This is a genomic window from Streptomyces sp. RPT161 (assembly GCF_027533845.1).
Taxonomy (GTDB): domain Bacteria; phylum Actinomycetota; class Actinomycetes; order Streptomycetales; family Streptomycetaceae; genus Streptantibioticus_A; species Streptantibioticus_A silvisoli_A.
Map to the genome: position 1 here is coordinate 57,672 of NZ_JAPZVN010000017.1, position 57,671 is coordinate 115,342.

General features: G+C 69.2%; 49 protein-coding genes and 3 pseudogenes (2 of these 52 cut by a window edge). 24 read left to right on the plus strand and 28 right to left on the minus strand.

Annotated features, from left to right (window positions below; translation table 11 throughout):
* From O5O46_RS26525 to O5O46_RS26545, 5 genes are all read right to left on the minus strand, one after another.
* A protein-coding gene (locus tag O5O46_RS26525) for a 2OG-Fe(II)-dependent halogenase WelO5 family protein (RefSeq protein ID WP_269858105.1) crosses the window boundary here: on the minus strand, positions 1-349 show its 5' end (the start). Its footprint begins 461 nt before the window's first position; only the first 349 of its 810 coding nucleotides appear in the window; its start codon is at positions 347-349; its stop codon lies beyond the left edge, outside the window.
* Positions 350-363: 14 nt separating this feature from the next.
* Positions 364-1,095, minus strand: coding sequence for a class II glutamine amidotransferase (locus tag O5O46_RS26530; protein WP_269858106.1), 732 nt, complete (start codon positions 1,093-1,095; stop codon positions 364-366).
* 2 nt (positions 1,096-1,097) lie between these two features.
* Entirely contained in the window at positions 1,098-2,357 is a 1,260-nt protein-coding gene (locus tag O5O46_RS26535) for an ATP-grasp domain-containing protein (protein ID WP_269858107.1), read from the minus strand.
* A 3-nt stretch (positions 2,358-2,360) separates the two neighbouring features.
* Positions 2,361-3,872, minus strand: a complete 1,512-nt coding sequence (locus O5O46_RS26540; RefSeq protein ID WP_269858108.1) for a PqqD family protein — start codon at positions 3,870-3,872, stop codon at positions 2,361-2,363.
* Between the two features lie 392 nt (positions 3,873-4,264).
* Positions 4,265-5,191, minus strand: a complete 927-nt coding sequence (locus O5O46_RS26545) for a LysR family transcriptional regulator (RefSeq protein WP_269858109.1) — start codon at positions 5,189-5,191, stop codon at positions 4,265-4,267.
* Between the two features lie 105 nt (positions 5,192-5,296).
* Here O5O46_RS26545 and O5O46_RS26550 point away from each other — a divergent pair, with 105 nt between their 5' ends.
* From O5O46_RS26550 to O5O46_RS26575, 6 genes are all read left to right on the plus strand, one after another.
* Positions 5,297-6,241: an EamA family transporter gene (locus O5O46_RS26550; protein WP_269858110.1), complete on the plus strand. Its 945-nt coding sequence runs from the start codon at positions 5,297-5,299 to the stop codon at positions 6,239-6,241.
* 372 nt (positions 6,242-6,613) lie between these two features.
* Positions 6,614-8,524 (plus strand): S53 family peptidase, encoded by a 1,911-nt coding sequence (locus O5O46_RS26555; protein ID WP_443072629.1) that lies wholly within the window; start codon positions 6,614-6,616, stop codon positions 8,522-8,524.
* Positions 8,525-8,585: 61 nt separating this feature from the next.
* Entirely contained in the window at positions 8,586-9,008 is a 423-nt protein-coding gene (locus tag O5O46_RS26560; RefSeq protein WP_269858112.1) for an alpha/beta hydrolase family protein, read from the plus strand.
* Between the two features lie 341 nt (positions 9,009-9,349).
* Positions 9,350-9,559, plus strand: coding sequence for a ferredoxin (locus tag O5O46_RS26565; protein WP_269858113.1), 210 nt, complete (start codon positions 9,350-9,352; stop codon positions 9,557-9,559).
* Positions 9,549-10,922, plus strand: a complete 1,374-nt coding sequence (locus O5O46_RS26570; protein WP_269858114.1) for an NAD(P)/FAD-dependent oxidoreductase — start codon at positions 9,549-9,551, stop codon at positions 10,920-10,922. Before O5O46_RS26565 ends, O5O46_RS26570 begins: the two co-directional genes overlap by 11 nt.
* A gap of 35 nt (positions 10,923-10,957) precedes the next feature.
* On the plus strand, positions 10,958-12,163 hold the full coding sequence (locus tag O5O46_RS26575) for a cytochrome P450 (protein ID WP_269858115.1): 1,206 nt from the start codon (positions 10,958-10,960) through the stop codon (positions 12,161-12,163).
* Between the two features lie 266 nt (positions 12,164-12,429).
* Here O5O46_RS26575 and O5O46_RS26580 read toward each other — a convergent pair whose 3' ends face one another.
* Complete coding sequence (locus tag O5O46_RS26580; protein ID WP_269858116.1) at positions 12,430-13,359, minus strand: alpha/beta fold hydrolase; 930 nt, start codon at positions 13,357-13,359, stop codon at positions 12,430-12,432.
* 77 nt (positions 13,360-13,436) lie between these two features.
* Here O5O46_RS26580 and O5O46_RS26585 point away from each other — a divergent pair, with 77 nt between their 5' ends.
* Both O5O46_RS26585 and O5O46_RS35655 read left to right on the plus strand, forming a co-directional pair.
* Positions 13,437-14,126 (plus strand): TetR/AcrR family transcriptional regulator, encoded by a 690-nt coding sequence (locus tag O5O46_RS26585; RefSeq protein WP_269858117.1) that lies wholly within the window; start codon positions 13,437-13,439, stop codon positions 14,124-14,126.
* Between the two features lie 335 nt (positions 14,127-14,461).
* Positions 14,462-14,555 (plus strand): annotated as a pseudogene (locus O5O46_RS35655) (transposase); the annotation flags it as partial.
* Positions 14,556-14,839: 284 nt separating this feature from the next.
* Here the strand turns inward: O5O46_RS35655 and O5O46_RS26595 are convergent.
* Positions 14,840-15,295: a VOC family protein gene (locus tag O5O46_RS26595; RefSeq protein WP_269858118.1), complete on the minus strand. Its 456-nt coding sequence runs from the start codon at positions 15,293-15,295 to the stop codon at positions 14,840-14,842.
* A 548-nt stretch (positions 15,296-15,843) separates the two neighbouring features.
* Between O5O46_RS26595 and O5O46_RS26600 the strand changes: the two genes are divergently transcribed.
* Positions 15,844-16,860 (plus strand): DNA-directed RNA polymerase subunit alpha, encoded by a 1,017-nt coding sequence (locus O5O46_RS26600; protein WP_269858119.1) that lies wholly within the window; start codon positions 15,844-15,846, stop codon positions 16,858-16,860.
* Between the two features lie 324 nt (positions 16,861-17,184).
* Here the strand turns inward: O5O46_RS26600 and O5O46_RS26605 are convergent, their stop codons facing one another.
* A complete protein-coding gene (locus O5O46_RS26605) occupies positions 17,185-18,246 on the minus strand; it encodes a hypothetical protein (RefSeq protein ID WP_269858120.1) in 1,062 nt (353 codons plus the stop codon).
* 113 nt (positions 18,247-18,359) lie between these two features.
* Here O5O46_RS26605 and O5O46_RS26610 point away from each other — a divergent pair, with 113 nt between their 5' ends.
* Positions 18,360-18,842 (plus strand): nuclear transport factor 2 family protein, encoded by a 483-nt coding sequence (locus O5O46_RS26610; protein ID WP_269858121.1) that lies wholly within the window; start codon positions 18,360-18,362, stop codon positions 18,840-18,842.
* Positions 18,843-19,044: 202 nt separating this feature from the next.
* On the opposite strand, the gene O5O46_RS26615 is transcribed toward O5O46_RS26610, so the two are convergent.
* Entirely contained in the window at positions 19,045-19,785 is a 741-nt protein-coding gene (locus O5O46_RS26615; RefSeq protein ID WP_269858122.1) for a class I SAM-dependent methyltransferase, read from the minus strand.
* Entirely contained in the window at positions 19,782-20,285 is a 504-nt protein-coding gene (locus O5O46_RS26620) for an SRPBCC family protein (protein ID WP_269858123.1), read from the minus strand. The genes O5O46_RS26615 and O5O46_RS26620 overlap by 4 nt, the downstream gene beginning before the upstream one ends.
* A gap of 64 nt (positions 20,286-20,349) precedes the next feature.
* Here O5O46_RS26620 and O5O46_RS26625 point away from each other — a divergent pair, with 64 nt between their 5' ends.
* On the plus strand, positions 20,350-21,009 hold the full coding sequence (locus O5O46_RS26625) for a TetR/AcrR family transcriptional regulator (protein ID WP_269858124.1): 660 nt from the start codon (positions 20,350-20,352) through the stop codon (positions 21,007-21,009).
* Here the strand turns inward: O5O46_RS26625 and O5O46_RS26630 are convergent.
* The 6 genes and pseudogenes from O5O46_RS26630 to O5O46_RS26650 all read right to left on the minus strand — a co-directional run bounded on the left by O5O46_RS26630 (position 20,984) and on the right by O5O46_RS26650 (position 24,405).
* On the minus strand, positions 20,984-21,919 hold the full coding sequence (locus O5O46_RS26630) for a 2-dehydropantoate 2-reductase (protein ID WP_269858125.1): 936 nt from the start codon (positions 21,917-21,919) through the stop codon (positions 20,984-20,986). The two genes, O5O46_RS26625 and O5O46_RS26630, sit on opposite strands and share 26 nt — an antisense overlap.
* Positions 21,920-22,021: 102 nt before the next feature.
* Entirely contained in the window at positions 22,022-22,327 is a 306-nt protein-coding gene (locus O5O46_RS35390) for a hypothetical protein (RefSeq protein ID WP_443072630.1), read from the minus strand.
* Positions 22,328-22,465: 138 nt separating this feature from the next.
* On the minus strand, positions 22,466-22,702 hold the full coding sequence (locus O5O46_RS35395) for an asparaginase domain-containing protein (RefSeq protein WP_443072631.1): 237 nt from the start codon (positions 22,700-22,702) through the stop codon (positions 22,466-22,468).
* A gap of 239 nt (positions 22,703-22,941) precedes the next feature.
* Positions 22,942-23,355: a DUF3592 domain-containing protein gene (locus tag O5O46_RS26640; RefSeq protein ID WP_269858126.1), complete on the minus strand. Its 414-nt coding sequence runs from the start codon at positions 23,353-23,355 to the stop codon at positions 22,942-22,944.
* Between the two features lie 241 nt (positions 23,356-23,596).
* A pseudogene (locus tag O5O46_RS26645) lies at positions 23,597-23,739 on the minus strand (transposase); the annotation flags it as partial.
* Positions 23,740-23,775: 36 nt separating this feature from the next.
* Positions 23,776-24,405 carry a TetR family transcriptional regulator gene (locus tag O5O46_RS26650; protein WP_269858127.1) on the minus strand — a complete coding sequence of 210 codons (630 nt, stop codon included), beginning with the start codon at positions 24,403-24,405 and terminating at the stop codon, positions 23,776-23,778.
* 193 nt (positions 24,406-24,598) lie between these two features.
* Here O5O46_RS26650 and O5O46_RS26655 point away from each other — a divergent pair, with 193 nt between their 5' ends.
* The gene (locus tag O5O46_RS26655) at positions 24,599-25,078 is read left to right on the plus strand and encodes an SRPBCC family protein (protein WP_269858128.1); all 480 of its coding nucleotides are present in this window, start codon (positions 24,599-24,601) and stop codon (positions 25,076-25,078) included.
* A gap of 737 nt (positions 25,079-25,815) precedes the next feature.
* On the opposite strand, the gene O5O46_RS26660 is transcribed toward O5O46_RS26655, so the two are convergent.
* Entirely contained in the window at positions 25,816-26,802 is a 987-nt protein-coding gene (locus O5O46_RS26660) for an SMP-30/gluconolactonase/LRE family protein (RefSeq protein ID WP_269858129.1), read from the minus strand.
* 192 nt (positions 26,803-26,994) lie between these two features.
* Positions 26,995-27,852, minus strand: coding sequence for an SDR family oxidoreductase (locus O5O46_RS26665; protein ID WP_269858130.1), 858 nt, complete (start codon positions 27,850-27,852; stop codon positions 26,995-26,997).
* Positions 27,853-27,985: 133 nt separating this feature from the next.
* Between O5O46_RS26665 and O5O46_RS26670 the strand changes: the two genes are divergently transcribed.
* The 8 genes and pseudogenes from O5O46_RS26670 (at position 27,986) to O5O46_RS26705 (ending at position 37,935) form a co-directional block, all read left to right on the plus strand.
* Entirely contained in the window at positions 27,986-28,390 is a 405-nt protein-coding gene (locus O5O46_RS26670) for a winged helix-turn-helix transcriptional regulator (RefSeq protein WP_269858131.1), read from the plus strand.
* An 885-nt stretch (positions 28,391-29,275) separates the two neighbouring features.
* Positions 29,276-29,679: pseudogene (locus O5O46_RS26675) on the plus strand (mycothiol transferase); the annotation flags it as partial.
* A 220-nt stretch (positions 29,680-29,899) separates the two neighbouring features.
* On the plus strand, positions 29,900-30,706 hold the full coding sequence (locus O5O46_RS26680) for a hypothetical protein (RefSeq protein ID WP_269858132.1): 807 nt from the start codon (positions 29,900-29,902) through the stop codon (positions 30,704-30,706).
* Between the two features lie 4 nt (positions 30,707-30,710).
* Positions 30,711-32,897: a hypothetical protein gene (locus tag O5O46_RS26685; protein WP_269858133.1), complete on the plus strand. Its 2,187-nt coding sequence runs from the start codon at positions 30,711-30,713 to the stop codon at positions 32,895-32,897.
* A gap of 2 nt (positions 32,898-32,899) precedes the next feature.
* On the plus strand, positions 32,900-34,609 hold the full coding sequence (locus O5O46_RS26690) for a vWA domain-containing protein (RefSeq protein ID WP_269858134.1): 1,710 nt from the start codon (positions 32,900-32,902) through the stop codon (positions 34,607-34,609).
* Between the two features lie 57 nt (positions 34,610-34,666).
* Entirely contained in the window at positions 34,667-35,350 is a 684-nt protein-coding gene (locus O5O46_RS26695) for a vWA domain-containing protein (protein ID WP_269858135.1), read from the plus strand.
* Position 35,351: 1 nt separating this feature from the next.
* Positions 35,352-36,365: a protein phosphatase 2C domain-containing protein gene (locus O5O46_RS26700; RefSeq protein ID WP_269858136.1), complete on the plus strand. Its 1,014-nt coding sequence runs from the start codon at positions 35,352-35,354 to the stop codon at positions 36,363-36,365.
* Between the two features lie 10 nt (positions 36,366-36,375).
* A complete protein-coding gene (locus O5O46_RS26705) occupies positions 36,376-37,935 on the plus strand; it encodes a hypothetical protein (protein ID WP_269858137.1) in 1,560 nt (519 codons plus the stop codon).
* Here O5O46_RS26705 and O5O46_RS26710 read toward each other — a convergent pair.
* Together O5O46_RS26710 and O5O46_RS26715 are read right to left on the minus strand one after the other, a co-directional pair.
* Positions 37,914-38,612, minus strand: coding sequence for a Crp/Fnr family transcriptional regulator (locus tag O5O46_RS26710; RefSeq protein ID WP_269858138.1), 699 nt, complete (start codon positions 38,610-38,612; stop codon positions 37,914-37,916). The genes O5O46_RS26705 and O5O46_RS26710 overlap by 22 nt on opposite strands.
* A 31-nt stretch (positions 38,613-38,643) precedes the next feature.
* The gene (locus O5O46_RS26715; protein ID WP_269858139.1) at positions 38,644-39,147 is read right to left on the minus strand and encodes a Pycsar system effector family protein; all 504 of its coding nucleotides are present in this window, start codon (positions 39,145-39,147) and stop codon (positions 38,644-38,646) included.
* Positions 39,148-40,113: 966 nt separating this feature from the next.
* Here O5O46_RS26715 and O5O46_RS26720 point away from each other — a divergent pair.
* Both O5O46_RS26720 and O5O46_RS26725 read left to right on the plus strand, forming a co-directional pair.
* Entirely contained in the window at positions 40,114-41,586 is a 1,473-nt protein-coding gene (locus tag O5O46_RS26720) for a hypothetical protein (RefSeq protein ID WP_269858140.1), read from the plus strand.
* A gap of 597 nt (positions 41,587-42,183) precedes the next feature.
* Entirely contained in the window at positions 42,184-42,882 is a 699-nt protein-coding gene (locus O5O46_RS26725) for an SDR family oxidoreductase (RefSeq protein ID WP_269858141.1), read from the plus strand.
* A gap of 588 nt (positions 42,883-43,470) precedes the next feature.
* Here the strand turns inward: O5O46_RS26725 and O5O46_RS26730 are convergent.
* Positions 43,471-44,268 (minus strand): inositol monophosphatase family protein, encoded by a 798-nt coding sequence (locus tag O5O46_RS26730; protein ID WP_269858142.1) that lies wholly within the window; start codon positions 44,266-44,268, stop codon positions 43,471-43,473.
* A 170-nt stretch (positions 44,269-44,438) separates the two neighbouring features.
* Entirely contained in the window at positions 44,439-46,271 is a 1,833-nt protein-coding gene (locus O5O46_RS26735; RefSeq protein WP_269858143.1) for an AMP-dependent synthetase/ligase, read from the minus strand.
* 370 nt (positions 46,272-46,641) lie between these two features.
* On the opposite strand from O5O46_RS26735, the gene O5O46_RS26740 reads away from it, so the two are divergent.
* Positions 46,642-46,788, plus strand: a complete 147-nt coding sequence (locus O5O46_RS26740) for a hypothetical protein (RefSeq protein ID WP_269858144.1) — start codon at positions 46,642-46,644, stop codon at positions 46,786-46,788.
* On the opposite strand, the gene O5O46_RS26745 is transcribed toward O5O46_RS26740, so the two are convergent.
* Positions 46,785-49,586 (minus strand): SpoIIE family protein phosphatase, encoded by a 2,802-nt coding sequence (locus tag O5O46_RS26745; protein ID WP_269858170.1) that lies wholly within the window; start codon positions 49,584-49,586, stop codon positions 46,785-46,787. The two genes, O5O46_RS26740 and O5O46_RS26745, sit on opposite strands and share 4 nt — an antisense overlap.
* Before the next feature lie 443 nt (positions 49,587-50,029).
* Between O5O46_RS26745 and O5O46_RS26750 the strand changes: the two genes are divergently transcribed.
* Positions 50,030-50,542, plus strand: a complete 513-nt coding sequence (locus tag O5O46_RS26750; RefSeq protein ID WP_269858145.1) for a DUF4142 domain-containing protein — start codon at positions 50,030-50,032, stop codon at positions 50,540-50,542.
* A gap of 378 nt (positions 50,543-50,920) precedes the next feature.
* Here O5O46_RS26750 and O5O46_RS26755 read toward each other — a convergent pair whose 3' ends face one another.
* The 5 genes from O5O46_RS26755 to O5O46_RS26775 all read right to left on the minus strand — a co-directional run.
* Positions 50,921-52,201 (minus strand): MFS transporter, encoded by a 1,281-nt coding sequence (locus O5O46_RS26755; RefSeq protein WP_269858146.1) that lies wholly within the window; start codon positions 52,199-52,201, stop codon positions 50,921-50,923.
* Positions 52,201-53,448, minus strand: a complete 1,248-nt coding sequence (locus tag O5O46_RS26760) for an ATP-grasp domain-containing protein (protein WP_269858147.1) — start codon at positions 53,446-53,448, stop codon at positions 52,201-52,203. The genes O5O46_RS26755 and O5O46_RS26760 overlap by 1 nt, the downstream gene beginning before the upstream one ends.
* Positions 53,449-53,549: 101 nt before the next feature.
* Positions 53,550-53,972, minus strand: coding sequence for an aspartate 1-decarboxylase (gene panD / locus O5O46_RS26765; protein ID WP_269858148.1), 423 nt, complete (start codon positions 53,970-53,972; stop codon positions 53,550-53,552).
* Positions 53,973-54,003: 31 nt separating this feature from the next.
* Entirely contained in the window at positions 54,004-54,948 is a 945-nt protein-coding gene (locus O5O46_RS26770) for an ornithine carbamoyltransferase (protein ID WP_269858149.1), read from the minus strand.
* A 151-nt stretch (positions 54,949-55,099) separates the two neighbouring features.
* On the minus strand, positions 55,100-57,671 hold the 3' portion of the coding sequence (locus O5O46_RS26775) for a non-ribosomal peptide synthetase (protein ID WP_269858150.1). The gene runs 1,433 nt beyond the window's last position; 2,572 of the gene's 4,005 nt are visible here — the last part of the coding sequence; its start codon lies off the right edge, out of view — the gene reads right to left on this strand; it ends in the stop codon at positions 55,100-55,102.

The following is a 57,671-nucleotide window of genomic DNA, read 5'->3' on the forward strand; positions in this document are numbered from 1 at the left end:
AGGCGTCCCGCAGCGCGGTGCGCACCTGGCCGTCCAGGTCGAACTCCACTGTGTCCAGCAAGGACTTGGCGGCGTCGGCGTCCGCGAAGTAGTCGTCGGTCCGGTCGAGGTACTTGGCCAGGTACGGGCCCACGGTGGTCAGCGCGCCGTTGACGTACTCCGTGGTGGAGGCGTTGGCGAGCAGCTTGCCGATCCGCTCACGGTTGACGGCGAACGCGTCGGCCGGAAGCAGGTCGCGCAGCACGACCACGGCGGTCTCGCCCGCCACGAGCTGGCGCAGCAGCGCGGGGTCCGGGCGGGTTGCGGCCGCGTCGACGACGACACGGGTCCACGTTGTGGAGGACGTCATGATGGTGTTCTCCTTCACGAGAGTACGGGGTCGGTGACCGGGGCGAGTGGGATCTCCACGACGTGGTCGGGCTTGAGCGGTTCCCAGTGTTCGGGTGGTGCGAGCGCCGGGACCACCTCTGAGGCGATCACCCGGAACCGCGGGGTACTCAGGGTGTACATACCGAAGTAACGGGGTGCCTGGTTGCCGGGTGTCGTCCAGTGGATGACATAGGCGTGCTCCGGGTTGACGGCGATGGCGTTGCCCGAACTCCCGCCCGGTGGAAGGGCGGTCAGTCGCTCCAGCGTCGACGCCTCGTCCAGCCGCCGGACGTCCTTGGGCACGATGTAGTCGAAGTACTCACCCGAGTCGAACTCGGACTCCGGCAGGCCGAGCAACTGGTACACGGTCGGCAGGAAGCCGTTGTGCATGAAGTACCAAGGGAACTCGCCACCGCGCTCCAGCGGATGGGTGCACTTCAGACCCTGGTTCCTGGCCAGGGTGGCGTGCCGCGCGTGGATGGCGAGGAACGGTGTCTCCAGGCCCCTGATCGGTGAGTCGTCGTAGCTCTCGCCCAGCGGACGCACGTCGCGGTGCACTGCCAGCCCGTTCGGGGCATCGGGCTGGCGCCACACCGCGCCCCACCCGTTGGGGTGGACGTTGGTGGGACCGTCGTGGTCGGCGGTGCGACCGCAGCTCATGTCCACCGCGGCGTCGAGGATGGCACCGGCGTCGAAGCGGCCGGTGGCCAGGATCAGTCGGCACATGGTCAACCTCGCAGTCGGGTGGCGACGAGCGGACGCAACAGGGCCTGCGCTTCTGAGCAGTTGGCGGCGGTGACCAGGACCCGCCCGACGGAACCGGTGTGCCGGGACAGATCCGAGGCGAGCACTTGGCGGTCCGCCGCGTCCAGGGCGTCGCCCGGCGGGAACGGCGCCGCGCGCACCACCTCGACGTCATGACCGGCCCGTGCCAGCTCGGCACCGGCGGTCAGCTCCTCCTGTGAGACGGCCGTGATCTGGCCCACCGCCCGCTCCCGGGCGGGTGGCACGGCGGGTGGCCGCCGGTCGAGGTGCACGGCGAAGACCGCCTCGGCCCAGCGCGCCCCGGTCGCCCTCTCCACCAGTGCCACCAGAGCGCCTCCGGAGAGCCGGAAACCCATCTCCACGAAGACCGGCCCCGCCTGCCCCTGGATGACATCGACGTGGAAGGGCCCCTCCTGGTAACCGGCCGCGTGCAGACACTGCTCCGCCAGCTCCAGCAGCCCGCCGTCGGCGGTACTGCCGTGCCGGGCCAGGTGGCCGACCTCACGGAAGCCGGAAAGGCCCGGCACTCCCGGCACCTCTTCGAGCGTGGTCAACTTCTCGCACACGCTGAGCAGATACGGTCGCCCGTCATGGGCGACGCCCTGCAGGGACAGCTCGGGCCCCTTGACGAACTCCTCGGCGATGACCGAGACGAACTCCCCGCCGCCGTAGTTGCGCATCCCCTGGATGAGTTCCACGGCACACTGCCGCTGGTGTGGGTCGTCCACCAGCAGCACGCCGAGGCCGCCGCCACCGTCCGACGGCTTGACCACCTGCGGATAGTCCAACTCCGCGGCCTCGTCGGTACCGACGAGGGCGAAGCGCGGCTGGTGGACCTCCGTCCCGGACCGCCGCAACGCCTCCCGCTGCTGGTGCTTGTCCAACGGGCGGAACCGCTCCCCCACGTACGGCCATGGCGCCGCGCGCACCACACGGGCCAGTTCGAAGCCCGCGTACACATACCGCTCGAACCCCGACAGCACCAGCCGCGGTGCCACCCCCGCCTCGGCGAGTGCCGTCGCCACCTCCGCCGGGTCCTGTGGCTGCTCCACCGGCAGTTCCAGATCGAAGGAGGCCCGGCCGAGCATGCGCCGCCAACGCAGATAGGCGGGTGTCTCCACCAGTACCGCGCGCATACCGCGGCGTCGCGCGCAGTCAAGGTACGGGTCCAACCCGTCTCTGGTCGCGCCGAGTTGTACGAAGTCGTCTGCCTGATGCGTCACGGATCACCGACCGGACAGCAGCTCGGGCACCAGCGGGCCGTCGGCGGAGTGCCGGGTCTGGATGACCTCCTTGTGCGGGTCGCCCTCAAGGATCGAGTCGATCAACTCGCCGTTGTCCACCGTGGTGGAGGCGATCCGCAACGAGCCCCGGTACAGCACCCGCAGCTGGTCCACCGACAGTCCGGTGATCCGCTCCAGCCGGGCCACCAGCGACGGATCCCCCTCGGAGCCGTCGAGCAGCTCGCGGACCGTACCGGCGTCCAGGTCGGGCTGCTCGGCCCGCAGGTAGGCGTCGAGGTTCGCGCCCTTCTCGGCGAACGGCGCGTACACCATGGCCACCAACTGCTCCTCGGCGAGCCCGTACGCCTCCATCGCGTACGCGTCCATGGCGGCCCGCATCCGTTCGGCCGCCCCCTCGTAGCGCTCGCGCATCAGCTGCACGAGTTGCGGCGGGAACTCCTTCTTGTGCATCAGCGAGATCGCGAAGTCCACGTACTCCGCAAGCCCGTCGGCGTACGTGCGGCCGTAGCGGCGCTCGCACTTCAGGGCGCGCAGGTGCGCCATGAGGGCGGGGTTGCCGCAGTCGGACTCGGTGAAGCTGAACGCGATGTCGTCGAAGTCGAAGTGCAGGTAGTCGGTGAGCAGTTCCCAGTGGTCACCGGAGGCGTAGGCGGTGTCGTCGTAGATGGAGAAGAACTGCAACCCCTCGCGCACCTCGTTGGTGATGGCGTGCTCCGCGACGGTGTCGGGGGCACCGGGACCGTGGATGTCGGTGAAGTACGCCTGCGAGATGTTGTTCAGCGCGGTCAGGAAGCCCTTGAAACCGGTGCGCTGGTCCCGGGGCGGTTGCAGCCCGAACCGCTTGGCGAGCCGGGACACCCACAGGTAGTAGTCGCGCTGTTCGCGTTGCGAGTCGCCGGTGATGATCAGGTCCACACCACCGTCGTAACCCGCCGCCAGGCCGAAGGAGTTGACCATGCTCAGGTTGCAGGCGTTGCAGAACGTCGGCCGGGCGTCGGCAGCCGTACGGTGGCCGGTCATCAGGATGTCGGTCCGGTTGCGCCGTACCACGTCGGCGGTCTGCGGAAGGTCCACGTCGAACCGGCGCACCTGCTGGCCGTCGATCAGCAGCAACTCGCAGTCGGGGTCCTCAGCCAGCCGCAGCGCGGAGTACACCCGGTCGATGTTCTCCATCACCGCCCGCGGCATCCCGGCGTGCCGGTTGGTGGCCACCCGCATCCGGAAGGTCGAGCCGTGGATCCGGAACAGTATGAGCTGCATGGCCCGCACGAAGGTCAAGGTGTATGAGCTGTCCTTGCCTCCGCCGTAGGCCACCAGCACCACGCTGCGGTTGAGCCCGCGCTTGGCGGGCAGCGCGTTGTGCAGCCGCATGGCGCAGCGCACGGCACCCTCGTAGTTCTCGGCGGAGAGTACGGCGCGTAACTCCTGCAGCGCACTCGCACGTAGTTCTTCGACATCCACCGCTGTGCTGCGCGCTGGCGCGAGTGAGGACATGCTGAACTCCTTGTCGGGCAACGTGTGATGGTGTACGAACCGCTCACGGGCACGCTGAAGCGTCCGCCGCGGAAATGCGCGCCGCGCGGCGTTGCGCGATGCGGCGGTACCTGCCCTCTTTGACCCACCGGATCAGGGCACTACCGCGAAAGAAAAGGAGGACGCGTTTCTTCGGACGGCTACGGAACTACCAGCGGAAATTTCCGCAGCGCCGTACGCGAGAAAGACACCGCATGTGCTGTGAACCCCCGTCAGGAATTACCTGCCCCTTTGACCGCCATGGCGTGGCCCTCAATGTCCAGTAGCAGAGGCAGCGGTGTCAACCGCCCACTCCTGGATTGGCCGATATCCCCCTGGCCAAATCGGACTGTTTCACTGAAACCGCAGAGCGGTTACGGCTGGGTTTCCCCGTCCGGCCGGCTCCCCGCGCTCCAGTGCCGCCGCAGCGCGTCCAGCACCGCCCGTACGGCGGGGCGGTGGTCGGTACGGGCACGCCACACGGCGGACACCTGACGGGACGGTGTCGGTCGCATGGCCAGCACCCGAACCCCCGGCGGCAGCACGCCACGTCCCAGCCGCGGCAGCATGGCCACGCCCAACCCAGCGGCCAGCAGGGCGATTTGGGACTCGTACTCCTCGACCTGGTACGCGATGTCCGGCTGCATACCGTGCTGGCGGAAGGTGCGGGTCAGCCACTCGTGGCACATCGCCTCCGGCCCCTGGCTGATCCACCGCTCGTCCGCGAGGTCCTCGGGGGTCAGCACGTCGCGCCCAGCCAGCGGATGCGCGTCGGGCAGGGCGACGTCCGCCACGTCCTCGCCGACCGGCGACACGGACAGCGACGGCGGCAGCACCAGTGGGGTGTTGTGCCAGTCGTGCACCACCGCCACATCCGCCTCACCCCTCGTCACCTGCGCGATAGCGCGGTTCGGGTCTAACTCGACGAGTCGGCAGTCGAGTTCGGGGTGCGCCCGGGTCAGCTCACCCACCGCTGCCGCGACGAAACCGCGGCACGCGGTGGGGAACGCCGACAGCACCAGGCGCCCGGACGGTACACCGCGCAGCGCCTCAACCCGCCCCTGGGCGCGCTCCAGAACTGCGGCGATCTCGTCGGCGGCCTCCACCAGCAGCCACGCGGCCGGGGTCAACTCCGCGCCGCTTCCCTTGCGGTCGAGCAGTTCGGTACGGACCTCGCGTTCCAGCTTGGCGATCTGCTGGGAGACCGCGGAGGGGGTGTAGCCAAGGGCGCTTGCGGCACGGGCCATCGAGCCGTGCGCGGCTATGGCCTTGAGCACGCCAAGCCGACTGGGATCGAGCATGAAGCCATGCTAATCCCCGGCCTTAACGAATCCTCGCTGGCCGCTGCCAGCCGTCACTTGCTTTCATGGTTCAAGCATGTGACGTGTGCTCAGGAAGGTCGGTGTATGAAGCCCGCCCATGTTGCCCTCGCTGTTTTGGTGGCAGCCGTGTGGGGGGTGAACTTCGTCGTCATCGACGTGGGGTTGCGTGACTTTCCACCGCTGCTGTTCTCCGCCGTGCGTTTCACCCTGGCCGCGCTGCCCGCCGTCTTCTTCGTCGGACGGCCGAGGGTGGCCTGGCGCTGGGTGATCGCGGTCGGCGTCGCGTTGGGCATCATGAAGTTCGGCCTGCTCTTCATCGGCATGGACTCCGGAATGCCCTCCGGCCTCGCCTCGTTGGTGCTCCAGGGCCAAGCGATCTTCACCGTCCTGTTCGCCGCGGTGCTGCTGCGGGAGCGCCCGCGCAGGGTCCAGGTGGCGGGCATGGTCCTGGCGACGGCCGGGATCGCGGTGGCCGGTACGGACTCCGGCGCGGCCGGACCGTTGGGCGCCTTCCTGCTGGTGGTCGCGGCGGCGGCCTGCTGGGGCGTCTCCAACATCGCGATGCGCAAGGCGAGTCCGCCGGACATGTTCCGCTTCATGGTGTGGGTCAGCGTCGTACCCCCGATCCCGCTGGCACTGATCTCCATCCCCTTCGAAGGCTGGCACCGCGACGTGCAGGCCCTGCGCGACATCACCTGGGGCGGCGCGGGCGCCGCCCTCTACGTGGCCTGGGGCGCCACTCTCTTCGGCTTCGGCGTCTGGGGCTTCCTGCTGCGCACGTACGACTCCCCGACGGTGGCCCCCTTCTCCCTCCTGGTCCCGGTCTTCGGCCTCGCCGCGGCGTGGGTGTTCCAGGGCGAGGGAGTGACGCCGACGACGGCGTGTGCGGCGGCACTGGTCATCGCGGGGATCGCGCTGGGGATGGTACGGACCGGGGGCCGGCTTGCCCGGAGTCCAGCGGGTTCGGCTGAAGCCGGGTCCACGGCGGCCGTCAAAAGCGACGTCGCCCTGGTCCGTGAACAGAACTAGCGAACTTCTCAGTTCGGGTTGAGGTCATGAGGGCGCTGCGATGAGCCCGGTCACGCCTTGATGCCTCTTGATGCCTCACACGGCCAGGCCCTTGGCGCTGCGCGCCCGCTTGGATGGTCATACCGACCTACGTGTTGCTCACCGCCGCGCCGTTCGACAGTTCCGCACCGAGTTGCGCACACCGGATCGCCGCAACCCGCGGCCCCGGGGCTGCGTCGTACGAGGAACTGGGCCGGGAATCACCGGTGTTGGAGCGATCGGGCAGGGTTGGGAAGACGCATGGAAAGAACCTTTTCATCCAGGTATGGAGTGGATTCCCCGAGGAGAAGTGCTTGCAGGGCCGCCAGCGTCCTGGCCAGTTGTGTAGCGGTGATGGCTGCTGGTGCGGTGCTTGGGGCACCGGGCACCGCACGGGCAGCGTCGACCGTCCCGGTGTCCGGCTCGGCTCCCCCCGCCGTGCACGCCGCGTCCCGTGTCGGTGCCGTGTCTGCGTCGCAGCAGTTGACCATCCAGGTGTGGCTGAAGCCGGACCTGGCGGGCGCCGCCACGTTCGCCGACGCGGTCGCCACACCGGGCAGCGCCGAGTTCCACCACTACCTGAGCCCGAACGACTACACCGCCAGGTTCGGTCCGTCCGCCGCGCACGCCACGGCGCTCGCGGCGTGGCTGACCGCCCGTGGCCTGACCCAGGTGCACGCCGACAGCGGCCGTGACTACGTCTCGGCTACCGGACCGGTGTCCACCGTGCAGTCGGCGTTCGGGGTACGTATCAACCGGTACCGGGTCAAGGGCGCGAACGGCAAGGCCACGGTGTTCCAGTCCAACGACCGCGACGTGTCGGTGCCTGCCTCGCTCGCGTCCGACGTGCTGGGCGTGACCGGGATGGGCAGCGCCCCGCCCGCTGCCTCCCGGACCGCGGCCCCGTCGGCGCGGGGCCCGCGTAAGGCGGCGGCGAAGGCACCGACTTGCTCGCAGTACTGGGCACAGCACGTGCAGACCCTCCACCCGGCGTACCAGGGCCTGACCAAGGCGTCGCTACCGGTCTGCGGGTACTCCGCCGACCAGATCCGCGCGGCCTACGGGGCAACGTGGACCGACACCGGAAAAGGCCAGACCGTCGCCTTGACCGAGGACGAGGCGCCGACCGCGATGTTCCAGACGCTGACGGACTACGCGAGGAGCAACCACCTGCCGGCGCCGAAACCATCCCAGTTCCGGGAAATACAGTCGGGAACCTCCTGTGCCACTCCCTCGCACAGCGCGGCTCAGTCGACCGCCGCCGATGACGAAGCGCCCGCCGTCGACGACGAAGCGGAGATGGACTCCGAGGCCGTCTACACGATGGCTCCCAGTGCCAACCAGCTGATGGTCGTCGGAGGGGGCTGCAACGAGGACCAGGCGCTGCTCGACGCCGCTCTTGCCGTACTGACCGGCGACGGCAGCCATCCCAGCGCCTCCATCGAGTCCAACTCGTGGCAGATCCCCCTGGGTGAGGTGCCAGCGCAGACGGTGCACGCGATCGACGTGCGGGCCGCCGCCGAAGGGGTCGGCATGTACTTCGCCTCCGGTGACACTCCCGGCCTTACGGTGACCGACTCCGACCCGTACGCGCTGGCGGTCGGCGGCACCAGTCTCGGCATCGGGGCGGCGAACAACCGGGTGTTCGAGACTGGGTGGTCGGACGACTACGGTTCCCTGGACAACGGCAAGTGGACCGATCAGGGCGTCAGCGGCGCCGGCGGGGGCACCAGCCTTGTCTACGGGCAGCCCTTCTACCAGAAGGGTGTCGTCCCGGCGTCGATGTCACGTGTCCGCGTCGGCAAGCGGATCGCCACCAACCGGGCGGTGCCCGACATCGCCGCCGACGCAGACCCCGACACCGGCATCCTGACCGGGTACATCCAGCCGACGAGCAGCGGGAAGCCGGGACCGTACCAGACCACGCCGAACGCCGGCACCAGCCTGGCGTGCCCGCTGATCGCCGGTCTGATCGCCGACGCTCAGCAGGGCCAGAAATCGGCTTTCGGCTTCGTCAACCCGTTGATCTACCGTCTGGCCGGCACGCGTGCGTTCCACGACATCCTGCCGGTCGCCACGTCGATGCCTCCGCAGGACCGGGGCGCCTACATCCCGGCGATGACCAGCACGGGTGTCGATGTCTTCGACTCCCAGGAACACGCCTACACCCAGCAGGTGACCGCCAAGGGCTACGACACGATGACGGGCGTCGGCACACCGAACGGCGCCGCGTTCCTCGCCGGGCTGCGCCACGCCGCACGCTGACGGGGCCCGACACGTGAACAGAGATGGCGGCCCCGCCAGTGGCGGGGCCGCCATCTCAGCGATGCCCCATTACACCGCCCTCGCCGCGCTCGGGCGCGCACCGGACCGCTGGCACCGAGCGGTTCTGCTCATGGGCCTGTACGATCCGGCGCTGCTCGTGGCAGCCGAGCGGGCACAGCCGGGCTCCCTCGTACCCTCCCGCCTCAGCCTCGGACCGGACCAGCTGACGTCCCACTTCGCAGCTCCGGAACGCCGACCGCTGGCCTCGCTCGGCGATGTCACCTCCCCCATGCTCATCGTGCATGGCGAGGTCGATCGGCTCATCCCGGTTGAGCACGCCCGGGACCTGGCCGTCGAGGCGGAGCGACTGGGCCGGTCCGCGAGGCTGGTCACCGTGCCCGGTCTCGCGCACGACAGCAGGCACGAGGGCGAGGAGTGGGACGCGCTCTGGCCCCGGATCGCCCACTTCCTCGCCGAGGACTGACGAACGCCGAAGACCTCCGTCGCAACCATCCCCGCATGCGCGGGGACCAGCGCCCACTGACCTGAGGTCTTTGTGGTCGGTGGGGTTCATCCCCGCGCATGCGGGGATGTGCCGAAGCTGGCTCCCGCGCCGTCCCGGGTGCCCGGCGCCGCGTCATCCGAGGTGCCCCGCCCTTGCATCAGCCCCCTCGGCAACACTCGTTCAGTCCCACACCCTGACTCGCGCGCCACGGCAACGCTCGCCACGTCAGCCCGGCCCTGGCGCGGTAGCCGTGCGAGTGTCCGAATCGTCCCCCACCCTGGAAGGGGAACAGGGGATGAGGCGACAGAGGGAGCGGTGCGATGCGGATCGTTGTGGACCTCACGCGCTGCCAGGGCTATGCGCAGTGCGTGTTCCTCGCGCCGAAGGTGTTCCAGCTCCACGGGGAAGAGGGATTGCTGTACAGCCCAGCCGTCCCCGACGACCAGCTGGAGCGAGTACGCGAAGCAACGGCGGCGTGCCCGGTTCAGGCCATCCTCCTCGGCGAGGAGGTGAGCCCCGATGACCGGTGACCTTCGGGACGGCCGCATCGTCATCGTCGGCGCGTCGCTGGCCGGACTGCGGGCAGCCGAGACGCTGCGCGAGGAGGGCTTCACCGGCTCACTGACCGTGGTCGGGGACGAGCCCTATCCGCCCTACGACCGGCCGCCCCTGTCCAAGCAGGTGCTGCTCGGTCAGGTGGCCGCCGACACCACCGGTCTGCCGATGCGCCGGAACCCGGACGCCGAGTGGCGGCTGGGAGTACGCGCCAGCGGCTTGGACGGCATCGGGAAACGGGTGATGCTGGCCGACGGCGAGTCGCTGCCGTTCGACCGGCTGCTGATCGCCACCGGGACCCGGGCGCGGCCCTGGCCCAACCCGGACGAGGCCGCCCTGGACGGGGTTTTCACCCTGCGCACCCGCGACGACGCCGCGGGCCTGGCCGAGCGGCTGGCCGCCGGGCCGCAGCGGGTGCTGGTCATCGGTGGAGGCTTCACCGGCTCGGAGATCGCCTCGGCCTGCCGGGAACGGGGCATCGAGGTCACGCTCGCCGAACGCGGCCCCGCACCCCTGGTGGGCGCGCTCGGCGGCACGCTGTCGAAGCTCGCGGCCGCCATGCATCGCAACCACGGCGTGGACCTGCGCTGCGGCGTGACCGTCACAGCCCTGCGTGGAGACAGCGGCGGCCGGTTCACCGGCGCGGAACTGTCCGACGGCAGCCGCGTGGAAGCGGACGTGTGCGTCGTGGCGCTGGGGGCGGTCCGCAACGTCGAGTGGCTGGCCGAGGCGGGACTGGCGGCGGGTCCGCGCGGCGTCACCTGCGACGCCGGATGCCGAGCCTTCGACATGTACGGGATCGTGACCGACGACGTCTTCGTGGCCGGCGACGTCTCCCGCTTCCCGCACCCACTGTTCGACTACCAACTGCTCTCCCTGGAGCACTGGGGCAACGCGGTCGCGCAGGCCGAGGTCGCGGCCCACAACATGGTCAACCGGGGGCCGCTGCGGCGCCCGCACCTCGCCCTTCCGACGTTCTGGTCGACCCAGTTCGGGCTCAACATCAAGTCGGTGGGCGTCCCCACGTTCTCCGACCATGTGGCCATCGCCCAGGGCTCCCTGGAAGAGCGCCGCCTGGCGATGGTCTACGGCTACCGGGGCCGCGTCACCGCCGCGGTCACCGTCGACATGGCCAAGTCGCTGGAGTACTACCGACACCTGATCGAGACCGCCGCACCGTTCCCACCCGCGCCCGGCGCGGCGGACCGCCCGATGGCGGCCGAAATCCCGGTTCCCTCCGATGTGCCGGATCCGAAGGGGTTGTCCCACGGCCCCACCGTGGCGCTCACCGGTCACCTACCCGACCGCCGACTGACGGTGATTCAGCCCTCCGGATGACCCACGTCCCGCCCCCGCACGAGGAGCCGAAACCCATGTCCGCCGACACACTGCTGGAACGCATCACCGACTACGCCAACCGTGCCGATCCCTATCCGCTGTACGCGGAACTCCGCGAAGCCGGTCCCGTGGTGCGGCAGGCAGACGGCAGCTACCTGGTCGGCAGCTACCACGAGATCACCGCTTTGCTCCACAACCCGCAGATCAGTGCCGATCCCCGCAACCTCCCCGGCCCGGCCCAGAAGGCACGGAAGCCGCCGTTCCTGCGGCTCGACGATCCCGAGCACCACAGGCTGCGCACCCTGGCCATGCGGCCGTTCGGTCCGCCACACAGCCCTGGCCGCATCGACACCATGCGCGGCCAGATCACCGAACTCACCGAGGAACTGCTCGATGAGCTCCGGGACCGCCCCCAGATCGACATCGTCGACGACTTCGCCTACCCCCTGCCCGTCACGGTCATCTGCCGACTGCTCGGCGTCCCCCGCGAGGACGAGCCGCTGTTCCGGGAATGGTCGAACGCGGTGGTCGCGTCCGCCGATGTCAGGCCCGACCTGGACACCACGGAGCAGGACGGGGCGGGCGACCAGGCGCGGATCGACATGGGCATGTACCTGTTGAACCTCGCCGAGCAACGCCGCGGCCATCCCACCGACGACATGCTCTCGGCCTTCATCAACGAACCGGACCCGGCCCTGCGGCTCACCCCCGAGGAACTCGCGGAAACCGGCGTGCTGCTGCTGATCGCCGGTCACGAGACCACGGTCAACCTGATCACCAACGGAGTACTCACCCTGCTGCGCCATCCCGACCAGCTCGACCGGCTACGCGGCGAACCTGACCTGCTACCCCGGGCGGTGGAGGAACTGCTGCGCTACGAGCCGCCCGTCCACATGCGGCAACGCACCCCCCTCGTCGACATGGACATCGCCGGCACCACCATTGCCAAGGGCACCTCCGTCGTGCTCGCGCTGGCCTCAGGCAACCGCGACCCGAAGCGGTTCCACGACCCCGACCGGTTCGACCCCACCCGCCAAGACAACGAGCACCTCGGGTTCGGCAGCGGCATCCACCTTTGCTACGGCGCCCCACTCGCCCGCATCGAGGCCCACGCCGCGCTCGGCGCCCTGATCCCCCGCCTCAGCACCGCACGCCTGGTCCAGGACCCGCCCCCCTACCGGCAGAACGCCATGCTCCGCGGACCCCGCCACCTGCCCATCGAGATGCGACAGTCCGCCTGAGACCGGTGGCCTTCCCTCGCCCGGGTAGGGCGCCAGGTCAGCCTCGACGCACCGACGGCGGCCTGAATGACTTCGACGGCGCGTAGACCGCAATGATCGGGCCGACTTCGACGTCAGGGTCGGCCTGCCGGGTCAGCGGGCCTCACCACCGCCCACGCACGTGCCCAGGCCGCCGCCCACCCCAGCCGCAGTCGGTCAAACGTCGGGCAGCATCGTATTTCCGGTCGTGCGCGAGCCGATCACGCTCTCGCGGGTATCGCGCAAGGTCAGTGCCTCAGCGGCTGCTGGTGTGCGGTGTCTGCCAGTTGGCGAATCTGCGTGGCGATCTCGTGCCACACGGGCCGGGGGAGGTCGTGGCCCACGCCGGGCAGGGTTACCAGGCGGGCGCCGGGGATGCGGGCCGCCGTCGCGCGGGCGGCGTTCATCTTGATCAGCGGGTCGCCGTCCCCGTGCAACACCAGGGTGGGCGCGGTGATAGTGCTGATCGCTGGGCCATGCCACTGGGCGCCGATCTGGCGGCTTTGCGCCTCCGCGTCGTGGATTCCAGTGTCGGCGATCCTCTCGGCGGTCGCCCGCGCGGCCTGCTCGTCGAAGGGGTAGCCGGGCGAGGCGATCAGTCGGGCGAGGGCGACCCCGGCCTCGACGGTGCCCTGCGGTGTGGCCGGAAACCTCATCCGGGACAGCTTCGCCAACGTCATCGGGCGCAGATACCGCAGGGTGGCCAGGCCCTTGGCGTCGCCCGGGACGGCCGACATCGAGGTGAGGGTTCGGACGCGTTCGGGGTGGCGGATCGCGATGCGCTGGACGATGGCGCCGCCCAGGGACATCCCGAACAGGTGAGCCGATTCCCATCCGAGGTCGTCCATGACGGCGATGGCGTCATCGGTCATGTCCTCGGCGGTGTAGGCGTCGCCGCGCTTGCCGAACAACGCGGCGAAGGGGTTGCGGGTGGAAGTGGGCGGCAGGTGGGTGGACTGGCCGCCGTCGCGCTGGTCGTAGCGGGCCACGGCGAACCCATGCTCCGCGAGCACGTGGCACAGGCCGTCCGGAATCCACTGGCGCGCGGCGCCCAGTCCGACGACCAGCAGCAGGGGTTCCCCGTCGCCAGCCGTGGCCAGTTGGTCGTAGGCCAGCCGCACCTTGCCGTTCTCGGCCCAGCGGACGGGAGTCCAAGCCGGTGACGAGGACACACTCATGACGCCTCCTAATACTGCGATCAGCGTTCGCACTATTAGGATAGGGGATGAGACCAGGCGAGGAACAGGGAGGACCGGTGCCCCAGGAACCGGTGACCGTGTGGGAGCGGCCCGAACGCGGAGCCCGTGGCCCCGCGCCCGAGCGCAGTCGCGCCCAGATCACCGCCGCCGCGATCGAACTCGCCGACGCCGAGGGACTCGCGGCGGTGTCCATGCGACAGGTAGCCGTCAAGTTGGCCACCGGACCGGCGTCCTTGTACCGCTACCTCGCCGACCGCGACGAACTGTTCGACCTCATGGCGGACGCTGTGGCCGCAGAAGTCGACCTCACCGCCCCGCTCACCGGCGACCCCGTCGAGGACCTGCTGGTCCTCGCTCTCCAGTCCAAAGAGGTTCACCTGCGCCACCCGTGGCTGCTCGACATCCCCACCGAACCGCTCCGACTCGGGCCCAACGGCCTCGACTACCTTGAGCGCGCCCTGCGCGCGCTGGCCCCCGCCCCGCTGTCCGAGCAGTCAAAGCTGGAGACGATCGGCCTGCTGAACGCGCTGGTGACCCAGTTCGCCCGAGCCGAGCTGCACGCGCAACGCTCACCCACTGAGCGACAGAAGGCCCAGGCCACCTACCTGATCAAGGCCGCCGCCGAAGGACGCCACCCGCTCGTGGCGCAGGCATTGGCCGGACAGACGGCCTCCAACGCCGACTCCCGGCCCCAATCCCACTTCGCGCCGCTGGTACGCCGCGTGCTCGTCGGCCTGACCAGCTGAACCAACGCCCAGCCTGTCCCGCGTGAAATCCGAGCTTCGAGCCGCTGACTCGGCCATCCCCTTGCGCGGGGCACGACCCAGCGCAGCGGGATGTGTGGCGGAGTAGAACGTGCTCTCCCCGCCGCGTGTCGGCGGGCGCGGCAGGAAGTGGAAACGACGCCCAACTACCGTCCAGGCGCACGCTAATGGCTGGCTTCGGCGTCCTTGCGGTGAAGATGGGCATGAACGAGAGCGCACGCCCCACCAGCTCTCCCTCGGCGTCAGCTTCCTCGATGAGTCCCTGGCAGTCGGCCGCCACGGCATGGCCTCCGGCAGCGGACAGGCAGCGAGGCATCTTCGCCGCTCTTTGCGGCGCGAGCCCCGTCGAAGCCTCCTCCGGCAAGACCCAGCGCCGCAGAGTCAACTGCAGCGGCGACCGCCAACTCCGCCCTGTACACGATCGCCCTGGCACAGATGCGCTGGGACACCCGCACCCGCCCGCACATCGAGCACCGCGTCAGCGAAGGCAGGGCACGCCGCGAAGCCATCCGCTGCCTCAAACGCTACGTTGCCCGCGAGATTTACCAGACGATCGTTACGCTCCGGCACAGCACGCCGGAGCCAGGATCAGGTAGTTGACATCCATAGGGGCATCGAACTCGCCCTGCGCTACGAGGCGACGGTGCTGGTCCAGCCATCAACGAGTGGCTATGAGCAGCGTGGCGGAAAGACTCCTAGACGACGCAGAACTCGTTGCCTTCCGGGTCCTGCAGTACGACGGCGTAGTGCCCCATGTCCGGCTCGTCCGCGATCCGAAGCACGCTGGCGCCAGCTTCGATCAGTCTTTCCACTGTGGTAGTGACCCGCTGCGTGCGGACCGCCAACGGGACGTCGCGCCCGCCGCCGACTTTCAGGTCGAGGTGAATCCGGTTCTTGGTGGCCTTGGGTTCGGGAACCTGCTGGAACCACACCCGCGGCCCTTGCCCCGCGGGATCGACGATCGACTCCGGAGTATCGCCGGCGCCGGCAGGCAACTCCTCCTCGGGCACTCCCGTGGCTGCCCAATACTCCCGCCACGTGGCATGGCCGCCCGGTGGAGGTTCGGGTATGTATCCCAGAGCCTCGCTCCAGAACGCCACCAGCCTCTGTATGTCGGCGCAGTCGATCGTGAGTTGCAGCGTCATCTCCATAACCGGATCCTGGCAGACACGTCTGACATTCATGTAGGACCGCCTCCCGACTGGAGAGAGGCACTTTCGCGACAGGCCGTAGCTTGATCTTCAACCTGTGCGGCGCGACCGTGGGCTAGTCGACTTGCGGCTTCCCTTCCGCGGCGACCAGGGCCTGGCGCGCGAGGTCGACGCCGCTCTGCTCGATGTTCACGCGATCACCGCCTCTGTCGCCTCCAGGCGCCGGGCGGTGAGCTCGGTAGCCGGTCCGTCCACGGCGCGGGGGCGGCCTACTCGGTCTGGGCCGCCGTCTGCTCGCGCAGTTGCTCCAGCCGCGTCGCCACCAGAAGCTGTGTCACATCCTCTTTCCGTAGGCCGTGGCGTTTGAAGTGTGGTCGTGGTCGTGTTCCGGCTTTCCGTTCGGTTGGCCGTCGATGCACAGGCAGCCGAACGGCAATGGAGGGATCTTCAGGCGCCTGCCGTGAGGATGACCGCTGCGAGGCCGTACCGCCCCTATCCTTGCCATGCCGCGTAACCCAGCGGGCGCCGAAAACTGGAGGCACCACCTCATGCTGATCGCTCAGCGCCCGTCTCTGACCGAAGAGGTCGTCGAGGAATACCGCTCACGGTTCGTCATCGAGCCGCTGGAGCCGGGCTTCGGCTACACCCTCGGCAACTCCCTGCGCCGCACCCTGCTGTCCTCCATCCCCGCCGCTGCCGTCACCAGCATCCGGATCGACGGCGTGCTGCACGAGTTCACCACCGTGCCCGGCGTCAAGGAGGACATCACCGACCTCATCCTCAACATCAAACAGCTAGTCGTCTCCTCCGAGCATGACGAACCGGTCGTGATGTACCTGCGCAAGCAGGGCCCCGGCCTGGTCACCGCCGCCGACATCGCCCCGCCCGCCGGCATCGAGGTCCACAACCCGGACCTGGTCCTGGCCACCCTCAACTCAAAGGGCAGCCTGCAGATCGAACTGACCGTCGAACGCGGCCGCGGCTACGTCTCCGCCGTGCAGAACACGCAGCAGGGCCAGGAGATCGGCCGCATCCCGGTTGACTCCATCTACAGTCCCGTGCTCAAGGTCACCTACAAGGTCGAGGCGACCCGCGTCGAGCAGCGCACCGACTTCGACAAGCTCATCGTCGACGTCGAGACCAAACAGGCCATGCACCCCCGCGACGCCATGGCCTCGGCCGGCAAGACCCTCGTCGAACTCTTCGGCCTCGCCTGCGAGCTCAACGTCGACGCCGAAGGCATCGACATCGGTCCCTCCCCCACGGATGCCGCCCTCGCCGCCGACCTCGCCCTCCCCATCGAGGAACTCGAACTCACCGTCCGCTCCTACAACTGCCTCAAGCGCGAAGGCGTCCACTCCGTCGGCGAGCTCGTAGGCCGCTCCGAAGCAGACCTGCTCGACATCCGCAACTTCGGCTCGAAGTCGATCGACGAGGTCAAGGCAAAGCTGGCCAGCATGGGCCTGGCCCTCAAGGACAGCCCGCCCGGATTCGACCCCATCGCTGCCGCAGGCGCCTTCGGCGCCGACGAAGACACCGGGTTCATCGAAACCGAGCAGTACTGAATGCCGCGCTGTACCCGGTCCGCTGGTCAGCCCGTATCGGGGTAGAGCCCCACAGGGACACCCCCGCGCTTTCTCCGGTCCGGAGGAGAAAGGGGCGGTGTGCTCCCGGGGCGGCATCCGCAAAGAGCAGTGGCTGCCGGGGAAGGGTGCTCCGGCCACGAAGGCTGATCTCCCCAGCCACCAGCTGAGCCGTCCAGGCAAAACAGGACTCCCATGTCGCCGAATGCAGCGGCGCCAAGCGCAGCGGCGGAACGGTGCAGGCGAAGGCAGAAGTGCCGCCGACGCCGACGTCACACGAGCCGGCCGCCCGGCCCGCTGACTCCTTCAACGCCTTGGCAGGCGAGGGGCTGAACTCGGTGTCTGCGTCAGTGTTGCGAGCGGGAATGCCGCGGTGTCTTCCGGAGGCCGCGACACATACAGGGTCGTGTGGAAGTAACCCTCGGTCTCTCGCCCCTGAGGGTCTTCACCCGCGGCAGCCACCGCATCAACGGCGTACTGCTGCTCCTGCGGGCTGGTGAAACGGCGCTGGGCGAAGGTGGAGTCGGCGGCCTTCTCGGTGACCAGTCCGTGGGACCGCAGGCTTGCCGCGATGGGCTGGTAGGAGCCCGTCCGCAACACGAAAGCGGCGATCCACACGGGGGCGTCGACAGCGGCCAGGAGCGGCTGGAAGGTGCGAGGGGACAGGAAACTCGCCCCACCAGTGACCGTGATCAAGCGTGTGGCGCGCACAGCGCGGCGCAGGGCCGGTGAGGGCGGGTCGGTTTCGAGGTTCTCGGCGAACGCATGGTCCAGGAGGCCGACCGCGAGCGCGTAGTCGAGTGCAGGCGTGGCCACGTCGAGTCCGGTCACGGGGACCGCGTCCTGGCGTCGGCGGGCCGCGTAGTAGGCACGGTCCCATTCGATCAGTTCGGCGGTGGCGAGTGCGTCGGCCCGTGGTGATGTGTAGTGGGCGTGCAGGTCGTCCCACGTCAGGTCGTGATTGAGCAGGGCCGCGTTGATGCCGTAGGAGCAGCAGATGTCCAGTACCTCCGCACGTCCCGCCAGATGGGCGGTGCGGTTGGCGGCCATGCGCCGGAAGACTTCCTGAGCATGATGGGGCGTCTGGTAGTCCAACGCACCCAGCACACGGAAGTAGGCCCGCGGGTCGGGCTGGTCATAGAGGTCGTCGAACGGGGTCCTGCCCACGGGGGTGGTATCTGGCGTCGACTGCCCGGCAGTGGATTCGGTGCTTCTCACCCTGTTCATCCCGGCCGTTCCCCTTGTTCGCATGACCGTGATCCCGACCCCCACAGTCTGAGCCTCACAGCCACCAAGGCAAACAACCGCGGGCACGAAACCGGCCACGTACGGCCCGATAAGACGCCTGCAGATCATCAACAGCGACATGACATTTCCCCAGGTGCCGTCAACCGAGCAGGGCAAGTGCCGCTTGTGGAGGGGCCTTCCATGGGGCCGAAGCGTTCGGGAAACTCCTGCCACTGCAATCGCGTGCTGGGCCGGTGAATGGTCCCGTTGATCACCTGCCGGTGGTCGCGCCACCGGCAGCAGCGGTTGTTGCTCGCGCGGATGAGTTGGCGATTGTCCAGCTTGAAGGGGAGCAGCGCGTCGAGGAACGCGACGATCCGCTCGCGCGACGGCCGTCCCGGGTCCGAGCGGCGCCTCCCCACGGCCTCGCCCAGGGCGGTGAGCTTCTGGGCCCGCTCGCCGACGCGATCGACTCCCTTGCCGCCGGCGACATCGACGGGTGGATGAGCATGTACGCTCCCGACGCCGTAGACGAATTCCCCTGGGCGGCCGAGGGTGCTGTCCGCCCCCTGGACGAGCGCGACGTGATCGCGGCCTACATGAGCGAGTTCCCGGAACTCATCAAGTTCGGGCCTCTCACCGACGTCCGTGTGCACGAAGCAGGCAACGCTGTGCGGCAGAACAGCAGAACTGAAGTGGGGTCGGCGTCCTCGGCTTTCAGGGCCACCCCTGCGTGAGACGGGCGCTGATTTCCGCACTGAGAGGACGCGTTCGCGGCCGTGAACCGGGCGTGGGCAGGCAGCGCACCAGATGTCTTGCGGAACCGGCGCTGGTGACGGGGTTCCGCAGGACGCTGTCGGCGACACTGATCATCGCGATGACGAACAGCCCCTCGCACTTACTTACGCAGCAGGCCTCGCTCTAATGATCTTTCGGAGCTCAGGTCGTTGGCTTGCGCGCGGCTACGACCAGTAGTGGGGGCCTGATGAGGTGTTGGGTCAGGTCTGGCTGGCGGGTGACGGCGGCGGGGGTGGGCTGGGGTTCGTCCAGGGCGACGAGGGTGAGCCCGGCTGCGGTCAGCGCGCTGATGTGGGTGGACAGTTTGTAGTGGTACTTGGTGACCGTGGTGTTGAACCAGCGTTGAGAACGGGACGATTCGTAGCCGTAAGCCGTGATGGGCCACGCGGTGCGGTCGTGTTCGTTCGGCCAGCCGGTCATCGGGTGTTGTGCCGTGCATACGGGGTGTTCCACGGAGTAGACGAGGTGGCCGGCGGGCCGTAGCCAGCCCGCAATCCGCGTCATGAGGGCGGGCAGGTCGGGGACGTAGTGCAGGGCCAGGCTACTGACGACCAGGTCGAGCGACGCGTCCGGCAGGCTCAACTCCTCTGCGGTGGCGCACACATAGCGTACGAGCGGGTTCTTGTGGCGCCTGGCCAGTTCCAGCATCCGTGCGGAGGGGTCCACGCCCAGTACCGAGCGGGCCGCGGCCGTCGCCAACCACCGTGCCTGGGTGCCGTCGCCGCAGCCCAGGTCCAGCACGTCCAGGTCGGCGACCGCGGGCAGGAGCCGCCGGAGCGCGGGCTGTTCCAGTTCCTCGTTGAGCCCGCTGCCCGCGGCACGCATCCGCTGGTAAGCGGTGAAGAAGGCGGGGTCGTCGTAGAGCGGTGTGTCGGCGGTCATGGCCGCGCTCCGCGGGTGGGGGTGCGGACCAGGCTACGCAGGAGGCTGACGTATCGGCTCCAACGTGTCGGGCGGCCCGGTGTCGTCCAGGTTCCTTCGGCGCGGTCCATGCTGTCTTCCAGGCATGCGTCGTGCAGGGGCCTCCACAGCAGGGGCCAAGTGAGCCGGGCTGGGCCTCGGGCGTGCATGGCCAGGGTGTGCCGCAGCAGGGTGTGGTGCTCGTCGACGGCCAGGGCGGTGTATTCGTGGAAGCCGTCGAAACCGCGCGGTGCGTTGAAGGTGAAGCGCACCCAGGTGGCGGGGACGTAGGCGGTCACGGTGTAGCGGATGGGGCCGTGCCCGCCGACCGCTCCGACGGCCAAGGGGCCGTCCAAGCGCATCGCAGGCCAACTGTGATGTGGCCACAACGCGTCGCCGTCGCCGGCGAGGGTGTCGATCAGTGCCCCCACTTCACTCCGCGTCGCCGCCAGCAGGCGTTCGTGCACGTTGTACACGCCCATCGCGTCCTCCCCTGAAGGCTTTCAGAGAACATCCTCCAATATTTTAGAGATTATCCTCTACTGCATGGCCAGGCCAGCCCGGTTCACCACCGACCAGTTCCTCGACGCCGCCGTGCGCAAGGCCGCAGCAGCCGGTCCGACGGCGGTGACCATGTCCGCGGTCGCCGCGGAAGTGGGCGCTCCAAGCGGCTCGGCGTACCACCGGTTCGCCGGACGCACCGAGCTGCTCGCACAGACATGGCTGCGTACGGTGGAGACCTTCCAGGCGAGCTACCTCGCCGCTTGCGAGACGGTCGGCGATGACCCCGCGCAGGCTGCGCGGGGGACGGCTCGTCAGGTGGTGGCCTGGAGTCGCGCCCACCCCGAGCAGGTCGCCGTGCTGCTCCACGGCGCAGACGCCTTCGACCGCGCCCACTGGCCCGAACCGCACCGCCGTCGCGCCGAGGCCGGCAACCAGCGCGTCCACGCCGCTCTCGCAGCCCTGGCCGCCGCCTTGGATCTGCGCGGACCCGAGGCCGCCGACCGGGTCACCCTCGCCCTGGTCGACCTTCCCCTGGCGCTGGTCCGCCGCCACCTGCGCGGGGGCACGCCCCTGCCCGCGCATGCCGAGGATCTCGCCGAGCAGGGCGCGGCCGCCCTCCTATGTGGCCGGTTCCCCTCTCCCGCGTCCCCTGCGGGTGCGGAACGGGCACAGGACGCTACGTCACATCGTCCGGTTCGCTGACGGCTGCCAGCAGCGCGGTAACGGTCTCGTTGTACGGAGTGGGGATGCCGAGGCGGGCCCCTGCACGCACCACCGCCCCGTTGCGGGCGTCGTATTCCAACGCACGGCCGGCCAGACGGTCCCACAGCATGCTGCTGCCAGACTCGGCGGGCATCGCGCGCAGCTGAGCCACGATCTGGTCGGGCAGATCCTCGGGAAGGCACGCCCCCGACGCGGCTGCCACCTGCCGCGCCTCTTCCACCAACGCGCGGCCCAACTCGGCGATGCCCGGCTGGGCGAAGACCGGCATCCGACGCATCGTCAATGCCGTTACGGCACCGTTGGCCACGTTCAGACACAGCTTCATCCAGGCCGCGGTCACGAAATCGCCGGTGAGCGCGACGGTGATGCCGCTCCCCCGGCACAGGGCCGCGAATTCCGCGCCGTCGTCGTCCTCGGGAACCGTGATCCGCGGCCGGTCGAACAACCGGACGTGCCCACGCCGCAGCGACTCGGCCCCGATCTCCACCACAGCCGGCAGCACGCGAGCGGCGCCCACCAACGGCGCGACGCGCTCAAGGTGTTCCACGCCGTTCTGCAACACCACGACACGAGTCCCCGCACCACACAGCCGGTCCAGCCACGGCGCGACCGCGGCCGTCTGGTGAGCCTTGGTCGCCAGCACCACCCACTCCACCGCCGACACCTGGGCAGGATCGAACTCCTCGAAGACCGACGCCTCCTGGGTCATCCCCTCAGGCCAGTCGATCCGCAACCCACCAAGCGGAGACCGCACACACGCGGTCACCTCCGTGCGCCCAGTCGATACAAGGCCCGCGGCCACCACGCCGCCCACCGCCCCGACGCCCACCACCGCAACATGCGTCATGCCCACCGAACCTACCCACTCCGGGATCGTCTTGAGGAGCACGTCACAGAAAGAGCGGAGGCAGGGAACCTCGCATGCCCAACGCAGATGCCCTGTCTGTTTTGGACAGGGTGCTTCGGAGCCAGGTCGGCAGCAAGAACGTTCTCACCCGTGCTGATCGAACGTCGCAGCAACGTCTTCGCGCCTGGCCCCGGTCGCGGCCAGCAGACGAAGCAGCACCCTGGCCTTGTAGGGATCGAGCAGGCCGCCGTTGATCAGTCCGCGCCGCTGCAAATCCGTCTCCGAGCCGACCGCGCCGTAGGTATGCCGCAACACCGAGCCGCTGCCCGTCCGCGACGTCAACACGACCGGCATGCGTTCGGCCAAGGCGCCAAGCCTCGGCGCGAGCGCGGACGGCACGTGACCGACACCGAAACCGGCGACGACGAGACCGTCATGTGTCTCCGCCAACCCGTACCTGACCTTCGATGACGTGACCGATCGGGCCAACGTTAGGGGGAGGTGAACGATGCAGTACTCGTGCTGTGGGCCTTGTGTACCCAACGTGCGGCATGTACCTCGTCGTTGAAAACGGCCAGCGCCCCGAGCTCACGGGCTGAGGGGTGCCGCGGCGACACGTGCTGCCGCAAGCACGTTCGCCGGACCGTCCGCGCCGGCGAGAGTCGGATTGCGCATCGCGCCCGTGAGCACGAACGGCGCCTCGTACCGCCACACAAGGTCGACGAGGAATGCGGTCTCCTCCAGCGTGTCGGTCCCCTGTGTGACAACAACGCCAGCAGCTCCGTCGCTGACCGCTCGCGAGGCAGCATCGACGACTTCGAGCATCTGCCGGGGGCAGGCGTCGTCAGAGCTACGGTCTCCTGATCGAGGCTGGCAGAGCGATCCACAGAGTGTGACACGAGAGGGACTGTGGCCCGAGGGCAGCACGGACCAGCTCTACCCCGAGGCATCCAGAAAGCGCCGCCGCACTCCCCAACGTGACCACCAGCTGATCGCCTGCACCATCACGCGGGTACACGATCCGATCCCGTGGAGAGATGCACGTACAGAACATTCACGCAGGGTCAGCCGTGTCGCTGGGCGACGCCGGACATGAAGAAGACCGCGGTCGCGATAAACAGGGAGCCTACGACCGCAGGGATGGCGATCTCCTGCCTGCGCTTGGAGGCGAGGGCAACGCGGACCTTATTCGGCGCACCGGGCAGGTAGAGCAGGGGAACCTGGCCGCCGACCGGCAGCCCCTTTACTCCAGAGACCGGGATTTGGTACTCGCGCGGATTGCCGTCCGCATCGGTGAAGTTCACCACGGCGTGGTACGTGCTGCCCCCTTCCCCGCCGGAGTGTCTGACATGGCGAACCACGACGCCCTGGACCGGCACCCCCTCGCGCCGCAGTCGGCGGTGACGTGCGTTCAGAAAGAAGGAGTACCCGATCGACAGCAACCCCACTACCAGGAACAACCACACGGTGACCGCCACCTATCCCCGGTTCCTACCGGCCTCAACTTCCCTGCCCTCACGAAAGACAACGACGTCGCGCCGACTTGATCCGGTTCTTGCGTCCCAGTGATCGGGGCGTCCGTTTTTCCACTTCCTCACGTCTGTCCCTTCCCTGAGGAGGACCTGTGTCGAAAGCAACGGCCATGCGAGACCAATGGGGTTGGCGCTCGGGGGAAGCGGGCCAGCCGATCTCGAGCAGCGAACTGTCGTGCCAGACGGGGGCCTTGACCAGGTCATCGACCGCCCGGGTGACACGCCGTGCACGTACGCCTCCATGATGACGGCGAAGGGAGCCCGGTCGATGCGGCGGCGACGCTCCAGCAGGCTGGGGAAGAACCCGCCTGAGCGCAGCTTGGGTAGCTGAGGACGTCAACGAGTTGAGTCCCCCGTTGCCCTCGCTCAAGGGCGAGAAGTGGGCTTGAGGCCTGCGAATGAGGCCAGGCCGGTGGAGATGAGCTCGGCTGCGCGGCGGACGTCGGCGGTCACCGCCGTATGGACCTGCACGGGCGTGCGCTTGCCATCCAGGTACTTCCTCAGGCTCTGGAACTGGATGGGCCACAGTCCGAGCAGGGCGGTGGCCGCAATCTGCGGCTCCGGGTCATCCGGGCCCATCCCGGTGCGCTGGGCCAGCACCTCGGAGGCCGCGGCGATGAGCCGGTCGGTCATGTCGCGGTGATAGGCCCGCAGGGAAGGCGTCGATCTCGTCAGTGCGCCAAAGCGCTGGATCATGGCAGCAGCCTGGACAGAGTCCTCCTGCGCGGCGACCCAGGACGTCATGGCGCTCAACTCGTCGGAGAGGATCCGCAGCACGGCCTCGACCGGAGCGCGGTCCGGCTGGGCCAGGGCGGAGCGCAGGGCGGCCATTGTGGACTCCCCGAGGTCCAGGATGAGCGATTCCTTGGTGGGGAAGTAGTTGAAGACCGTCTTTTCCGAGACACCACACGCCTGAGCAATCTCCGACACACGGACGGCGTCGAAGCCGCGTTCCAGGAACATCTCGGTCGCGGTGTCGGACAGGCGTTGCCGCATCAGGCGCTTCTTCCGCTCCCGCAGTCCCTCGGCCCTGGGCTCCCCCGCCTGTCGGCGCCATGCAGTCCAGTTCACTGTGCTCATGATGGCAGCGTAGTCCAGTGACAGAATAATTACTGCTACCGTAAATTTTCAGCGACTGTAAGCGTTGGCCTGTTCCGACACCACACCCCGTCAGCTCTGGGAGGCCTCCATGCGCACCATCCACATCGTCCGCGACTACCCGCATTCCCCTGCCAAGGTCTGGCGCGCCGTCACCGACCCTGCACTCATCCCACTGTGGACCGCTACCGGCGCCGGCGCACGACCGGAAGGCTTCACCCCCACCGTCGGCACGGAGTTCCAGTTCATCGCCAGGCCGAAGCCCGGCTGGAGCGGCATCGTCGACTGCGTCGTGCTGGAGGCGGACGAGCCCCGACTGCTGCGCTACTCGTGGACCGACCATGGCGGCGGCGAGACGACCGAAGTCACCTACCGGATAGAGCCGCATGCCGCAGGAACACGCTTCACCTACGACCACACGGGCTTCACGGGTACCGGCGGACTCCTCATGGCCCAAATCCTCGGCCACGTCCGGCGGAAGATGCTGCGCATCGGACTGCCCGCAGTACTGAACGATCTCGACGATGCCGGCATGCTCCGCCCCGGAAGCACTCTCAAGCCCAGGACCTGAAGACTGCCGGCCAAGGGGCGTGCCCCTTCAGTATCGCGGGAGCGGCCATCGAGAACGAGGTTCTGTAGGCAGCGACCTACAGTACGTCAGCACCGTCCGCCGGCTGGTTCATACGTCGTCCTTCCGTCCACTGAACGAAGCTGATCCGGCGGAAGGGCGGACGGGGCCAAGAAGTACGACACGGTTATCAACTCCCGCGCACGGCACCACGCCCAACCCTCCCACAAGGAAGCGCACTTGAAGTCAAGGTGTACGTCGCGCACGACCGTCCGGCACGCCCTGCCTCATGGCCCGCTCCTGCCCGAGGATGCACGGACTCAAAGCGCCGCCCTCACCGCGCAGCTCACAAGTCTGACGGGGTACCTCGGTGGTTCCGCTGCTGATCCGCGCCGGGCGAGGCTGGCAGCTTGAACTCGTCGGCCCCGACAGAGAATTCGTGCTGGGCCCACGCGCGGCGGACTTTCATGTAGTCGCGGACCACTGCATCCGGATCAGCTCCGTCCTCGAAGCGACAAGAGCTACAACGGTCTTCGGGTTCGCTGGAACCGCAAAGAATCCATGGGTCACCACATCAAACTGACCCAGAGTCGAAACATGGGCCGCCCATCGCACGAGACAATCAGCTGCGGCCGATTCCGACGCTAGATGGTACGTACGCATTTGATAGACCGGCATGGCCGGTATCCCTTTCGAGATCGTACTTTTTGGAGCTTCCGCGCGAGGGCAGGTCGAAGGTGTCAGCGCAGTGGCAGGCTTTCGAGGGTGAAGACCGGGCTGGTCAGCGGAGTGCCGTACAGGTAGGTGTCCATCTGGGAGTTGGTCACCAGTAGCCGGTCGCCGTTCACGGCGACGCCAGTGGTGGTGTCGGCCCCCGGGTAGGTGCGTTCGGAGACGACGGTGGCCCGGGTGTCGTCGCCGGAGAGCCGCACAGTGGTGATCTCGTTGTTCACGGAACGGGCGACGTACAGGGTGTTTCCTCGCCGCGCGATGCCGTCGGCGCTGGGCAGGGCCGGTGCGTCGATCTTGCGAACGTCGCCGGTGGCGAGGGTGAGCCGGTAGAGGGCGCCGCTGTACCAGTAGCCGATGATCAGGGACTTGCCGTCGGGGGTGGTGACAATGCCGTTGCCGTTGGACTGGCCGGCCACGTAGTCCGGCAGGTGGTAGGCCACCTCAAGGGGCCGGTGGGCGCCGGTGGCGGGGGCGTTCACCTCGGCGGCAGGGATCCGGTAGACCACGGCGCGGAAGGAGTCGGTGATGTAGACGTCCCCGTTGGGGGTGACGGTCTCGTCGTTGACGAGAGTCGGTCCGCCCGTGTCGGGGACGGTGTAGGAGGAAACGAGCTTTCCGGTGTGGGTGTAGACGAAGAAGCGTCCGGTGAAGGCGCCGGCGACCAGCAGGCGATTGCCGGTGACCTTGATCCCGGTGGCCTGGGTGCGGCCGTCCTGGCCGGCTGGCAGGAAGGGGTCGAGCGTCTTCGCTCCGGGGCGGCCGCGGTAGACGGTGCCGTCGGCGATGCTGCCGGTGTAGACGTAGCGGTGGTCCGCCGCGACGCTTTCGGGAAAGGCGTTGCTGCCGTTGATCGTGATCGTGTAATCGCCGCCCTCACGGTCATGGATGGGTGCGGCGGTGGCTGGAAGCGCGAGGGCGGCCAGGGCGGTGGACATCGCGGTGACGGTGAGGAGCGCGCGCCTCCATGTGGCGCGCGCGGTAGTACGGGTGGACATCGTGAAGGACCTTTCCGGATAGAGGGGAGGGACACGAGGAACGAACGAATACCGGCGGCAGGCCATCGAGTCCTCCCGGGGGGGCGGGACCAAGCCGGGATCACCCGCTTCACCCGCGCCGGTGGCGGAGCCGCGGCCGGGGTGAATGCCGTCGGTTATGCAGTCGTCGGGTCGGCTGCCTGGGAAGCAGTGTCAGCGCAGCGCGGCGGCGACCGCGTCGGCCAGGGAGGTGGTGGGCCGTCCGATGAGGCGGCTCAGGTCGCCGGAGCCGGTGAACAACTCGTCGCGGCTCATGCCGAGGTCGGCGTCGGCGAGGACGTGAGCCAAGTCGGCAGGCAGGCCGGCGTCGGTCAGCGCTCGGGCGAACTCGTCGGCAGGGAGATCGGTGTAGCTGATCTGCTTACCGGCGGCGGCCGAGATCGCCGTGGCGAGCTCGGTCAGCGTGAACGCCTCGTCGCCGCCCAGCTCGTACACCGCGCCGACATGCCCTTCGGTGGTCAGCACGACCGCGGCGGCCTCGGCGTAGTCGGCACGGGCAGCGGCGCTGATCCTCCCCCGGCCGGCGGCCCCGACCACGGCTTCGTTTCGCAGCACCAGCTGCAGCTGGTCCATGTAGTTCTCCAGGTACCAGCTGTTGCGCAGCAGCACACTGGGGACTCCACGCTCCCGCAGGTATTCCTCGGTGGCGCGATGAGTGGAGGCGAGGATCGTCGTGGCCGTGTCCGCGTGCGACATACTCGTGTACGCCACCAGCGACGCACCTGCCGCCACCGCGGCATCGATGGCACGGCGGTGGTTGGCGACCCGCTCGTCCACAGTCGTGGTCGATACCAGCAGCAGCTTGTCCGCTCCCTCGAAGGCCGCCGTAAGACTGTCCGGGTCCGCGAAGTCGGCCCGGCGCACCACGACACCGCGGTCGGCGAACTCCTTGATCCTGTCGATGTCCCGGCCGGTCGCGACGATGTCCGAGGCCGGCACTCCGCGATCCAGCAGTGCCTCGACGGCGAGCCTTCCCAACTGGCCGGAGGCTCCGGTGACAACGATTGACATGAGATCGCTCCTTTCTTCGCGCCGCGAACCTCCCGCGGCGTTACTGAGCCAGGATGACCTCGTAGCTCTCTATTGGTAAGTAGCCACCTTGGTGTAAGGTAGCCACCTGAAGGAAAGTAATGAGGTGAGCGGGATGGCGACCACCAAGGGTGTGAGCGAGCCCATAGCGTCGTGGGATCCGTACGAGCGTGGCTGCCCGTCGCGCGACCTGCTGGACCAGATCGGCAGCAAGTGGGCGGTTCTGGTGTTGGGTGAGCTCGGCAAGCACGGGGCGTGCCGGTTCACCCAGCTGCGGCAGAGGCTGGCGGGAGTGAGCGAGAAGATGCTCACCCAGACACTGCGCACCCTCGAACGCGACGGACTGGTCCGGCGAACCGTCTACCCGGAGGTGCCGGTCCGCGTGGAGTACGAGCTGACTCCACTTGGCCAGACACTGCGGGAGCCCCTGAGAGCGCTTACGGAGTGGTCGGTGCGCCACGTGACAGAGGTCCTCGCCGCCCGCGAGGAGTACGACGCCCGCAGCGAGAACGCCGGCTGAACCTGCGAGCGCTTCTGGAACCCTGTCCGGAGGGTCTTCTCACTGGTGGATCAGGTGGCGCGGAAGCTGCTGTCAGTCCCGGCGGTGCTGCTACGCCAACGCGCGGCGGAAGACGCTGGGTTGCTGGTGCCGCAGCATGAGAACGCGGTGCCGCGCAGGCAGCTCAAGGTACGTTATGCGCCGCCGGACCGACTGCCGTTCGCGGCGTTGTCTGCGCTGATCCCGCGGCGTCGGTCGGCGCGCGTTGCCGGTGATGCCTGCAACCGTGCTGGCACGGCGCCGCAGACTTACCGCGCGCCAGCCGCAACACCAAAGCCTTCACCGTGCTCGGGGTCGGCGGCCTGCGCCTTCTCCCGATAAGCGACCGCGACAAGCAGCCGGGAGCCTGGCACCGCGCCACCAACTCGCCGCACTTCAGGGGCAGATCGACAAACCGAAGCTGACCTGGCCAGAACGTGCACTGCTGGACGCCCTCCTATATCCCCTCCCCCCGGGTGCGTCTTCGTCAACTACCGCTGATGTCTCGCCAGGCACGGTGCTGCGTTGACACCGCGACCTGCTGCGGCGCTGGCACCCCAACCGACCATCTGCCGGGGCGATTTACCCACCTTGACATAAGAAGGCGTGAACGTCTGGGCGGCCTCCTCCACGAGTACCAGCATGATGCACAACCAGGGCAGGATGAGGTTTTCGCCAAGCGCAGCGTTGGGACTGGTTCCACGCCCTGAACGCCCTCAAGAGCCATATTCGGCCGAACAGATCAGCGGCCAAGCGCTCACGCACCGCCCCCGAACTCCTTCGCCACGACCAACTTTCACGCCCCTCCCCCGCACGTACGCATGACCATCTGACCTGCGCGGGACGTATTTTTCGACCCTGCTGGAGATGCTGACCCACCACCGGCACTCCCTGCACTTCACCACCCGCGACCTCACCGACGAGCAGGCCGGGCAGCGGACCACCGCCAGCGAGCTGTACCTGGCCGCTGCGATCAAGCACGTCCCCTCGATGGAGCGGACTGGGTGAACTTCATCGTGGAGGGCTCGTCGGCAATGCCCGACTTCACCGCCATGGCCGAGGCGGACTGGGCCCGGCGGGCCGACGACTTCCGGCCACTGCCCGGCGAGACACTCGCCGTGTCCTGGATGCCTACGCCGAAGTGGCCCGCAAGGCAGACGAGTTGGTCACCTCCCGACCTGGGTGCCAGCCAGCCGCTGCCAGCGACGCTCACCGCGCCCGTGGTATCAGCGGGCCCCGGGCGGTCGGCCCTGCGGCGCACCGCCACGCACTGACGGGTTGGCGCGAAACCATCCCCGTTCCCAGCCCTGTCTGCCACAGTGCCGATGCCATCGCCGAGGGATCCGGCTGGTCACCAACTCAGTCCGCTGGGGCGGTGATCCGAGACATGGCATATGGGGTCGCTCTTTGCGCCAAATGGCGTGGACGACGTTTTAGACGTGCCGTAGTAACGAGGCACGCCCAACGTGGCGCATGTCAACGGGAGGACAGATGCGAGCTAAAGCCTTGCACTACTGGATCATGGTGCTGGACGTGGAGAACTTCAGCCCGCGCGAGAATCCCGTGCAGCGGGCCGTACGCCGTGCGATGTACGAGGTTGTCGAGGACGCTCTGTCGGCAACGGGCCTCACCGGCAAGGGCGTTGTCATGGAGGACCGGGGGGACGGCATCCTGATCCTGGTCCCGTCCACCGTCTCGCCGGTGACGCTCGCCGGTGACTTCATCCGCGAACTGCACGACGGCCTTCGGGAGCGGGCGGTGCTCACCAGCACGGCCGCCGCGACCCGGCTCCGGGTGGCGCTGCACCAGGGGCTGGCGTCCAGGGACGAGCACGGTTGGTCGGGCGATGCCATCAACACGGCGTTCCGGCTGGTGAACGCCGAACCGCTGCGGGACGTCCTGACCGCAGCCCACCTCGCCCACCTGGTCTTCGCCGTGTCCTCCGACGTCCACCGGGACGTCATCCGGCACGGATACCGTCCGCTCGACCCCGCCGCGTACCTGCCGACGCGGTTCGAGGCCAAGCACGGTCAGCCGATCGAGGCCTGGGTGACCGTCCCCGGCTACAGCGCCCCGCCCGGGCTGCCGCCGCTGGACGCCGCCCAGCCGACGCCGGTGGCCCCGACGCACCCGTCTGCCGCCGCTGGCCCGCAGACGCCCGCCACGCAGGCCCCCGCCTCCGCCGGGACGGCGGCCTCCGCCAAGACGATCACCATCTCTGGCAACACCGTGCAGGGCGACCTGGTCGCCGGGAACAAGACGGTGCACGTCAACGGCGCCTACCCGGGACTGCGGTGAGGCCGTGACGACCCCGCAACCCCCGGCGCCGGGCGAAGGCGCCGCCCCGGCACCCGACGCACCGCCGCCTTCCGCCGACGCTCCCGGCGCGGTCAACGACGATGCGGGCGACGCCGGGTCCGCCGACGCACCGGAACCCGAAGGCGGCGAGGACGACGAGCGGGTCGGCTCGGGGGACGACGCGTCCGAGGCGACCGGCCAGCTCGGCCAGGGCACCCAGCGCCACGGCCATCTACGGCACGCGTCCGCCAACATCGGCGCCGACTTCGTCGGCGGCGACAAGTACGTCTTCCTCCTCGGCGGGCGCCGCGAACGCCTGCGCCCGGTATCGCCGCTCCTCGTCGAGCGGGTGCGCTTCGCGTTCGAACCACCGCCGCAGTGGGACGAGACCCGGGAGAGCCTGCGGCAGCGCCGCGTCATCCTGCTGCGCGGCGCCGCGGGCCACGGCAAGACCGCGGCCGCGGTCCGGCTGCTGATCGGCATGGGCGACGGTCCCATCTACCACCTGGAACGCTCCGTTGACTTCGGCTCGCTCATCGAGCGGCTGGAGAACGGCTTCGGTGAGGCGGATATCGAGCCTGGCACCGGGTTCCTGCTGGACAAGCCGGAAGACATCACCAACCTGCGCGGCGAACTGTTCCAGAGCCTGGAGACCGCGCTGCTGGGCGCCAAGGCGACCATGGTGGTCACCGTCGAGGCCACCGAACTCGCCGACAGCGAGCTGTTGTCGCATGTGGTGGACCTGCCCGCCCTGGAGTCCACCTGGGGTGTCGTCTCCCGCTACCTCGGCTGGAAGCTGGGCGGTCCGGCGAGTGTGGAGTTGCTCGAACACCCCGACGTCAAAGCCCTCATCGACTCCTGTCTGGCGACCGCCTCCTGCAAGGCCGCCGCTGATCTGGCCTCCGCGCTCTGCGACGAGTACCAGTCCGGCGAGTTGTCGGTGAACCGGATCAGGGCCCGGCTCGACCGTCTGGAGGCGGAGGACTTCGAGATCTGGGCCGAGGGCCTCGCCGACCCCGCCCTGCGCTGCTTCGCGATCGCGCTCGCCGTCCTCAACGGCCTGCCGCAGGAGTACATCGCCGAGGCGGCCCGCGCGCTCCACGCCCGACTGGACGCCGACGCCGGGTCAGGTCAGCCGGACGCGGCGCACCACGACCCGTTCGCCTGGCCCCGCCGCAAGCTCCTCACCAGGCTGCGGGCCCACCGCACCACTGCTGGCGCGCACGACGAGGACGCCGACACCCTGGAGTACCTCGACCCCGAGTACCCCAGATCCGTGCTGCGGCACGCCTGGCACGAGTACGCGATCCAGCACGTACTGCTCGACTGGTTCGGCGACCTGGTCAAAAGCCCGGTCGGCCAGGTGCGGATCTACGCCGCCATGGCACTCGGCGGGCTGCTGCCGAAGTCCTGGGGATACCTCCAGGACCGCGTACTGCGGCGCTGGTCGCTGGCGAAGGACGCGCGGCTGCGTGACGCCGTCGCCTACGCTCTGCTCGCCGCTGGAGGCACCGAGCGGCTGCACCCGCAGATCGGCGCCATAACGGCCGCCTGGTACGCCGACCGCTCCCGCCCACTGGGACAGGCGACGGCCGCCCGGATCCACGGCCTGTGCCCGGGCGGCATGGACCCGCACGAGAGCGTCCGAGCCCTCATGCGGCTGGCGACCGTGGACCATGTCAAGGTCTCGGTGGCGGTGGGCGACGCCTTCGCCGATCTGGTGGCGGGCGACGACCGGCTGGCGCCGACAGTGCTGAGCGCGCTGTGGGACGGGATCTACGACAGCCGCGCCCGTCCGACCTGTCTGCTCGCCTTCCTGATCGTCGCCACCTCCCTGGTCGTGGAGACCGCCACGGAGGGCCCGGAGGGGTGGCCGGTCCTGCTCCACCTGGCCACGGTCACCGAACCGGTGCAGCAGCCACTGGTGCTCCTGTGGCGGGAGGCGCTGGGTGACGACTCCCTCAACCGCGAGGCCCAGCAGGTGCTGCGGGGTTGGGCCGGGATCGCGGAACGCGACGCCGGGCTGCGGCCGGTCCTGCTGGACCTGCTGGCCGGAGTGGTCCACGGCGACGTGCGATGCGGGCGCATCGTCCGGCGCTGTGCCCAGGAGTGGGTCGACCGCGACAACCTCGCCCCGCTGACGGCGACCGCCGGGGCCGTCCACCACATGCTGCTTCGAGAAGGAGCCTGAACATGACGTCCACGCTTCCGCTGATCCTCGGCGTGGAGCCGGTGCCACGCACCCAGTGGGGACCGGTACGGGCCCGCAACCGCAACTGCGCCGTGGTGTACGCGACCGCCAACGGCGAACTGGACCTCGCCGGTTCCGTCAACCTCACCTGGCGGGACAAGATCCTCGGCAGGTATCTGACGCGCTACGAGGTCAGCGTGGGCGACCACCGCCGCACCGGGCGGCTGGTCAGCTCCCCGCTTACCTGTAGCGACGGTTCGCATCGGTTCGACGCCACGCTCGACGTCGGGTTCCGCGTCCACGACCCGCTGGAGATCGTACGGCGCAACGTGACCGACGCCCTGCCCGTCGTCTACGGCCTCCTGGTCCCGCAACTCCGCGCGGAGGCCCGCAAGTTCGGCATCGAGGAGGCGGCGCTGGCCGAGGAGCACCTCAACCGGCTGCTGGCGCGCGGCGCTTCGCTGCCTGAGGGCATCACCATCTACCACTGCACTGTGGTGATCGAGCCCGACCAGGCCGCCCGCGACCACATCGCCGCCCTGCTCGCGGCCCGTAGACAAGCCACCATCGCCCGCGGAAACCACGAGGCGCAGGTCGCGGCGGCCCGCTCGGAGCAGGCCGTGCTGGATGTCCAGCAAGAAGGCGCACTGGGCCGCGAGGCCCAACGCAGGGCCGCGTTGGGCAACATGAGCGTCGACCTGGAGGGCGTGCTCAAACAGCATCTGATCATGCACCCCGAGGACACAGCCACGGTAGCCGAGTTGATGGTACGGACGGAGGCGGACCGCACGTCGCAGAGCGATCTCCAGGCGCAGCGGTGGGACCAGATGTTCCGCTTCCTGGTGGAGAAGGACCTGATCCGTTCGGCCGACCTGCCGGGGCTGGGCCGCGCGATACCCGCTGGGCTCGACGCGCTCGGCCCGAGACAACTCGCCATGTCCACCGACCAGGCGGCCCCGGCCCAGCCCGCGCCCCAGTCCCCGGCGCCGGTGCTCTGGGGCGGCCGGGCCGGACAGCACGAGAACCCGTCGGGCGGCGCCCCGGACGCTGCCACCCGGCAGTTGCCGGTCTACCTGCTGATCGACACCTCGGCCGCCGCCCAGCCGTTCGTGGACGGCCTCAACGCCACACTGCGCGGCCTTCTTTCGGCGCTCAACGCGGATCTGGCCGTCGCCGAAGGCATCCGGCTGTCCGTGCTCGCCTTCAACGAACGGTCTCAGGTGCTGCGGCCGCTGTCAGCTGCCGCCCAGAGCCCCTCCCCGGCCATCCCGGCCGCGTCGGGTCCCGCCCGATACGGCGCCGCCTTCGACGGGCTCGCGGACCTGCTGTCGTCCGACGTGGACGCGCTCAAGGCGTCCGGCCACCGGGTCCAGCGTCCGATCGCGCTGTTCCTGAGCACCACCGGCCCGAGCGACGAGGCGGCGGCCTGGGGCGGTGCCCGGGACCGGCTGGCCGGTCACCGCTACGCGCCCACCGTGATCGCCTGCTGCCTGGGCGGCACGGCGCCCGGTGCGGCGCGGCGCATCGCCGACCGGCCCGAGCTCGCCTTCGAGGGGATGCCGGGCGTCCCGGTCGCCGACCAGGTCGCGGGCTTCGCCCTCCTACTGCGCAACACCGTGCTGCGTCTCGGCCGTGGGTTGCGCTCCGGTCGGCCCGACCTCGTCGTGGAATGCCCGGCCGGGCTGCTGTCCGCCGCCGCGGCGCACCACTGACCGCTCCTGTCCACCTGGCCGCCGACTGGGCCGTGCGGCCGTTGAAGCGAAGGACCCATGAGTTCAGTGTCCGGAAACAGCGGAACCCTTCTTCCGATCTACGTGATGGCGGACGAGTCGGCTTCCATGAACGCCAACATGGCCGCCCTCAACGCCGGTCTGGCGCATCTGCACCTCAAGCTGCTGGCCGCGCCGATGGCGGCGGCCAAGGTGCGCTTCTCGGTGCTCGGCTTCGCCGACGACGTGGTGCAGCGCATGCCCCTGGTCGATCTGCGCCAGCAGAGCGAGATCCCGCAGCTCGTCGCCCGCGGTACGACGAGCTACCAGGCAGCCTTCGAAGAGCTGCTGAGCCGCATCCTGCGGGACGTGGACCAGTTGAAGGCGGACGGCTACAAGGTGCACCGGCCCGCGGTGTTCTTCATGACCGACGGCATGCCCAACGAGGGCGAGGACTGGGTGGGCGCCCACCGGCGGCTGACCGACCGGTCCGTCACCAAGGCGGCACCCAACATCATCTCGTGCGGAATCGGCGACGCCGACGCGCAGACCATCCAGATGATCGCCACCAACCCGAACTTCGCATACGTCTCGGACGGCGACCGGGTGGGCGACGCCATCTCCTCGTTCTGCACCGCGCTCACCCAGAGCGTCATCAGCTCCGGCACCGCCATGGCCAACGGCCAGGCCGAACTGATCGTGGAGCCGCCCGCCGGTTTCCGCATGGTCGTCGACGAGATCTGACATGGAGCCGACCCCTCACACCTCGCCCGCGGACGGCTGGCTGGACAGCTACCTCGTGGGCAGCATGGACCCCTCCGTGGAGCCGCTGCCGGTGGCGGAGTCGCCGCACGCTCCGGCGACCGGCGCGGGCTGGGAGCCGTTCGTCGTGGGCACGCCGTGTCTGCGGTTCGAGCCACGGCCGCCCAGCACCATCTCCTACCGGCCCGACACCCTCTGCGACGGCTGGTCCACCGACCAGTTGACGGTCCGCCTCGCGTCGGTACGCGGCTACGCCCACCGCCACGACGGTCGGCCCCGCGAGGACGACGTCGCCGCCGCGTACCACCAGCCCACCGGTACCGTGGTGTTCGCCGTCGCCGACGGGGTGTCGTCGGCGTCCCAGGCCTACATCGGTGCGACGCTCGTCTGCCGGGCGGCCATCGACGACATCACGGCCCAGCTCGACGACGGGCCGGAGGTGGACCTGGTCCGCACCGTCCGGTCGGCGGCCTGGCAGTTGGCAGCCCGGGTCGCAGGCGGCGGTCGGGCGGTCACCGCGGAGGACAGCCAGGAGGCCGAACGCCGGTACGCCACCACGCTGGTGGCGGGCACGGTCGGCGTCGGACGGCACGGTGTCCCCGAGGTGTCACTGGTGCAGGTCGGCGACTCCGGCGCCTGGGTGCTACACAGGGGCAGCGGGCGCTTCGAGCGGCTGCTGAAGACCAAGGACTCCACCGGCGAAGAGGTGCTCTCCTCCGCCGTGACGCCGTTGCCCCGGGTGCCGACGGCACTCCGGCCGACCCGGGTCTCCCTGCGGCCCGACAGCGTGCTGTTGGTGGGCAGCGACGGGTTCGGTGATCCGCTGGGTGACGGCGCGGGTGAGGTGGCCCAGCTCTTCGCCCACCACCTGCGGACCCCGCCGCCCATCCGCGGCATCGCCCACCTGCTCGACTTCTCCCGGGAGACCTTCGACGACGACCGCACCCTGCTGGCCGTCTGGCCACGGCACCTGCTGCCCGGCGACGGCGGCGAGTGAGGGGGCGTCGATGCCGGAGTACATCGACCACGATCGGCTCGTCCTCGGGGACGCGCCGATCGGAAAGGGCGGTCAGGGCAGGGTCTGGGAGGTCAAGGACCGTCTGATCAACGGCCGTTGGCCAGTGGTCTTCAAGGAGTACGTGTCGCCGCGGGACGTGGACACCGACGTCCTGGAGGAGATGGTGGCCTTCGTGCCGAAGCTGCCGACCGACATCGGTGAGTGGTGGTGCGAGCGCAGCTCATGGCCCGCGGCCGTGGTCGCACGCGCCGGTCGACCGGTGGGGTTCCTCATGCGGCGGATCCCCGACGAGTACTACATCCGGCTCGCCTTCGACCAGGGCAACCGGGTACCGGCGGGTTTCGAGTTCCTGCTCAACCCGGCGAACTACCTGCAACGGGTCGGGATCTCACTGTCCGACCTGCAACGTACCGAGTTGCTCAGGGACTTGGCCCATGTGTTGGACCGGCTGCATCGGCGCAGGGTGGTGGTCGGTGACCTGTCCCCGGCCAACGTGATGTTCAGCCTTGCCGGGAAGCCCTCCTGCTACTTCCTCGACTGTGACGCGATGCGGCTGCGGGGCCGTGACGTCCTGCCCCAGGTGGAGACCCCGCACTGGGGTGCCCCGGACAGCGAGCCGAAGGCCACCGTCGCCAGCGACCGCTACAAGTTCGCGCTGATGGCAGTCCGGCTGTTCGCGGGCGACCAGCACACCGAGGACATCACCGCACTCACCGGCTTCTCCACGGAGCTGGGCCACTTCGCCAAGCAGGCCCTGCACCACGGCCCCGAACAGCGTCCCACCATGAAGGCCTGGGTGTCCGCCCTGGACAAGGCCGCCGAGGACGCCGCCACAACGCCGCGCCCGAAGCCAACAAGCCCGAAGCCGAACCCCACCCCTCCACCACCCAATCCCGGCCCGTACGTTCCGCCCCGCCCCCACCCCCACCCCCAACCGCAGATGCCGCCCATACGGCCGACACCGCCGGGCAAACCCTCGTCAGGCAGGCGGGTCGCGGCGGTGCTCACCATCATCGCCATGCTGTTCTTCTTCGCGTACCTGGCGCACAAGGGCGGCGAGCACGGCTACGGCACCGATCCCGGCTCCACGGCCTCCCCGACGAGCGGCCCGACCGCCGCCGCCCAGGCGATCGACTCCCTGCTGGCCGAGGCGAAGGGCACCCGGGGCACGGTCGACTCCGCCGCGCAGGACGCCATGAACTGTGGCGCGCCCGCCGAGGACGCCACGGCCTTCGGCAACGCGCTCACCGAGCGCCGCGACCTCCTAAGACGTCTGTCGGACCTGAACGTAGACGCGCTGGACGGCGGAAACGCAGTGGTATCGGATTTGACGAACGCCTGGCAGGCGTCCGCCAACGCCGACGACTACTTCCAGCGGTGGGCGAGCTCACTCACCGGGACGTGCACCTCCGGCAGCACGTCTTCCGACTACGAAAACGCCCTGGCGCAGGGGCAGTTGGCGACGGCCGCCAAGAAGAAGTTCGTCGCCGACTGGACGCCCATCGCCCAGCAGTACGGCCTGCCTGCCTACTCCTGGGACGAGCTGTGACCGGCGCACCGGCGCAGCTCCGCGCTTCGGGCCACCACGATGGCCTGGCGGCCGGTGATCACCAGGCCCCGACCGCGCCACTCCTCCAGAACGCGGCTGACCGTGCGCCGCGACGTCAGCACGAGCCCTGCCATGTCGTCCTGGGTCAGCGGCAGGTCGATCCGCACCGACCCTCCATCCGCGCGGCTCCCGTACAGCTCACCCAGTTCCAGCAGGAGCGCCGCCAACCGCGCCTCCACCCGCTCCGCCCCGGCGGCCGCCCGGCGCCGGTCGGCGTCCCGCAACCTGCGGGAGAGCACCAGCCGCACCGCGTTGGCGACAACGGGGAGCGAACCGGTCAGCGCCAGGAACCGCGCCGAGGGCACGACCAACGCTTCCACGTCGGTGAGGGCGTAGAGCGATGCTGAGCGCGGTCGGCCCTCGAACCCGGCCTGCTCCCCCAGTAAGTCTCCGGGGCTACGGATGGCCAGCACTGCCTGGTAGCCGGTCTCGGAGTCCGTGTAGACCTTCACACAACCGGTCCGCACCACATAGACGTGGTCCGACTCCTCGTTCTGCCGGACCAGATGGGTCCGGGCGGAGAACGAGGAGCGCCGACCGGCGGCCGTCAGCGCCGAACGGCTCGGCTCGTCGAGCAACGACCAGAAGGTGTGCGCCGCGGGGTTCCAATCGTCCATTGAGCTCAGCTTCCCACCAACTGCGACGGCGTCAGCCGGTCACCCCGACGACGGCCAGCACAAAGGCACCTGCCACGGCCAGGAGCAGGGACTGCTGCACCCGGCGGTGTTTGGTCCAGGCGATCCGGCTCATGATGACGAGTTCACGGGAGAGGACGGGTAGCAGATCAGCGTCGGCCAGGCGCGTGGCGAGCTTCTCCGGCGACCAGTACCGCAGGTGGCCGTAGAAGACGAAGTCATCGCTGGACGGCGCCGGTTCGCCCTCGGACCGCGGGATGACCACTGCCACGGCGAGTGCGGCGGCGAGCCCGAGCAGGAACACGCCGAGCCAGAAACCGCCCTCGGCCCAGAAGCCGGACAGTCGGCCGAAGCGGTGGCCACTGCCCGCCAGTGCCGCCACACCGGCCAGCGCGGCCGATTCCAGGGTCAGCGCGAACGAGGCCTTGGAGTCGATCTTCCCGGTCCAGTCGGACAGCGAGGCGTACAAGTGCCATGCCGTGTCGACGCCGTTCGCCACGCCGTCGTCCTGAGCCACCCGAACTCATCCCCCCTGGCTGCCACTTGACGGTCACCATATCGGTAACCACGCGGACATGGTGAGCGCTTCCCCGGCCGTCCCCGAGTCAGGCCACCAGCCGCGCGATCCCATCCGCGCCGACCGGCGCCGCCAGGAGCCAGCCAGGGCTGCCGGTGCTGGGGCAACTGGCATCGCCAGCGCCAGCGGGGGCGGGCGACCGCGCTCATGCTTCGACACCGGCAGGATGCGCGTCCCTGCTTCCTGTCCCTGAGCTATCCGATGCTGAACGACCGCAACGAGACGCCGTCGAGCTTCGAAGTGACCGACCTCGGCATCTGGGGCCGATGGGAAAACCGCTCGCCTGGGCCGCGGTGCTGGGTGGTGAGGCACTACAACACCGCCGCCTGCCGGACAGGCGTCTGCGGATCCGGCGGACCGGTCTTCGCATCAACGCCGACAGGAGATGCCGTGCCTGCGTGCTGATCGCGTGCGAAGTTCGCGACAGCCATTACCAGGCCGACGTCGGCTCCCTCTGCCGCCCCTGCGCACCACCGCAACACGACGACTCGAAGACCAACATGCTCCGTCTGGCGAGAGAACATGCACCTGCTCCCTGAGCGCCCGCCTCAACGCCTCGGCGACCACGTCGTGCGGCATGGAAGGAGGGTCCCCGTGGGCCAGCGGGGCGAACGGTGCCGGTGCGGCACTAGCTCCGTGAGGTGCCTACCCCCACAACAGACATAGCCGGCTGCCGATACCGTAGGAGACACGGGATTTGATCGTGCGCCTTGCGCGCCAGAATCCGCTCTGGGAATACCGCAGAGCGCTCCCTCCGCCCCGCCCTGACCTGCTAATACGTACTGTCCAAAGGCCAGATCTCGGCTACCGCTACCCCAGCTCCTCGTGATACGACTGACCGATCTTGATCGTTTTTACGGGGGGATTTGAGTCGTGGGGGTTGTGCTGCCCGATTGGGCTGCCACGATGCTGGACCTTATCGGTGTGTCCTGGCCCAACGTGGACGAGGACGACTACCACCACACGGCCGACTCGCTCCGTGACTTCGCGCACGACCTCGACGACAACGCTGGCGCCGCCAACCAGCACATGCAACGCCTGCTGGCATCCGGCCGGGGCCAGTCGATGGAGGCGCTCAGCGCCCACTGGGGGAAGGTCAAGGACAAGCACCTCAAGGACCTCGCCACCGCGGCAACGGTGATTGCAGGAGCCTTGGACCTGGCGGCGGGCGCCATCACGGCCCAAAAGGGCGAGGCGATCACGCAGTTGGGGTACCTGGCTGACGAGACCGGGATCGCGCTGGCGTTGATCCCGGAGACCGGCGGGTTGTCGGCGCTGCTGGACGCGGGCGCGATCGAAGCCACGCAGCAGGTCGTCAAGCAGCTGTTCAAGGAGGTCGCGAGGGACGCGGTCAGCTACATCGTCTCGGCCCTCACCGAACCCGCGGTGTCGGCTTTGGATGGCATGGCGATCGATCTCGCGATCCAACTCGCCGCCGATGGCATGGGCGTGCAGGATGGTGTGAACCTCAACGAGGTCAAGCAGGCAGGCAAGGAAGGCCTTCACCAGGGCGTGGGCTCCGCGAAGGCCGCACTGCGCCTTGACTCCGTTGGCGGCGGAGACGGTGGAGGCGGAGGCGGGAGCGCCGACGATGTCTTCATCGACCATGCTGAGCACGAACGTGCGAGTACACACCTCAACGTGGTCGGTGCCTCGGTCCGCGGCAAGACGAGCGGACACATCATCAAAGCGCGCCTACGCCTGGGCCGTACTCGTGGCAAGGGCGAGATCGCCAAGGTCATCGAACAGATCGCGGAGAAAGCGATCAACGCGGTGGAAAAGGCCGCCACGGAGCTCGGTGACCACCTCAAGGACCGTCTACCCAAAGCCGTCCGGCAGATCTCCAAGGACTTCCGCAACACCGACCAGGACATCAAAGACGGCTTCGTAAGCGGAGCAAGCATGGATGTCCAGATTCAGCCGCACGTCGCCGTTGGGCCGTTCCAACTCGGTATGCCCTTCAGCGAAGCAATGGAGATCGCTCAAGGACTGGGCCGGATCAGTCACCAGCCAGGAGCCGAACAGCCCCCAGGGGTCTACGTCGTGAACCTCGATGACACCGCGTTCCAATTCGTCCTGTCCTTCCCCCAAACCGGGACACTCACCAGCGTCGAGCTGTGGCGCTTCCGCGTGGAGGACGCCGATATCAACGTCATCTTCGACGGACTTGACGTCTTCCGCACCCCCAGCGAGCAGTTGGTGCCACAGCTAGAGGAGCGTGGGCATTCCGTCGTATACGACGATGACTTCGGCATCTACGCCCTGCCCGAATCCAGAATGTCCTTCGCCAACAACAGCTCCTACGAGTACCCCGTCGACGCGGAGGGCGACCCCCTGTACTTCGACTACGTCCTGGTCACGACGCAGCCCGTCCGGTGACCGCGGGCCGCACGCACCCGCCCCGAGATCGCCGTCCAGCGCCCTGCCGGTGTGCACGGTTCCTGATCCTGTCCCGCGTGAAAACTCGGGTTCGAGCCGCTGATTAAGCCGTTCCGCTCCGAGAGCGCTGTCAGCTGATCTTCTGCCGGCTGCTGGGCTGGCTGACACTGCTGGGGCGCTCCTCCGCCGCGTACAAGGCCGAGTTCCTCGCCCTGCGCCCCGAGGTCGCCGTCCTGCGCCGGCAGGCCGAGCGGCCTGTCCCGCGTGAAAACTCGGTTTCGGACTACTGAGCTGGGCTGTTCTCCTGCGGGGGTGGTACCAGGCCGAGGATGATTGGAGTGCGTGGGCGCATCTTGGGCCCTGCGCGCCGAGCAGGGTCCAAGTTGGGGGCTGACAGCGCGGGTTCGGCCGCTTCGTACGGCATCGCGGCCGGTCAGCGATGGCGTGCCGACTCGGCGGGAAAGTCGCTGGGTATAGTGCAGGCGTTTCGGGGAACCGGCGACCCGGAGTCGGTCGACCTCACGCGCCACCTCGCGTTCCTCGACATTCGGGACCCTGGCGGAGCCCCGATGACCACATCGCTGAGGAGGCCGTCCCATGGAACCCGTCACGCTGATCACCGGTGGCTCGAGCGGAATCGGCGCCGCCACCGCCCGCGCCCTGCTCAAGCAGGACCACCGCGTGGCCATCACCGGACGTGACGCGGACAAGCTGGCCGCCTTCGCCGCTTCGGCCGGAGCGGGCGAGCGGCTGCTGACGATCACCGGCGACACCAGCCACGCGCACGACGTCGCCTCCGCCGTGCGCCGCGTGGTGGACGTGTGGGGCCGACTGGACAACGTCATCGCCAACGCTGGTTTCTCACTGCCCGGCAACCTGGAGAGCCACGACCCCGAGGACATGCGCGCCATGGTCCTCACCAACGTCCTGGGCCCGGCCCTGCTGGTGCGGGAGACACTGCCGCATCTCAGGGAGTCCAAGGGCCGGATCGTGATCATCGGTTCGGTCGCTGGGGTGCGCAACACGCCTGGCAACCTGTACTCGGTCACCAAGTGGGCCGCGCACGCGCTGGCCGAGAACACCAGGCTGCTGGTCGGCAAGGACGGAGTCGGCGTGACCGTCGTCGCCCCCGGGGTGGTGGACACCCCGTTCTGGGACGAGCGCGGCGGCACCCCCGAGGCGGCGCCGGCAATGACCGCCGAGCAGATCGCGGACACGATCGTCTTCGCCGTCAACCAGCCCACGGGCGTGGACATCAACCACATCACCCTGCGGCCGACCGGGCAGCTCGGCTGACGCCACGCTCCCAAGGGCCCTACAACAAGGCGCCTTTGGTCCCCGCCGCGTACCACACGGTGCAGGCCGAAGGCGCCTTCGGGCATCCGGGTGGACGCGCGGCGTCAGGGGGAGAAGTGGGCGCACCGGGAAGGACCACGCCGGACTACTCGAAGTCGGCCATGGTGGCGCCTGGGCCGATCGATATTTCGGCCCCGGCACCAACTCACCGTGCTGGAGCGCCAGTTCCACGGAACGCGCCTGCTCCTCAACAGCACGCTGATCTGGAACCAAAGCCATCTCATCAATGCATTACGCGAGTTCGAGAACCACTACAACACCCACCACCCACACCGCACCCTCAACCAAGCCTCACCCTCTGAGAGCACGGCCCACCCCGATATCCGATCCCAACCGGCTCACCCAGTTGGACATACCATACGCCGGCGTGACCGACTCAGCGGCACCCTCCACGAGTACCGACATGCCGCATGACCAGCATTTGATGCACTTTCCGGCACCCACAACGTCCTTCGCGCGCTTGCTCCCGGGGAGTCGATCCACAAGTCCTGAGCATTGCTCTCCGGCTAATCCTGTGCGGTCACAGCACTAGCTTCGGATGCGGATCATCGACATCAGCAGTCCGTGGGTCTCGGCGTCAGCGGCAGCCACAAGCCCGCGACCTGCCTGCCCGATAGGGGCGCCGTCGATCCCGGTGACTACGCAACCAGCGGCCCGGCACAGAGCGATGCCAGCGGCGAAATGCACGCTCCCTGACAGGCCACCGCCGTCGGTGACGTACGCGGCGCGCTTGCCGGCCGCGACCCAGGCCAACGCCAGCGTCGTGGACACAACCCGCGGCCGGAACCGCTCGCCGAACTCGGGGTGGGCCAGCAGGTCCACAGCCCGGAATCCGGACGCGCTCGGGAACGGCGGATCCAAGTTGACGTCCACCAGCTGGGTGGCGGGCGTCGGCGCCAGCTGCTCATCGCCCCCGTCGTGCCGCACCCAGGCGGTCTCACCGTCGGTGAAGAAGACCTCTCTGCTGAACGGGTCGGCCACCGCCGCCGCCCCGTTGCGCAGCGCCACGTTGACGGCCACCAGCATGTTGCCGGCAGCGTAGTTCAGCGTGCCGCACAAGGGATCCACCAACCACTGGCGTACAGCGTCGGCCGCACCCTGCTGCCCGCCTTCCTCGCCGAGAACCGCGTCACCGGGCCGAGCAGCACGAATGACGCGGAGGATCATCTTCTCAGCCTCCACATCGGCGGCGGTTGCGAAGTCCCCGACGCCCTTGTCGATGCGGGTGAGCCGCTGGCCGTACATGTTGCGCACCACTTCCGCGCCCGCACGTGCCCCAGCTATCGCAACCTCAGCATCGTTGGAACTCGCGTATGAGTTGATCACGTCGTGCAGAATATCGAGCCGAAGCCACCAACCCGGCGAAGCTATGCGGTCAAGGCACTACGTACGACGTGGATGAATCGCCGCCACTTCAGTTCGTTCGCTGCTCCCTGGCTGTTTTGGGCGTGTCAGCGCCGTCTCACGATCCCGCTGGAGAGCGTCGAAGACAGCACCTAGCCGGCGTAGAGCTGGTCGATTTCCGCCGCGTAAACCTTCACGATCGCGCTGCGGCGGAGCTTGAGGGAGGGGGTCAGCAGACCGTCCGCCACGCTGAACTCGTTCGGCAGGATCCTGAACGCTCTGATCGACTCCGCGCGGGACACCGCTGTGTTGGCTCTGGACACCGCCTGTTGTATCTCCGCGTGCAAGGCCTGGTTCGCCGACACCACTCCTCGGCCGTTTAACGCCGATCCGTCGACCATCCGCTGCCAGCGAGTCAACGCCGTGGGCTCCAGGGTGATCAACGCACCGACGTACGGCCGGTTGTCACCCACCACGACGCACTGGGAGATCAGCGGATGCTGACGCAACCGCTCCTCCAGCATCAGTGGGCACACGCTCTTGCCGCCGCTGGTGATGATGACATCCTTCTTGCGGCCGGTGATGGTCAGATAGCCGTCGCCGTCCAGGTATCCGAGGTCTCCGGTGCGCAGCCAGCCGTCCCGCAGTGCCCCCTCGGTGGCCATCGGGTCACCCAGGTAGCCGGAGAACACCGTACTCCCGCGCACCCACACCTCGCCGTCGTGCGCGATGCGCACCGAGTTTCCCGGCATCGGGCGGCCCACTGTGCCGAACCGCACCCGGCCGAGCGGCTGGGCCGTGACCGCGCCCGTGGTCTCGGTGAGTCCGTAGCCGTCGTACACCGTGATACCCGCACCCGCGAAAAGCAGCCCCAGGGTCCTGCTGAACGGTGAACCACCGGTGACCGCGTACCGCACCCGCCCGCCGAAGACGGCCCGGAGCTTCTTGTACACCATGTGGTCGAAGACCGCGTGCGCCGCCTTGAGACCCGGTGCGGGACCGCGTCCGGTACCCCAGGCGAACTGCTCCATCGCTTCGGCGTAGCGCACGGCCACATCGAGGGCCTTGTCGAAGAGGTATCCCCGACCCGCCTCCAGCGCGGCGCCTCGTGCACATCGCAGGATCCGTTCGAAGACGTACGGCACGGCGAAGACGAACGACGGCCTGAAGGAGGCGAAGGCAGCCAGCAGCGCATCAGCCGTCAGACGCGGCTCATGACCCATCATGATGCCTCCGCGCAGGCAAGCGACCTGTACCACCAGCCCGTAGACGTGCGACAGCGGAAGGAAGGTGAGGATCGACGGCTCCTCGCCGGGCTCGGCGAGCAGTGAACTCCAGCCCGCGAGAAGGGTGTCGCACTGGGCTGCCAGATTGAGATGGGAGATCAGGCATCCCATGGGCCTGCCGGTGGTGCCCGAGGTGTAGGCGATGACTGCGGGGAACTGCGGCTCCACCGACCAGCGCAACTGGTCCACCAGGTCATCGGGCACACCGCGGCCCCGGGCCCACAGCTCCGGCACGCAGTTCCTGTCCATCTGCCAGATCCAGCGCAATGCCGGGAGCCTGTCGCACACGGCTCCGACGGTCATCGCGTGGTCCTCTCCCTCGACGACGACAGCCACCGCCTGCGTGTGTGAGAGCATCCAGCAGACCTGCTCCGCCGAGGACGTCGGGTAGATGGGGACCAGTTGGGCACCGATCGACCAGAGCGCGTAGCTGAAGAGCGTCCACTCGTACCGCGTCCGCGCCATCAGGGCCACCCGGTCCCCGAAGCCGATGCCATTGGCCAACAGGCCCTTGGCCAGCGCCACGACCTCGTCACGAAAGGCGGTCGCGGTCACCGCGATCCACTCGTCCGGTCGGGCAGGGCTACGTTTGGCCAGCAGGACTCGACTCGGTTCACGGGCCGCCACCTCGTACAGCGAGTCGGCCAAGCCACCTGAACGCAACGGTTCCACGAGGAGAGGGAGACTGAACTCACGCATGGTGCCCCCTTCTTGAGCCAGGGCTCGTCCCCCGTTGACGGTGAGGAGGGAGCGAAAACTACCGGCCAGATGGCTGGCTGCATAGGGCACCGGCCGATTTTGGCGATGGCCGACGCGAAGTCTCCGCACGACCTCCTACTGTTACCCGCGGACACCGGGACAATTCGCCAGCGGGCTTGTTGAGCTGCGGAGTTGACGGGCAGTCTGCCCGCCATCCGCGTCGGCTCCCCGTGCCGGGAAGCCGAGTCGGCGGGTCTGCGTACGGACGTTGCTGCCGTACGCAGACATGCGGCACGCCCTACGGCCGACAGAACCGTGGTCGCGGGTGCGGATGACACAACCCCAGCGGCGAGTTCTTCCCGCTGCCGCGGTGGCTGCGGCGGCAGACCGCGGCGCTGCCGGGCGGGCTGGTCTGCACCGGCTCCACGAGGACCTGCTACTGCACTACGGCGGGCTGGACCAGGACATCGCGGGCCTGGCCGTCCGGCTGCGCGGACCGGCGGGCCGGTCGGGCTAGAGATCGGAGTCGTCGAACTGCTCCAGGAGGGCATCGGCCAGGGAGCTGGCCGCAGCGGCGGTCGGCATCTCGCCGGTGAGGGGCTGCTCCGCCCAGATGACCTTGCCGGTCGGGGTGTACCGCGTGCCCCAGCGCTGCGCGAGCTGCGCCACCAGGAACAGTCCACGCCCGCCCTCGTCCGTGGTCGCCGCCCAGCGCAGCCGCGGCGAGGTGCTGCTGCCGTCCGACACCTCGCAGATCAGGCTGTGCTGCCGTAGCAGCCGCACCCGCACCGGCGGCGCGCCGTAGCGGATGGCGTTGGTGACCAGTTCGCTGAGGATCAGCTCGGTGGTGAAGCCGTGCTCCTCCAACTGCCACCGCCGCATGGTCTCCCCGCAGCGGGCTCGCGCCGAGGCCACCGCCGCCGGGTCCGAGGGCACGTCCCACTCGGCCACCATGGACGGGTCGAGCATCCGGGTGCGGGCGACCAGCAGGGCGGTGTCGTCGGTGGGGTGGGCGGGCACGAGGGCGCCGATCACGGCCTGGCACGTCTCGTCCGGGGCACGCCCGGCGGCCTGCTGAAGCGCCCGGCGTAGCCCGGCCAGGCCGACGTCGATGTCGCGGGTGCGGTCTTCGATCAGTCCGTCGGTGTAGAGGACCAGTTGCGAGCCCTCCGGCAGGCGCAGCTCGGCGGTCTCGAACGGGCCGCCGAGGCCGAGCGGGGGCGAGGCCGGCACATCGGGGAAGGCGACGCGGCCGTCCGGGTACGCAACGGCCGGTCCGGGGTGGCCGGCGCGGGCGAGCGTGCATGTGCCCGTCGCCGGGTCGTAGATCGCGTACAGGCAGGTGGCGCCGGTCATGCTGTGCGGCCTCTGGCCGTCCGGGCCGTGGGCCTGGTGCGCCTGGTCGGCGGTCTCTTCGCTGTCCATGCGCTGGACGAGTTCGTCCAGGTGGCCGAGCACCTCGTCGACCGGGATGTCGAGTGCCGAGAAGTTGTGTACCGCGGTGCGCAGCTGGCCCATCGTCACCGCCGCGTGCAGGCCGTGTCCGACGACGTCGCCGACGACGAGGGCCACGCGGGCGCCGGGCAGCGGGATGAAGTCGAACCAGTCGCCGCCCACCCCGGATTCGGCGGGCAGGTAGCGCCATGCGACCTCGAGGGCGTCCTGTTCGGGCAGATCGCGCGGCAGCAGGCTGCGCTGCAGGGTTGCCACCATGGTGTGCTCGCGCGCGAAGCGGCGCGCGTTGTCGATGCACACGGCCGCTCGGGCGGCCAGCTCCTCGGCGAGGGAGGCGTCCTCCGGGTCGTACGGCTGCGTGTGGCCGGTCCGGTAGAAGGTCGCCACGCCGAGGACGACGCCTCGGGCCCGCAGTGGCACGGTCACCATCGAGTGCAGGCCGCGCTCCAGCGCCGGTCCGCTGCGCTGCGGATCCTGCTGCCGCCAGCCGGCTGCCTGCCGCAGGTCGGTCTCCAGCACGGCCCGGCCGCGGTCCAGCGCCCGTATCTGCGGGGTGTCGGCCGCGAAGGTGATCAGCTCACCCACCGGGTACAGCGGCAGCGCCTCCCGCTCGCCGCTGATCGCGGTGCGCCGCATCCTGCGGTGTTCCTGCTGCGCGGGTTCGTTCCCGCGCAGGGCGGCGTCGAGCAGGTCGACGGTGACGATGTCGGCGAACCGGGGCACGGCCACCTCGGCCAGCTCCTGCGCGGTGCGGGCCACATCCAGCGTCGTGCCGATGCGCGTGCCCGACTCGTACAGCAGGCTGAGCCGCTCCCGGGCCATCTTGGCCCGGCCGGTGACGGTCGCGAGCTCGGTGGTGTCGCGCAGGGTCACGGCGCTGCCGCCCGGGCCGCCGGACGGGAAGGTCAGCCGCTTGTTGATGGCCAACAGGCGGTCCCGGGTCCGGCAGACCTCGTCGGTGACCGGCTTCGCGGAGGCCAGCAGGCCCGCCATGTCGGCGGCCAGCCCCAGCTCGCGCACGTTCCGCCCTTCGGCGTCAGCGGGCAGGGCCAACAGGCGCCGCGCCTCGTCGTTGGCAAGGAGGAGGCGCCCGGTGGCATCGGTGATCAGGACGCCTTCGCGCACGGCGTGCAAGACGGCGTCGTGGTGCTCGTACATCCGCGTCATCTGCGCCGGGCCCAAGCCGTGCGTCTGCCGACGCAAGCGCCGGGCCGTCAGGGCCGTCCCTGCGGTGGCCAGGGCCAGGGCCGCGGCGCCGGCGCCGAGGACGATGGGCAGCTGCGGTTTCCACAGCCCGGCGACGTCGCTGACGGTGTCGCCGGCCGACACCAGGCCGACGACGGTGCCGCCGGGCGCGGTGACGGGAACGACCGCCTGGATGCCCGCTCCCGCCTTGCCGCCGGGCAGGGGCGGCCCGCCAGCCTGTTCGATGACGGTGTGCCCGTGCAGCGCGGGGACGATCGTCCCGACGAACGGCTTCCCGATCTGCCGCGGGTCGGGATAGGTGTAGCGGATGCCGTGGGTGTTCATCACCACGATGAAGTCCACGCCGACCGCCTTGCGGGCGGCCTCGGCGCGCGGCTGCAGGACGGCCGTGGGGTTCGGGCCGCGCAGCGCCTGGACGATGCCGGGGCCGTGGGCGAAGGTCTGGGCGACGGCGACCGCTTCCCCGCGGGCCTGCTGTGTGGCGTCGCGCTGGGCCTGGACGACAAGGTCCGCCGCAGCGGCCGCCACCAGCAGCACGACGATCACGATCTGCAGGACGAAGACCTGCCCGGCGGCGCTGCGCAGGTTGGGCAGGGACTCGCGGCGGCGGGACGGGGTCCGTCCGGTCTGGAACCGCCGCAAACACCCCTTCATGTCCTCATTCAAGCACCGGCCTCCACGCGGCACGCCACAGCTCGGCGGGCTGGACGCGCTGGTCCTCGGCGCCGACGGGGCGAGGTGCCGGAGCGGCGTCGATGACGGGCGACGAACGGCAGCGGAGGGCTCGGGGTGGCGGCGAGGGTGCTCGGGCCACCTGGAGTCGGCTGTGCGACGCACCGCGCAACGCCTCTGGGACGGCGTCTTTGAACCTCGGTCCGTGGCAGGCCGTATCAACAGAGCAGATTCTCGTCGCCTGGCTGTTGAGGTCGGCGCAAAGGAATTCTCGGGAAAGAGGGATCGGTGTGGAGTTACGAGCGGTTCGGATTGCGCTGAGTGTCGCCTGTGGATTCGCTGTCGTGTGGCTTGTGGCGGCGTGCGGTGCTGGTCCGTCCTCGCGGGCCGGTGCCCGGGCCGCCGCGCCGACGACCAACAAGGGGGTGTCGGGCACTGATCTGAGCCTGAGGTCAACCTCGTTCGGTCCGCTCAGCGCGGCGGACCAGAAGCTGCTCGCACTCGTGCGGGAGACCAGCCTGCGGGAGATCACCACGTCCCAGATGGCCCTGAAGAAGTCGTCCAACGAGGGCGTCAAGCAGGCTGCCCAGATGATCAGCACGCAGCACGTTGAGCTTGAGCAGAGGGACCTCGACGTGGCCGGGAAGCTCGGCCTGCGGTTGCCGGACAAACCGAGCCCTGACATGCAGGTCGGGATCGATCGGATGCGGGGCGAGAACGGCACCGCTTTCGATGACGACTACGTGAACACGTTGCGCCAGGCGCACGGTGAGGCACTGATCCTTATCTCCAAGGTCCGGGCGGACTCGCAGAACTCGCTGGTCCGGTCCTTCGCAGACCTCGCTGATGGATTCATCAAGATGCATATCCAGGCTCTGGAGAAGACCGGCGATGTCGACTACTCCAAGCTGCCGGTGCCCACTCCTGATGCTGCCTGAGTCCTCCGCTGCCGTTCGGTCGCCCGGCCATCGACGCCAAACCGAACGACAAACAGCATCACCACAACGCTTCAGTGCTCGCCGCTGGTGGCTCCTCCACACAGCCCCGGAGGCCGGACGGAACGGGGAACAGTACCAACGTCAGCGTTCCGACGATCTTCCCGTCCGCACGGGCGACCAGGTTGCATCACACCGCACCATCCGCTCAACCGCCCCGTAGTCCAAGGGCCTTGCCTTCGCGGGCAGTTGGGGCAGCAACCTGCCGAACGCTTCCACGATCTCCTGGTTCGGCGAGCGGACGGCTTCGACCACAACGCTCATGGCGCAGAGCGTATCGATCAGTTGCTTCGACGGCGACGTGACGAACGGGTCGCATCGTCATCCGCCCGTGCGCACCCGTGTCTCACCGTCCCTGCGCGGTGGGCGTTCACCGTCCGGACGTCGGGCGGGTGCCAGCCGTCGGCCGCAGAGCAGGAGGAGGACGGGCAGGGGGACGGCGATGGCCGCACCGGCGAGGTACCAGGGGCTGGCTGGGCCGGCGTGGGCGGTAACGGCGAGGGCGAGCTGCGGCGCGGCCATCAGGCCGGCGTTCATGACGGCGGCGTACATACCCATGTTCCTTGATGCTGTCGCCGGGGACGACACCAGTGAGACGCAGCGGGTGAGTTCGGGGAAGACCACCATCTCCGCCAGTGTCCACACCAGCGTCGCCAGCAGCAGCGCCGGTCCCGACCGCACCGCCCCCATGAGGGCGAAGCCGCTGGCAGCCAGGGCGTACCCCATGGTGAGTGCCGGCACACTGCCGACGTCCCGCATCGCGGTGTTCAGTGGGATTTCGAAGAGCACGATGCTCCCGGCGCTGACCGCGAAGACCAGCCCCACCCACATGTCCGGCAGATGCAGGTCGCGCGGAACGTACACGCTGACGAAGGTCAGCGGCAGCGCGTACGCGTAGTGGATGGGAACGCTCAGCAGCAGCACGGCCCAGATCCTTCGGTCGCCGCCCGCTCTCGCCGCGGTCTGCGTTGCCGCCCGCGACTCAGGAACGTCAGGCTGCTTCCCGTCCGGCTGCGGCTCGACACGCGTCGCCCCGCGGGTGGCCAGGTAGAGCCCGGCGGCCGCCGCGGCGAGCGCGTTGAGCACGAACAGGGCGATGGGCCACCGGGGGAACAGGACCGCCCCGACCAGCGGTCCCGCTCCCATACCGAGGTTGATGGCAAGCCGGTTGAACGAGAAGGCGATCTTCAGGTCACGCGGTGGGGAGAGGCGGACGGTCTCCAGGTAGGAGGCGGGCATGAAGATCTCGTAGCAGAATCCCCACACCACGACGGCCAGCGCCAACAACGCCGGGGACCGTAGGTACGGCAGTGCCGTGACCGCGATGGCGTTCCCCGCCAGACCCGCCGTCATCAGCTTCCGGGCCGGCACGTGGCGAAGCAGCGGACCGGAGCTCAGGTCGGCCATCAGTGCGCCGACTCCGTAGCAGGCGACGACGAGGCCGACCGTCCCCGTCGCGTACCGGTGCTCGTTGACCAGGTACGCGGCGAGGAACGGCAGGACCACGCTTCCGCTCTGCAGGGTGAGTGTGGTCAGGAACAGGATGTGGTTGCCGGGGCCCAACCGGCGCAGTGTCTCGGCGGTGTTGCGGAGTAACGACATCACACCTGGTAGACCGAATCCTTGAGGGCGCGTACGCGTGCGTAGTCCGCGAGGATCTCCTCCTGGGTCCGCCCGGTGAGGTAGACCCGCATCGTGCAGGTGGCCAGATCGACGGTTGGCCGGATGCGCTGTCCCGGAGCCAGGTTCAGCACGGTCCGGTGCACGGTCGGCAGGGTGTTGATCCGCGCCACCACGTCTTCGTCGATGGCCCGGACGATGCCGTCGGCGGTGGTGGCGACGGTGTAACCCATCGCGGGTCGGCGGGGCCGGTAGGTGCCTGCGCCGTACCTTTCCAGGAACCGCTCGGGCTCGGCGAACGCCATGGCCACGAGGTCCGCCTGGTTCTGTCCCAGGCATTCGTCGTGCAGGCTGGGGAGCATTCCCCCACTGATGCGTGCGCCGGTTTCCACCAGGACCGGCCCGGCGGATGTCATCTTCACCTCGCTGTGGGCGGCGCCGTGCCGGATGTCCAGGGCGTCGAGCACGGTTCGCACGTACCGCGTCAGCTCGGGCACCGGGGGCTCGTCGGGCCGCAGCAGGATGTCCTTGTCGTACAGGTTCTTCCCGTTGACCAGGTTCTTCTCGTACTTCCAGACGCTGCTGACGAAGTGCTGTCCGTCCCGGCTCACGGTGTCCACGATGTATTCGTCACCGTCGAGGTACTCCTGCACCAGAACCTTGGTGTTGCGCAGACCGAATGAGTCCCGACCCGCCAGCAACTGCTCTGCCGCGCGCCGGACTTCTTCCAACGTCGAACAGATGACGACGCCGTCGGTGTTGCAGGAACTCAGCGGCTTGACCACCACCGGGTGGTCTCCGCGCGCTTCGGCCCACCGGACGACCGCATCCGCTCGGTCGCTCTGGAACTGCGCCGCGCTGCGCACACCGGCCGCGCGCAGCGCTTCCGCCATGGCGAACTTGTTGCGACGGGCGTCCGAGAGCCGGGAGCCGTTCGTCGGCAGGCCCAGCCGCTCGCTCAGACTGTCGGCCAGCGGTACCCCGGGTTCCTGACCGGCGATGACGCACAGCGGGTCGTATGCCTTGAGTTGGGCGACGGTCGACTCGTCGTCCGTGTGAACGATGTTCTCCTGGTAGGCGGCCGGGTCCGGGGGTGTCCAGGACGGGATGGGCTCCGGCGTGCTCTGCACATGGACGACTGACACACCCCGGCGGGCGAAGGCCGGTGGCAGTGCGGCGGCGTTGTAGTAGCCGTCCACGATGACGGCGACGGGACCGTTCACGGGCATGGCGCCCTGCCTTTCGAGAGTTGGGGCTGGACTGTTGGACGCGGTGAAACCGGCCGCCTGCCAGGGGCGTTGCCCACCGGCGGACGGCCGGGGCCGCCCACTCAGCGGGTGGCGCGCACCTCGTCCCCGCGCAGCGCCTCGGACAGCGAACCGGGGTCGGCGGGGTCATGGCCCAGCGACACGACCTTGTTGCGCTCGTCCACGAACACCACGCGCGGCTCCAGTTGGGCCGCCGTGTCCTCCGGGCACATCCGGTAGGCGATGATGATCACGAGGTCGCCGACGCCGATCAACCGGGCGGCGGCCCCGTTGATGCCCACCACTCCCGAGCCCTTCGGCCCCTGGATCAGGTAAGTGGAGAGCCGGTTGCCGTTGTTGATGTCGACGATGTCGACCTTCTCACCGGGCAGCAGCCCGGCGGCGGTCATCAGGTCCTCGTCCAGGGTCAGTGATCCGACATAGTGCAGGTCGGCCTGGGTGACGGTGGCCCGGTGGATCTTTGACTTGAGCATGGTCAGGTACATGGTTCTCCTCGGTATGGGGTTGCGGCCCGGTTCACTGCGGAAGACCTGCCAGGCACCACTCCAGGACGCCCATCGCGCCGTACAGCTTGTGCGCCGCCTGCTGGAAGGCGATGCTGCGTTCACCGTCCAGGACGTCGGCGTCGACCTCCTCGCCGCGGTGAGCGGGAAGGTCGTGCATGAAGACCGCCGACGGGTAGCGCTTCATCAGGACCGAGTCCACCCGGAACGGGGAGAAGGTCTGCCGCCAGTCGGGGTCGTCCTTGGTGGTTCCGGTGGTCTGCCAGCGTGTGGTGTAGACGACGTCGACCTCGTCCGGCAGCCCGTCCATGTGGTGGTTCTCCTCCACCAGCGCCTGATGTGCGGTGGCGTACTCGGCCGCCCGGTTCAGCGCGGGCTGCGGCAGGCCGTAGCCGGCCGGCGTACGCAGGTGGAGTTCGGCGCCCCGGTAGCGCGGCAGGGCGAGTGCCAGGGCCGCGGCGGTGTTGTTGCCCTCCCCCACGTACAGCACGCGCAGGCCCTCCAGGCGGCCGAGGGCGGTGAGCATCGCCGACAGGTCGGTGATCGCCTGGGTGGGGTGCTCGTCCTCGGTCATCGCGTTGACCACGGACATGGAGTTCCAGGAGGCCATGGTGCGCAGTTCGTCCGCGCCGGCCGAGGTCCGGGCCACCAGGCCGTCCAGCATCATGCCGAGCACCCGGCCGGTGTCGATCGCGGCTTCCCCGGTGTTCTCCTGCAGGTCACCGGAGCCGTACGCGACGAGTTGCGCGCCGAGCCGCAGGGCGCCGACGGAGAACGCGGTGCGGGTCCGAGTGGAGGTGGTACGGAAGTACGTCCCCACCACCCGGCCGGCGAGCGGGCCGTTCGGCTGGAGCGTGCCGCGCGCGTACTCGTGCGACCGGCGGACCAGGGCGTACAGCTCCTCGTCGGTGACGTCGTTGAGCGACAGGAGGTGCCGTACGGGGTTGGAGTGACTCAATCTCGTCTCCTAGATGGGTGGTTGGGCGTGCGGCCCGGCGGTCGGGCCGGGGCGTCGTGCCGGGGGTGGTGAACGCGTTGCCGCGCGGGTGGAGGAGGCGCGGGGCGAGGGCGGCGCCGTGGCTGGTCGCCACGTTGGACCTGATCGCTGATCACCCGCTCCGCACGGTGCGGGCGGCGAGACGGGCGAGCAGTCCTCGTGCTGAGTCGTCGACACCGGGGGCGCGCATCATGTCGTAGTGGTCGGCCTCGACGGTGGCCTCGGTCCAGGGACCGGAGGTGAACCGCTGCCAGTCGGTGCGTGCGACGCTGCCGTCGCGGAGGCTGGGTGCGGCGTACACGGCGTGCAGGGGGGCGTGCAACGGGACGGGCTGCCAGTCGCGGAACAGTTCCGTCTGGTGACGTATCACCTCGAAGTGCCCCGGCAACGCGGTGTTGTCCGCCGTGCTGCCAAGCGCACGCGTCCGTTGCTGTACGGACCTCAGCGACGAGTCGTCGAGCCGTTCCCCGTCCGCCACCGCCGTCAGCAACTCGGTGACCAGCGGGGCGTGTCGCTGGAGCGCTTCGGCGCCGTAGGCGGCCCGCAGCGCCATCCGCAGCGACTCCCGGTCGCCCAGGGGTTCCTCGGTGCCGACGCCGCAGTCCCATATCTCCGTGAACTCGATCTGGACGCCGCGCGCCTCCAGTTCGGCGGCCACCGCGAGCGCGATGAACCCGCCGAGCGACCAGCCGAACAGCATCAGTCGCGGCGCGGGGACCCGCTGGGTGAGCTGGTCGGCGTACCGCACGGCCAGTTCGGCAACGTCCGCCGGTTCGGGGCCGGTTCCCGCGGCCGAAGGCGAACGCACGCCCCACACCGTCGTCGTCTGCGGCAGCAGACGCAGCAGTGGCTGGTACGGATACAGCGATCCGCCCAGGGGGTGGAACAGGACCAACGGCGTTTGCCCGTCGCTGGATTCGGCTCCTTCGGCGAGCGGTACGACCAGTCCGTCCGCGGCTTCGCCGGAGTCGCCCGCGGTACGGATGGTCGCCATCTCGGCCCGCAGCGCCTCGGACATCGCCGCCAGGGTCCGGCAGCCGAACACGGTCCGCAACGGCAGTTGGACGTCGAACTCCTTCCGCACCTCGCGCACCAGCCGACTGGCCAGCAGTGAGTTCCCGCCGAGGGAGAAGAAGTCATCACCACCGCAGGGGCTTTCCCGGCCGAGCAGCCGGGCCCACACGGAGGCCAGGCGCTGCTGGACCGGATCCGCCGGGTGGGATCGCGGCCTGGTCTCCTGCCGCTGGTCGGCGCTGGCCGCGAGTGCGGTGGCATCCAGCTTCCCTGACGTGGTACGTGGCAGCCGAGGCAGGATCGCGTACGACGCGGGGACCATGTACGAGGGCAGTCGGGCCTCAGCGAACGCGCGTACCGGCTCCGGCCCGGACGCCGGGTCGGCCAGGACGAGGCCCGCGTGCAGTGTCGCCGCGGGTGTGCCGGGACGGGCCACCACCACGGCGGCGTCCGCCACACCGGGAGCCGCCCGCAGGACGGAGGTGATCTCCATCGGTTCGATGCGGTAGCCGCGCAGCTTGATCTGCTCGTCGCCGCGTCCGATGAACTCCAGGTCGCCTCTGCCGAGTCGGCGCACCACATCACCGGTCGCGTAGCTGCGGGTGCCGTCCGCGGCCTGGAGGAAGCGCTCGGCGGTGAGGTCCGCTCGGCCGACGTATCCGACCGCCAACTGCGGCCCGGACAGGTGCAGTTCGCCGGGGAAGCCGTTCGGCACCGGACGCAGCCGGGAGTCCACGATCCGCGCGGTCACCCCCGCGAGCGGCTTGCCGATGACCGGCCGGGGATCGGTGTGCCGGATCCGGCAGCCGGTGGCGTTCACGGTGAACTCCGTCGGGCCGTAGACGTTGAACGCGCGGGTGGGGGCCGAGGCCAGGCGCCGCCACAGTTCCGAGGGCAGTGCCTCTCCACCGAGTACCAGGGTCTGCGGCACGTGTGCGTTCTGGTCGAGCAGCCCGGCGTCGACCAGCGAGCCGATGTGGGTGGGCGTTCCGTCCAGCGCGTCGATGGCGTTGTCGCGTACGAAGGCGACCATCGCCTCCGGGTCCGCGCGGACCTCGTCCGGCACCGGGTGGAGTATGTGCCCGGAACGCAGGAGTTGGGTGCCCTGCCAGGAGGCGTCGAAGGAGAACGGCGCGTTGACCGCCACCCTGGATGCCTCCGGCAACTCGCCGAAGGCCAGCCGGTCCATGGCCTGGCCGAACGCCGACAGGCTCAGGTGCCGCACCGCGACCGGCTTCGGCGGACCGCTGGTACCGGAGGTGAAGATCAGGTACGCGATGTCGTCCAGCCCTGGGGGGCAGACGGGGGACGACACCTTGTCCCGCGCATGGTGTTCCGCACCACCGGGTGTGTCGGCCACCGAAGGGACGGGCACACGACGCACACCGGCGAACGCTGGGGCGGTCTCGGTTCCGGCGTCGACCAGTACCACGCGTATGCCCGCTGCTTCCACCATCGAGCGCAGCCGGTCGGCTGGCAGGGCCGGGTCGAGGGCCGCGCAGGTGGCCCCGGCCGACCAGACACCGAACAACGCGCAGGTCTGCTCGATGGACCGGCCGACCGCGACCCCGACGGTGTCACCCGGCTCGACGCCCGCCTCGGCGAGCGCCCGCCCCACCAGATCGGCCCGGTGGACGAACTGCGCGTAGGTCAGCTCCTCCTTCCCGAAG

Coding starts and splice junctions, on each gene's coding strand:
- O5O46_RS26550 (WP_269858110.1), top strand. CDS start 5,297: ATGAAGCCCGCCCATGTTGCCCTCGCTGTTTTGGTGGCAGCCGTGTGG.
- O5O46_RS26620 (WP_269858123.1), bottom strand. CDS start 20,285: ATGGGCGTGTACAACGTGCACGAACGCCTGCTGGCGGCGACGCGGAGT.
- O5O46_RS26595 (WP_269858118.1), bottom strand. CDS start 15,295: ATGGAGATGACGCTGCAACTCACGATCGACTGCGCCGACATACAGAGG.
- O5O46_RS26735 (WP_269858143.1), bottom strand. CDS start 46,271: ATGCGTGAGTTCAGTCTCCCTCTCCTCGTGGAACCGTTGCGTTCAGGT.
- O5O46_RS26700 (WP_269858136.1), top strand. CDS start 35,352: ATGGAGCCGACCCCTCACACCTCGCCCGCGGACGGCTGGCTGGACAGC.
- O5O46_RS26760 (WP_269858147.1), bottom strand. CDS start 53,448: ATGCCCGTGAACGGTCCCGTCGCCGTCATCGTGGACGGCTACTACAAC.
- O5O46_RS26655 (WP_269858128.1), top strand. CDS start 24,599: ATGCGCACCATCCACATCGTCCGCGACTACCCGCATTCCCCTGCCAAG.
- O5O46_RS26570 (WP_269858114.1), top strand. CDS start 9,549: ATGACCGGTGACCTTCGGGACGGCCGCATCGTCATCGTCGGCGCGTCG.
- O5O46_RS26690 (WP_269858134.1), top strand. CDS start 32,900: ATGACGTCCACGCTTCCGCTGATCCTCGGCGTGGAGCCGGTGCCACGC.
- O5O46_RS26565 (WP_269858113.1), top strand. CDS start 9,350: ATGCGGATCGTTGTGGACCTCACGCGCTGCCAGGGCTATGCGCAGTGC.
- O5O46_RS26745 (WP_269858170.1), bottom strand. CDS start 49,586: ATGAAGGGGTGTTTGCGGCGGTTCCAGACCGGACGGACCCCGTCCCGC.
- O5O46_RS26720 (WP_269858140.1), top strand. CDS start 40,114: ATGCTGGACCTTATCGGTGTGTCCTGGCCCAACGTGGACGAGGACGAC.
- O5O46_RS35395 (WP_443072631.1), bottom strand. CDS start 22,702: ATGCTCGAAGTCGTCGATGCTGCCTCGCGAGCGGTCAGCGACGGAGCT.
- O5O46_RS26580 (WP_269858116.1), bottom strand. CDS start 13,359: ATGAGTGTGTCCTCGTCACCGGCTTGGACTCCCGTCCGCTGGGCCGAG.
- O5O46_RS26695 (WP_269858135.1), top strand. CDS start 34,667: ATGAGTTCAGTGTCCGGAAACAGCGGAACCCTTCTTCCGATCTACGTG.
- O5O46_RS26605 (WP_269858120.1), bottom strand. CDS start 18,246: ATGTCGCTGTTGATGATCTGCAGGCGTCTTATCGGGCCGTACGTGGCC.
- O5O46_RS26755 (WP_269858146.1), bottom strand. CDS start 52,201: ATGTCGTTACTCCGCAACACCGCCGAGACACTGCGCCGGTTGGGCCCC.
- O5O46_RS26725 (WP_269858141.1), top strand. CDS start 42,184: ATGGAACCCGTCACGCTGATCACCGGTGGCTCGAGCGGAATCGGCGCC.
- O5O46_RS26575 (WP_269858115.1), top strand. CDS start 10,958: ATGTCCGCCGACACACTGCTGGAACGCATCACCGACTACGCCAACCGT.
- O5O46_RS26665 (WP_269858130.1), bottom strand. CDS start 27,852: ATGTCAATCGTTGTCACCGGAGCCTCCGGCCAGTTGGGAAGGCTCGCC.
- O5O46_RS26530 (WP_269858106.1), bottom strand. CDS start 1,095: ATGTGCCGACTGATCCTGGCCACCGGCCGCTTCGACGCCGGTGCCATC.
- O5O46_RS26540 (WP_269858108.1), bottom strand. CDS start 3,872: ATGTCCTCACTCGCGCCAGCGCGCAGCACAGCGGTGGATGTCGAAGAA.
- O5O46_RS26705 (WP_269858137.1), top strand. CDS start 36,376: ATGCCGGAGTACATCGACCACGATCGGCTCGTCCTCGGGGACGCGCCG.
- O5O46_RS26710 (WP_269858138.1), bottom strand. CDS start 38,612: ATGGACGATTGGAACCCCGCGGCGCACACCTTCTGGTCGTTGCTCGAC.
- O5O46_RS26680 (WP_269858132.1), top strand. CDS start 29,900: ATGCGAGCTAAAGCCTTGCACTACTGGATCATGGTGCTGGACGTGGAG.
- panD (WP_269858148.1), bottom strand. CDS start 53,972: ATGTACCTGACCATGCTCAAGTCAAAGATCCACCGGGCCACCGTCACC.
- O5O46_RS26625 (WP_269858124.1), top strand. CDS start 20,350: ATGGCCAGGCCAGCCCGGTTCACCACCGACCAGTTCCTCGACGCCGCC.
- O5O46_RS26560 (WP_269858112.1), top strand. CDS start 8,586: ATGCCCCATTACACCGCCCTCGCCGCGCTCGGGCGCGCACCGGACCGC.
- O5O46_RS26615 (WP_269858122.1), bottom strand. CDS start 19,785: ATGACCGCCGACACACCGCTCTACGACGACCCCGCCTTCTTCACCGCT.
- O5O46_RS26545 (WP_269858109.1), bottom strand. CDS start 5,191: ATGCTCGATCCCAGTCGGCTTGGCGTGCTCAAGGCCATAGCCGCGCAC.
- O5O46_RS26600 (WP_269858119.1), top strand. CDS start 15,844: ATGCTGATCGCTCAGCGCCCGTCTCTGACCGAAGAGGTCGTCGAGGAA.
- O5O46_RS26650 (WP_269858127.1), bottom strand. CDS start 24,405: ATGCGGCAACGCCTGTCCGACACCGCGACCGAGATGTTCCTGGAACGC.
- O5O46_RS26660 (WP_269858129.1), bottom strand. CDS start 26,802: ATGTCCACCCGTACTACCGCGCGCGCCACATGGAGGCGCGCGCTCCTC.
- O5O46_RS26555 (WP_443072629.1), top strand. CDS start 6,614: ATGGCTGCTGGTGCGGTGCTTGGGGCACCGGGCACCGCACGGGCAGCG.
- O5O46_RS26670 (WP_269858131.1), top strand. CDS start 27,986: ATGGCGACCACCAAGGGTGTGAGCGAGCCCATAGCGTCGTGGGATCCG.